Genomic DNA, 57671 nt, shown 5'->3' with positions numbered 1-57671 from the left:
CGGCTCGGTCGGCGCGGGTGCCGGCCCGCTCGGCCACGCGTCCGGGCCGGGGCCGACCAGAAGGTCGGTGCCGACGCCGGTGCGACCGGCCGGTGCCACTGCGGCGTACGCGGCGGCGTGGCTGGTCGCCAGGAGTTCGGCGAAGCGGGTCGACGTCTCCAGCGGACCGGCCTCGACCACCGCGCCGTCGGCCAGGACGACCACCTCGTCACAGCGGCGCACCGAGGAGAGCCGGTGCGCGATGACGATGCCGATCCGCTCGCGCAGTAGTCGTTCGGTGGCCCGCTGCACCCGCGCCTCGGTGACCGGGTCCAGCCGTGCGGTGGCCTCGTCGAGGATCACCACGTGCGGCTCCCGGACCAGGATGCGGGCGAACGCCACCAACTGCTCCTGACCGGCGGAGAGCACGTGCCCGCCCTCCCCCAGCCGGGTCGTCAACCCGTCCGGCAGCTCGGCGATCCAGCTGGCCAGGCCCAGCTCGTCGAGCGCCCGAGCCGCCGCGTCGAGCAACTCCGGGTCGAAGAGCGCCACGTTCTCAGCGAGCGTGCCGGCAAGGATCTCGGTGCGCTGCGGCACCAACGCCACCCAGCGGCGCAGCTGCTCGACGTCGAGGTCGCACAGGTCGGTGCCGCCGAGGAAGACAGTGCCCGGCGGCACGTCGACCGCCCGGGTGAGCACCTTCGCCAGCGTCGACTTGCCCGAACCGGTCCGCCCGATCAGCGCGTACGCGCGACCGCGCGCGAAGGTGAGGCTGAGCCCGCGCAGCGCGGCCCCCCGGTCACTCTCCCCGTACCCGAATGTCAGGTCCCGAATGCGCAGGTCACCCTCGCTCGGGCTGGCCCCGCCGACCGGCTCCTGCCGGGCCTTGTAGAGCAACTGCACCCGCGCCCACGCGCCGAGCGCCTCCTGGATCTCCGGCACCATCCGGCTGACGTGCTCCGCTGTCGCCCCGAAGGCCAGGGCGAGCAACCAGATGGCGGTGAGCCGGGCGGCGTCGATCCGGCCGGTAGCCAACGCCCAGGCACCGCCGAGCACCACCGCGCCGATGCCCGCCCGGATCGTCGCGGTGGCCACCGTCGCCACCCGGGCGGACAGCACCCAGACCACCAGGCCACGGGACAGCACGGCAGAGGCCCGCCGGGCGTACAACCGCAGCACGTACGGCCGCGCCAGACTGGTGCGTACGTCGTCCTGGCCGTGCACCGCCTCCTCCATCACGGCGGCCAGGTCGGACCACGCCTCCTCCTCGGCCATCCGGGCCGGGCCGATCCGCGCCGTGGGCCGGCGCAGGCCGACCGCGAGCACCACAGTGAGCAGCAGCATCGCGATCCCCGCCGGCCACCACACGAACACCGCCACGCCCATCGACAACAGACCGACGCAAAGACCCTGGGCGAGCCGGGTGCCTTGGTTACGAATTGCCGACGCCACCTGATAGACGTCCCCGTCGATCCGGTCCAGCAGCTCGCCCACCGGAGTGGTCTCCAGGGTGGGCAGGTCCTGCCCGAGAGCGACACGGCAGAGCCGGCGACGCACGTCGGCGGACCAGTCGGCGGTCAGGCCGGCCATCAACAGACTCACCGCGAGGTCGCTGAGGACCACGGCGACAAGGGCTGCGGCCAGTACGACGAAGAAGCCAGCCGAACGATGCACCAGCACCGCGCCGGCCAGGGCCGACGCGCCCGCCTGCCCCGCGGCGCCCAGCACGATCAGGACGGCCACGATCGTCACACGACGGGTTGAAGTCCCCCACAGATCACGGAGCAGGCGCATGAAAGTCCTCCGGGACGTGGGTGGCGGAGACCTCAGCCTGCCGGCACCACCCCGTCAACTCAACCGATTTTCCCGTCTCTGAGCTGGGCTTCCGTCCGTTCCGCCAGCGGGACAGCCGACCTGCTCGATGCTGCGGCCACGGCCGCACCGCCCGATACCTGAACCAGACAGGGGGCGCCGAACCGGCGGTTTCGGGGTCAGCCCCGCAGACGGCGGTGGCAAAGCCGGCAAGCACGGCACAGTGGGCGGGCCCGGGGGTGGGCGGGCCCGGGGGTGGGCGGGCCCGGGGGTGGGCGGGCCCGGGGGTGGGCGGGCCCGGGGGTTGGCGGATCAGGGGGTCAGAGACGGCGCGGCCGGCCGGTCAGAACCGGCAGGCCCGCGGCGAAGCCGGCGCGGTGGGCAGGTCAGGGCCGGCGGGCCCGGGGGACGGTGCCGGCAGCCCTGCCGGCAATTTAGGCGTTTTACACGGTCTGGCCTGATGTAGCCGATCGCGATGCGATCGGACGCTTCTTGTCGACTCGGGTTCCTTCAAGTCGCGCCGTCCGGGGCGTCCAGGATGCCCGACTTCCGTGAACCCGAGTGGATCACGCAGGTGAGGGCCGGTTCGGCGCTGTCGACCCGGTGGGTGTGGGTGGTTCGTCCGTTGGTGGGTGTTTGTGGGTGGTGACTGGGCGCACCCTCAGGCCGGAATCATGGCCGGGCCGGGGTCGTTACATACCCTGACGATCGCAGTACCACCGGCCCGCCGCCCGACCCCTGAGGGCTGGTCGCGCAGGCTGGAATGCCAGCCTCCACCCGGTCGTCACAGTCCCCACGAACGGCCGTCGGGCGCCGCCTCGATAAGGGTGCCGGCAGGTGGGCCAACCCCGGAATGAGCCGGCCCCCGGTCGTTACAACCCCCACGAACGACCGCAGGCACCGCCACGACGAGAGTGCCGGCAGGTGGGCCGACCCCGGAATGACCGCGGCCCCCGGGTCGTTACATAGGGTCCCGGCGCCACGAGCCCTCCGGCTCGGCAGGTCGCCGACCCGACGCCCCACACGGTGTCACCCCCCAAGACTTTTTCCGCTTTGTTTGTTGCAGCGCCGGACGAGGTGCTCACACCCATCAACCGCCGTTCCCCCTTTTTGGCGGTGTGGGTGTTCTACCCCCGAAGGAGCTACCCCATGAACACGATCTTCCGTAAGAGCATGCTGTCTGTTGCTGGTCTCGCGTTCGCCGGTGGTGTGTTCGCCGGCCCGATCGCCGCCCACGCCGCCACCCCGGCCGTGGATGCCAAGCCCGTCGCGGTCACCGTGCAGTCGGCGGCGCAGAAGCCGCAGGGCGATCAGTCGCGTATCAGCCTGAATGACGAGCAGAGCGCGAACGTGAAGGCGATCATCGCCGCCACGAAGAAGGCTGGTCTGCCGGAGCGGGCCGCGGTCATCTCGATCGCGACGAGCCTGCAGGAGTCGAAGCTGGAGAACCTGGGTCACCTGGGCGACATGAACGACCACGACTCGCTGGGCCTGTTCCAGCAGCGCCCGAGCTCGGGTTGGGGTACCCCGGAGCAGATCACCGACCCCGCCTACTCCACCACCGCGTTCCTCAAGGGCCTGAAGCAGGTCGACGGATGGCAGGACATGCCGCTGACCGACGCCGCGCAGACCGTACAGGTCTCGGCGTACCCGGACGCCTACGCCCAGTGGGAGCAGCAGGCCACCGACCTCGTTGGCCAGCACTGGAACAGCTGACCCGCACCACAGCACGGCACGACAAGATGACACCAGGACACCGACCGCTGGCCGGCACCCGCAACCCCGGGTGCCGGCCAGCGGTGTTTCTCTGCTCCGAGTCCGCAGACCTGAATCCGCAGATCTTGGACACTTTCCGTCCAGCGCGAACGGAAAGTGTCCAAGATCTGCGGGACATCACCGCCGCCGCGGGTGGCAACCGGCAGCGGTCAGAAGAGGACTGTGGCCAGGGTGCCGATCGGCTGGAAGCCGCAGCGCTCATAGACGCGGCGGGCCGGGAGGTTGAAGTCGTTGACGTACAGGCTGACGGTGGGGGCGACCCGCAGCAGCGCGTCGCGGACCACGGCTGCCATGGCGGCGGTCGCTATCCCCCTGCCTCGCCACTCCGGTGCCACCCAGACGCCCTGGATCTGCGCCGTCCGCTTGGTCACCACTGCCAGTTCGGCCTTGAACACGACCTTGCCGTCGATGATCCGGGCGTACGCGCGGCCGGTCCGGACCAGGTCGTTGACCCGCCGGCGGTAGCTGCGTCCACCGTCCTCGGCAAGCGGGGAGACGCCGACCTCCTCGGTGTACATGGACACCGCTGCAGGGAAGAGCCGGTCGACCTCGCCGGAGCGAACCTGGCGTACATCCGGATCAGCCGGTACGGGCGGCAGCGTGTCGGTGACCAGCAGTGGCTGATTGGGGCGAACGTCTCGCGCTGGCCCCCACGTGTCGGAGAGGCGGTCCCACAGCCCGAGGACGGCATCGGCGCGGCCGACGATCGAGGAGCAGAGCCGTTCCTCGCCCGCGAGCAGGTCGGCGAAGGCAGCCACCGCGGCGTCACTGGCCAGCACCGGGGTCAGGTTGCCGCCGAGCCAGCAGAGTGACTCAAGGTTGCGGCGAGCCCCGTACCCCAGGATTCTGCCCTCGGCTCGCCACCAGGAGAGTCCGCGCGCGGCGATCCGCTCGGCGACCTGCGCGCCCGCGAACGGGTCATGGTCGAGCAGTCGCTCGACCGCGCGGCGCTCCGATTCCCCCAGTTGGCGTACCGGCACCGTCAGCACGACTATCAGCCTGCCAGATCGACCCCCCACTCCGCCGGTCGAGTGGCGAGGCCGGCACCGGTTCTGCTGGCCCACTGATCGGCCGGGTCCGTCCGGCCCAGCGGACGACCGGGGGCACCAGGGCTCCGAGCAGGAGGAACAGCGCACCGAGCACGAGCCAGCCAGGTACGCCCCAGCCGAGCGCGAGGGTGGTCACCACGACCGGTGCGAGCATCTTGCCCAGTTCGTAGCCCATGCCGTACGCCCCCTGGTACTGCCCCTGGGCGTCCGCTGGCGCGAGCCCGAAGGAGATCCCCCAGCCGGCGGCGGAGTGCCACAGCTCCCCGGTGACGTGCGCGAGCGCGCCGAGGCCGAGCAGGCACACCGCGCCGGTGGTGGGCAGCGCGCCGCTGGCGGCGAAGAGTACGCAGGCCAGGGCGATGGCCACGCCCGCTCGGCGGGCGGCGCGGGCGGCTCCGGGCAGTGTGGCGGCGGTATTCGCGGCGCGTACCTGAAGGAGCACCACCAGCACGGTGTTGACCAGCGTCAACGCGGAGACCATCCAGGCGGGGGCCCGGGTGTGGCCGGCGATCCACAGCGGCAGGGCGATGGTGAGCAGGCTGAAGTGCATCGACATCAGCCCGTCGACCACTGTGAAGGCGAGGAACGGGCGGTCCCGTAGGGCGACCAGCCGAGGGCCGTGCGTCGGGGCGGCGACCGGGGCGACGGCTGGCAGTCGAAGGAAGACCACTGCTGCGGCCAGTGATGTCGCCGCCGAGGCCAGGATGAGCGCGACGTATCCGGTTCGGGTGTCGGCGGCGATGGCGAAGCCGCCGAGGACGGCGCCGACGGAGATCCCGACATTGGTGGTGGCCCGTAGGTAGGCGCGGGTGCGGACCCGCTGGTCGGCGGGGATCGCTCCGGCGATCAGCGCGCCGCGGGCACCTCGCTCGACCGCATCGGCGAGCGCGGTGGCCGCTCCCACCAGCAGGAACGTGGGGAACGACCGGACGGCGACCAGGCCGACGGTCAGGGTGCCGGCGACGAACAGCGCGCCGACCTGCACACCGCGTGGGCCTACGCGGTCGGCCAGGTAGCCGCTTGGGGCGCTGGCCACCACACCGACCAGGGCCGAGATGGTCAACCCGATGCCGACCTGGGTGGCCGACAGGCCGACCGACCGGGTGAGGAAGAGCGCGCTGGCGACGAGCCAGAGGCCCCGCCCGACGGTCTTGACCAGAGTGCCGAGGGTGAGGACCCGGGCCGGACCCGGCGGGGGAAGCAGGCGCATGACCGAGACTTTAACAAGACGTACGTACGGTTTGGTAAATGAGGGTTGTCGGCGATGCATTGCCGATATATCGTTGATGCATCAGCGATAGTCCTAGGGAAGGAAGAACCCGATGAGGTTCCACCGACAGCACCACCCGATGCACGAGGCCCGGATGCGGGGGTTCGGCTTCCCGCCGGTCCCGCCCGGTCCGCACGGTCATGGCCACGAGCACGGACACGGCGGCCCCTGGGGCGGCCGGGGCCGTGGACGGGGTCGGGGCCGACGCCCGAACGTCCGAGCGTCCGTGCTGGCCCTGCTCACCGAGCGGCCGATGCACGGCTACGAGATGATCCAGGAGATCGACTCCCGCACCGGCGGTGCGTGGCGGCCGAGCCCGGGCTCGATCTACCCCACCCTTCAGCTCCTGGAGGACGAGGGCGTGATCGTCGCCAGCACCGAGGAGCCCAGCGGTGGACGGAAGCGGTTCACTGTCACCGAGGCCGGTCAGGCGGAGGCCACCGAGGCCGCGCAGACCCCGCCGTGGGCGGACGTCGCCCAGGGCGCGGTGAGCAGCTGGCACGACATCCGTGACTCCGGCGCGCAGGCGATGAACGCTCTGCGCCAGGTGATGATGAACGGCACGGACGATCAGCGTGAGCGGGCCGCCCAGGTGCTCGACGAGACCCGGCGCAAGCTGTACGCGATCCTCGCCGAATCCGAGTGACGCCAGGCCGCACCACAGCGCCGGGCCGCACCACACCGCCAGGTCCCACCACAGCGCCGGGCCGCACCACACCGCCAGGCCGCACCACAGCTACGAGCACCACAGCGCACAACCGCACGATCAGCTCAAACGAAAAGCGGCCGTTCCCCGCACGGGGAACGGCCGCTTTTTCCACATGGAGAATCAGTGCACGGTGACGGTCGGGCCGGTGACCAGCCCGCGCAGCTCCTCGGGGAGCTCGGCGCCCATCTCGTCGGCGATCCGCAGCGCCTCTTCGATCAGGGTCTCGACGATCTGGGCCTCGGGCACCGTCTTGACGACCTGCCCCTTGACGAAGATCTGGCCCTTGCCGTTGCCGGAGGCGACGCCGAGGTCGGCTTCCCGAGCCTCGCCCGGACCGTTCACCACGCAGCCCATGACGGCGACCCGCAGCGGCACCGGCAGCCCTTCCAGGCCGGCGGTGACCTCCTCGGCGAGCTTGTAGACGTCCACCTGGGCCCGCCCGCAGGACGGGCACGAGACAATCTCCAGGCCCCGCTCGCGCAGACCGAGGGATTCCAGGATCTGGTTGCCGACCTTGATCTCCTCGACCGGCGGGGCGGACAGCGACACCCGGATCGTGTCGCCGATCCCCTCGGCCAGCAGCGCACCGAAGGCGACCGCCGACTTGATGGTGCCCTGGAACGCCGGCCCGGCCTCGGTGACGCCGAGGTGCAGCGGGTAGTCGCACTGCTCGGCGAGCTGCCGGTAAGCCCGGATCATCACGACCGGGTCGTTGTGCTTGACCGAGATCTTGATGTCGCGGAAGCCGTGCTCCTCGAACAGCGAGCACTCCCACAGCGCCGACTCGACAAGCGCTTCGGCGGTGGCCTTGCCGTACTTGCTCAGCAGGCGCTTGTCCAGTGAGCCGGCGTTGACGCCGATCCGGATCGGCGTCCCCGCCGCCCCCGCGGCACGGGCGATCTCCTTGACCTTGTCGTCGAACTGCCGGATGTTGCCCGGGTTGACCCGGACCGCCGCGCAGCCGGCGTCGATCGCGGCGAAGACGTACTTGGGCTGGAAGTGGATGTCGGCGATCACCGGGATCTGGGACTTCTTGGCGATCGCGGGCAGCGCCTCGACGTCGTCCTGGGACGGCACCGCCACCCTGACGATCTGGCAGCCGGACGCGGTCAGCTCGGCGATCTGCTGAAGGGTCGCGTTGATGTCGGAGGTGAGGGTCGTGGTCATCGACTGCACGGACACCGGCGCACCACCACCGACCGGAACCGAACCGACCATGATCTGGCGGCTGGCCCGACGGGGAGCGAGTGGCGGGGGCGGCACGGCGGGCATACCGAGACTGATAGCTGTCACTTCAGGCACTCACCTTGAGAAGAGCGTGATGGGGTTGACGACGTCCGCGGCGATGGTCAGCAGCGTGAACGCGCCACCGATCAGGATTACCACGTACGTGAAGGGCATCAGTTTGAGGTAGTCCACCCGGCCGGGGTCGGCCCGGCCGATCCGCCCGTAGACCCAGGAGCGGGCCCGTTCGAACCAGGCGATGGCGATGTGGCCGCCGTCCACCGGGAGAAGCGGCAGCAGGTTGAACACGCCGATGAAGAAGTTCAGCGACACGAAGAGCATGAAGAAGACCAGCCAGGCGTTGTTCTCCACCGCTTCCCCGCCGAGTCGGCTGGCGCCGACCACGCTGATCGGGGTGTCGACGTCCCGCTCGCCGCCGGTGAGGGCGGTCCACAGGGCGGGGACCTTCTGCGGGAGGCGCTGGAGCGCCTGGGCGGTGCCGACGGCGAGTTGACCGGTGAAGTCGGCGGTGGCGCCGAAGGCGCCGACCGGGCCGTACGTCACGCGGGTCGGGGTGCTGGGGACGAGCCCGACGCCGAGCGCGGCCACCGGCGCGGCGGCACCTGTCGGGTTGTCCAGCGGCGGACGCTGGGTCTGCGCGAGCACCGTGCTGGTGGTGCTCGTCTGCCCGTCGCGGACGTACGCGATCTGCGCGGTGTCGCCCGGCTTGAGCCCGCGCAGCGCGGTGAGCAGGTCGCCGTAGGAGTTGATCGAGGTGCCGTTGATCGAGGTGATCCGGTCCCCGTTGCGCAGTTGCGCCTGGGCGGCCGGGCTGGCCGCGTCGGTGCTCGTGCACGCCCGCACCGCGTTCTCCGGAACCACGCACTCGCTGAGCTGGATGACGGCGGGCTCCTGGCGGGCCTGCGCGTCGGTGGTCGGGAAGTCGGGGTTGGGCAGGCCGGCGGAGACGGCGAGGATCCAGATGGTGACCAGGGCGAGCGCGAAGTGCGTGATCGACCCGGCGGCCATCACGATCGTCCGCTTCCAGACCGGGTAGCGCCACATCACGCGCGACTCGTCGCCCGGCTCGACATCGTCGTCCTGCGGCGTCATCCCGACGATCTTGCAGAAGCCGCCGAGGGGGATGCCCTTGAGGCCGTACTCCGTCTCACCCCGCCGGAACGACCAGATGGTGGGGCCGAAGCCGACGAAGTACTTCGTGACCTTCATCCCGAACGCCTTGGCGGTCAGCAGGTGACCCGCCTCGTGCAGGCTCACCGAGATGAGAATGGCCAGGGCGAAGAGGACCACCCCGAGCAGGTACGACATCAAGCTCCTTCCACCGAACCCGCGATGATCTCCTGCGCGTGCGCGCGTGCCCACGACTCGGCCGCGAGCACGTCCTCGACGGTACCTGGTTCGTCGAAGTCCGGAGCCTCCTCCAACACGCGTTCGAGGGTGTCGACGATGCCGAGGAACGGCAGCCGGCCCGCCACGAACGCGGCCACGCACTCCTCGTTCGCCGCGTTGTAGATCGCCGGCCGGCAGCGCCCGGTCTCCCCGGCGGCCTTGGCCAGGGCGACGGCCGGGAACGCCTCGTCGTCGAGTGGCGCGAACTCCCAGGTGTGCGCGGCCGTCCAGTCGACGGCGGTGGCCGCCTCGGGCACCCGGTCGGGCCAGCCGATGCCGAGCGCGATCGGCAGCCGCATGTCCGGTGGGCTGGCCTGGGCGATCGTCGACCCGTCGACGAACTCGACCATCGAGTGGATCACCGACTGCGGGTGCACCATCACTGTGATGTCGGCGTAGGGCACGTCGAACAGCTCGTGCGCCTCGATCACCTCAAGCGCCTTGTTGACCATGGTGGCGGAGTTGATCGTGACGACCGGCCCCATGTTCCAGGTCGGGTGTGCGAGCGCCTGCTCGGGTGTGACCTGCGTCAACTCGTCGCGCCGCCGACCCCGGAACGGGCCCCCACTGGCCGTGACGATCAGCCGACGCACCTCACCACGCGAACCGGATCGCAGACACTGGGCCAGCGCCGAGTGCTCGGAGTCGACCGGGACGATCTGCCCCGGCCGCGTCACAGCGGCCTTGACCAGCGGGCCGCCGGCAACGAGCGACTCCTTGTTGGCCAACGCGAGAGTACGACCACCGCGCAGCGCGGCCAGCGTAGGAGCGAGGCCCAGCGAGCCCACCACCCCGTTGAGCACGATGTCGCACGGCCACTGGGCCAGTTCGGTCATGGCGTCCGGTCCGGCCACGATCTTGGGAAGCTTGAAGTCACCGGTGGCCCACCCGCGTCGGCTCGCCTCGGCGTAGAACGCGAGTTGCAGATCCTGCGCGGCGGAGGCCTTGGCCACCCCGACCGCCTCGACGCCCAGTTCGAGGGCCTGCGCGGCGAGCAGCTCGACGTTGCCGCCGCCAGCGCCCACGGCGACCACCCGGAACCGGTCCGGGTTGCGCCGGACGATGTCGATGGCCTGGGTGCCGATCGAGCCGGTGGACCCGAGCAGAACGAGGTCGCGGGGGGAAGTCACCCGGCCATTCTTCCCCACCCTCGCTGCACGCCCGCCGGGAGCCTCAGCCCTCCCCCTCCGACGACGCTTCGGGCTGTGCCTCCTCGCCCAGCAGGTCGGCCGGATCGATGGAGAACTCGAACGGCTCCCGCATGACGAAGCGCGTCCCGGCCGCAGCGGCAGCCACGGGCCGGTACTCCCCCTCGGTCAGCTCGTACAACGCGATGGTCGGCACCCGATTGCGCAGGTCAACCCGGAGGAAGAAGGGCACGCGTGCGGCGGCGTACTCACGCGGGCGGTCGATGATGTCCGTGCGTCGGTTTCCTGGGGAGACGATCTCCCCGAGAAGCACGGCGTGCCCGATGTCCATCGTCGTGCGACCGCCGCCGGGCGCATCGAGAATGACGATGTCCGGGATGAAGAGATCCTGGCCCGAGACGATGTTCGTCTCAAGATAAAGCCACAGCTTCGCCTGACGGGCCGCCTGCTTCAGGAGATAAGCGAGGCCCAACTCCGCGTCCTGATGGTCGTAACCGGCATGTGGTGTCACGATCACGCTTCCGCTCAGGACCTCAACCTTGGGGCCGTTGGTCTCCGGCAACAGGTCGAGGGCGAGCTGCGCAGTCCAGGGTTCGTCGTGCCACCGCAGCACGTCGAACGACGGCTCGGTGTGCTGCGGCGCCGGCTCCGGCGCGAACGCTGCCTGGGTCATCCGGGCTCACCCCCTCAGCGGACCATCCTGCTCAGCTCAGCCTAGTCGCGCCGCCCCGCCCGGTACGGCATCGCACACGCGGTGCGACAGATTGGGATATCGGCCTGGCCCCCGCGTTCGGGCGGCGTTCAGACCGGGGCGACGCAGAACACGACGTCGAGATAGTCGGAGCGTTTTGTCCAGTTCGAGTAGTGGTATTCGGCGAAGCCGGGCGCCTGGGCCTCGCACACCGCGTCGGCCTGCGCCTCGTCGACGACGGCCTGTTCGACGCGAGCCAGCACCCGCCACGTCCCGGGACCACACGTGGCGATCTCGTACACCACTGTGGCCGCGCCACCGACGTTGCGCACACACTGGCCGGCCTGCACGAACTGCTCGTCGCCGCTCGCCTTTGCGGTGGGCGTGGCCACTGTCGGGCTCGCTCCCGCGCTGCTCCGCACCTCTGGCGTCGCGCGGGAACCGGCCCATTCGATCACCTGGAACACCACACCCACGATGCCGGCGATCGCGGCAGCGGCACCCAACCAGCGCAGTAGGGCCCGCAGCGGCCGGCTTGTGGTGGACCCGGTTTCGTCGTCCATGCTCTGCCTCCGACCCTGCTGCTGGGCAGCCCTCCGCGCATCGCGGTGCCGATCTACCTTCCACATTGACAGGTCGCCGCGAGGCACGTCACGCACCCAGAATCGCCGCGAAGGGGCAGCACGACGTCCGCTGCCCACCCGGTAGCAACAGGTCAACGGCCATCCTCGGCGGTCACGACCGGTTCGGCCCGTCGGCGACGGCGTCGGATGTCCGACTAACGCCACTACCCGGCAATGATCGACTCGGGTACACGGACGTCGGGGTGTCCGCAGCGTGCGGACACCCCGACGTCACTGAGATCGTGGTGATCAGGCGCGGTTGTCGACCGGGGGCCGCCGCAGCGGCCCCCGGTCACTGTCAGCCGCCGTTGATGACGAACTGCGAGCCCGGCTGGATGACGATGTTGCCGTCGGCCGAGTTGGTGATTGTCACGTTTGTCAGGTTGGCGTTGCCGCGCGCGCCGCTCATCGCGAGGATGCCGGCACCGTTGACGGACTTGTCGATCCGCACGTTGGTGATCGCGAGGTTCGGTATGTTGCCGCCACCGTTCTTGAACTGGATGCCGTCGTACGTGGAGTCGATGATGTCGGTGTCCCGGATCGTGACCCCGACGATGTCCCTGGTGGCCGGGAAGATCGTGATGGCACCGAACTCCTGGTCCTCGTTCCAGAAGGCGCCACCGGTGCGGTAGAGCCCGTTGTTGGCGATCAGCGTCGTGCCGGAGAACGGCAGCGGGTCGTGGTCGGTCGCCAGCATGATGCCCGGGTAGTTGGCGGTGTCGTAGATCAGGTTGTTCTCGATCGAGTTGTCGTAGCCGCCGTAGATGGCGATGCCGTTGGCCCGCCAGGGCAGCTGGATGGTGTTGTTGACGAAGTGGTTGTCGTGCGCGATGTCGACGTTGCGGTCCTTGACGTACGGGTTGGCCCAGACGGCGAGCGCGTCGTCACCGGTGGTGCGGAAGGACGAGTTGAACACCCGCGAGTTACGCGTGCCGTTGCTGAAGTTGATGCCGTCGGCGTACGTGTTGCGGATCCGCATCCCGGTGAACTCCAGCCCGTCGGCCGGCCCCCACAGGTCGGGGATGTTGTCGTAGTCGCGGCCCACCCAGGCGCCCACGTTGGCGTGCTCGATCCAGACATTGCTGATCTTCGTACCGGCGCCGAAGCGACCGTTCAGACCGACGCCACCCTCGGCGTTGCCGTCACCGCCCCGGATCCGACCCGAGCCGAAGATGGCGATGTCGGAGATCTGGGTGTTCTTGTCGATGTCGAAGCCGAAGTTGCCCTCGTGCGGGTGGTTGATGCCGCCCACCACGTTCTGCGGCTCGGTCAGCGTGTAGAGCTGCGAGTGCCACATGCCGGCGCCCCGGATCGTGACGTTGCTGATGCCGACCTGGTTGTGCATGCCCCGGTTCAGCGGGTCGTCGGTCAGGATCTTCTGCTCCTGCCGCCACTGCCCGGCGGGAATCCAGACGCAGCTGATGACACCGTTCTGGTCATCGGTCACCGCACGCTGGATGGCGGCGGTGTCGTCGATCCCGTCGTTCGCGACGGCACCGTACGAGGTGATCGAGGTGCAACCGGCCGGCTGGCTCGCCGCCGGCGCCACCTGCTCCAGATCGATCATGTCGATGACGTAGAAGGAGGCGGTGTCACCCGAGTCGCGCTGCAACTTGAACCGGGTGCCGGCCGGGTACGACTGCGCCAACAGCGCGTTCGACTCGTCGAAGAGCCGCCGGGCGTCGGCCTGCGGGGTGTTGGTCAGCGCCTCCGGCCCGTCGGTGTTGCCGTAGAGCCAGCTGTGCTTCGACGACAGTGTCAACTTCCGGGAGAAGACGTCGTTGACGTAGAGGCTGATGGTCGCCTCGATGCCGCCGCCACCAGCCGCGTCGGGGATGGAGTTACGCACCACTATGGAGTTGGCCTGGTTCGCCGAGGTGAACTCGACGAACTGGCCGGTGCCGGTGAGTCGTACCGACTTGCGACCCGAGGACTCGCTGGCGAAGTTGGTGTGCCCGAAGGTCCGCAACGGGTCGGCCTCCAGCAGCGTGCCCTGGTAACGGCCGGCCTCCGCCTCGTAGGAGACGTACGGGACGGCAGCCCCACGACCGACCACTATCGACTGGCTGAACGCGTTGTTCGTCTCGTTGGTCTCGGCGACCACGTTCGTGGCGTCGGCGGTGGCGGTGATGGTGGCGCCGCCGCTGGTGGCTGTCCAGCTACCGCTGACGGCCACGGTGACCGTCGCGCCGGCGGCGATCGAGGCGGTGTTGGTGTTGAGCGTGGTGCTGCCCGCCACCAGCCGGGTGACGGTGGTCGCGCCGGTCGCTGAGGTGCCCCGGTTGCGAACAGCCACGGTGAAGGTGACGGACGCCCCGACGGCCGGGTTCGGCGGGTTCGAGGCGATGCTGAGCACCTGGAGGTCCGGGCCGGGGGCCTGCGCCACCACCAACGGTGACGCGGCGGTGAAGCTGTTGTTGCCGTTGTTCTGCTCGACGATCGTGTTCGCCGGGTCGACCACCGCCGAGACGGCGTAACTGCCCATCGGCCGCGTACCGGCGTTGAACGACACGGTGGTCGAGGCGCCCGCCGCGAGCGCGCCCACCGAGGCGCTGCCGGCGACAGCGCCGGCCAGGCTGAAGTTCACAGTGGTCGCACCGGCGCTGGCCGATCCGATGTTCTGCACCACTGCCGAGAGGGTGACCGGGGAGACCTCGCTGGGCGACGTGGGCGACCAGGTCACCGAGCTGACGACCAGATCCGGGTTGGGCGCCGGGCTGCCGCACACCTCAAGCTCGGCCACCTGGCCGGACGGGGCACCGGTGTTGCCGGTGAACCGCAACTGCACGTCCGCTGTGGTCGCGCTGACCGGGATGGTCACCAGGTTGGTGCCCTGGGCGAACTGGTAGGCCGCCGCCGACACCAGACTGGTGTACGCGGACGACCCCTGGTCGCGGCCGAGGACCTGGATGGTCTGGGTGCGGGTGCCCCAGGCCGGGTCCGGGTTGAGCTTCACCGTGACACGGGAGATGGAGTGGTTCGCGCCCAGCGCCACTGTCAGGTTCTGCGGGTAGGACGCCGCGCCCTCCCAGTAGGTGGTGAGCTGGCCATCGTTCGCCTTGTCGGGGGTGAAGCTGAAGGTGGAGCCGCTCGCCGTCATGCTCTTGCCCTGCGCCACGTTGGTGCAGGCGGGCGGGTTGCTGCCGGTGCGGGTGACGGTGTTGCTGTTGCCGGAGAGGTTGCCGGCGCCGTCGCGGGCCCGGACGTGGTACGACACGGTCGCCGTCGCCGGTTGGGTGTCCTGGTAGGTGAGGACGGTGCCCAGCGTCGCGATCAGACTGCCGCCCCGGTACACGTTGTAGCCGGCGAGCCCGCTGCCACCGGAGTCGGTGGAGGCCCCCCAGTTGAGCGTGATCGTGCTGCCCGACGTGCTGTGCGACAGCGTCCCCGGGACGCTCGGCGCTGTGGTGTCACCGCTGCCGGTACGGGTGACGGTGTTGCTGTTGCCGGAGAGGTTGCCGGCGGCGTCGCGGGCCCGGACGTGGTACGACACGGTCGCCGTGGCCGGCTGGGTGTCGTTGAAGGTGGTCACGGTGCCGACGGACTGGAGGAACGCGCCGTTGCGGTAGACGTCGTAGCCGGCGATGCCGCTGCCGCCCGCGTTGTCTGTCGACGCGACCCAGTTGAGGCTGATGGTGGTGCCCGACTGGGTGTACGAGAGGTTGCTCGGCACGCTCGGCGGTGTGGTGTCGGGGGTGGTGCCGCCGCTGCCGTACACCTCCAGCTCGGAGAGCTGCCCGGCCGGCCAGCCGCTGTTGGCGGTGATGGTGATCCGGACGTAGCGGGTGGAGGTCGAGCTGAAGTTGATGGTGGCAGTGCTGCCGCTCGCCGGGTTGAAGGTGTACGTCTGCGACCCGACCAGGTCGGTGAAGGACGAACCGTTGGTGCTGCCCCGCACGCTCAGCGTCTGCGTCCGGGTGCCCCAACCAGAGGTCGGCAGCTTCAGCACTACCTGGTTGACGCTCTGTGATGAGCCGAGATCGACCTGCACCCACTGCGGGAACGCGTTGTTGACGCTCTCCCAGTAGCTGCCCACGTTGCCGTCGACGACCTTCGACGAGTCGTAGACGTCGGCGTGGCCGCTCTCCTGGGTGGGACGGCCCTGGGCGAGGTTGGTGGCCGCCGGGGCGAAGCCGGTGCTCGGCGCGGCCGCCGGGCCGGCCGGGCGGGCGGCGGCGGCCGGGTTCGCGAGGGCTGTCGCCCCGGCCGTCGCGATCAGCGCGGCGGCGGCCGTGGCCGCCACCATCCTGAACAGATTCGTTCGTCTCATCACTGTCCTTGTCGTCGGGGGACGGTTGCCGCGGTGGCTGGACCACGGGGTGGGGGTGCGGCGGTGCAGCGCCGGCCGACGCGAGAGGGCCGGTATCGAGAGAGACGGGATGACACGGGCGGCGCGGGGGCGCCGCTCGGCCTGGAAACACCAGATGGGTACGACCATCAACGGGCCTCCCCAGGAGGCCCGTTGAATCTTCCGAGAGCATGCACAGAACCGTGCATACCTTTGTCAAAATCTTGCGTTACTTTGGCCCAAAGGTTACTGACGTGCTACGAGAGCGTCAACACTTCGACCACCGTGACTATTGACGGACTTGTCTGCCCTGACAGCCGCAGCCCGCGCCGACCCGCCCACGAAATCGGGGAAGGTGCCGCCTCCCGACTACTGGAGGCCACACCTTCCCCGAAGTTGCACGGATCTTGCGTCAGATCGTGCCGGAACGATCAGGCATCTGGTGCCGTCAACACGAAGGTCTCCAGCGACTCCCCGCCGTACCAGTCGGTGCGCCGACCGACATGGGTCATCCCCAGCCTCCGAGCGACAGCCATCGACGGCTCGTTGCTCGGCGACACGACCGCATAGATCTCCCGGGTACCGGCGGCGAACTCCCGGGCCACCGCCGCACGGGCCGCCTCGGTGGCATAGCCGTGACCCCACGCGTCCGGGTGCAGGTGCCAACCCACCTCGATGTCGTCGGTCCGGCGTGACTCGTCGCGCCCCGGCAGCGGCTTGAGCAACAGAGTGCCCACCACCTGACCCGTCTCGCGTACCTCGATCGCCCACGTGCCGTACCGGCCGCCGTCGGCGGCGTGCCGCTCCTGCCAGATCCCCAGCCGCTCGACGGCCTGGGCCGGGTTGGTCATCGGCAGACCCGACGCCACGCCCAGATACCGGCTGATCTCCGGACGCGAGTAGATGTCGTAGATCCGGGCCAGATCGGCCGGATCGTCGGCCCAATCTCGCAGGATCAGGCGTTCGGTGGTGAGAACAGTCATGACCGGCGATCTTAAGGAGTGACGGCCGCGCCGACAGGGAAGGAGGACCCGATGGGCAACGGATGGCAGCGCGCGAAACGGATCACCAGTGCCGCGTTCCGTCCGGTGCGTGGACGCGACCTGTCGCTGCACGCCGCCGCGATCACCTTCTACGGGGCGATCGCCGTGGTGCCGGTCGCCCTGCTGGCGATCTGGCTCACCGCACTGGTGGCCGGGGCCGACCGGGTACGCCGGCTCACCTCATACGCCGTGGAGGCCCTGCCCACAGCGATCGGCGCGCCCCGGGCGGTGGAGGCGCTGGTCGACGCCGGGGTGGGGTTGACCCCGCTGCTGGCGCTGGCCTCCCTGCTGCCCGCCTCGCTGTACGGCGAGGGCCTTCGACGGGCTTTCGTCTCGGTGGCCGCGCCCCGCTCCGACGAGCACCTGGTCGGCTGGCGGGGCCGGCTCCTGCTGCTGCCGCTGCTCGCGCCGGCCCCCGCGCTGCTGCTGTCGATCCTGCTGGCGCTCCCGCTCACCACCCGGCTCGTACGCCAGGGCGGTTGGCTCGGTGTGCTCGGCGTGGTGCTGTCGTTCCTGGCGGTCTGGCTGGTGCTGACGCCGGTGCTGGTGTGGGTGTTCCGGGTCGTCGGGCCGGCCTCACCGGACTGGCTCTCCACCCTCGGGGTCGGGTCGTTCACCGCGGCGAACCTCTCCGGCTTCCTGCACGGTTTCGTGCTCTTCGCCTCGCTCCCGCTGGACCTGGGAGTGCCCTTCGGCGGTTTCGACGACATCGGCGCCGGCGTGGCCGTCCTCCTCTGGCTCTATCTGTTCCACGTGATCGTCCTGGCCGGCTACTCCGCCACCCTGGCCCTCTCAAACTGGCGCACCACCCACCCCCGCCCTTCCCCCAACCCCAACCCGCCGGGTTGATCATGAAGTTATTGCCACGACACGCCGCGCTGGGAGGCAATAACTTCATGATCACCGAGGGCTGAGGGGGCCGGGGGGCCGGGGGGCCGGGGGGCCGGGGGGCGGGGGGCCGGGGGGCCGGGGGCGGGGGGGTTAGGGGGTGTTCAGGGCTTCGGTGGGGGTTAGGCGGGCGGCTCGGATCGACGGGTAGACGCCGGCTACCACACCTACCAGGAGGGCGCCGGTGATGCCGCCTGCCACCGCTGTCAGGGGGATCGTGGGCGGCCAGCCCTGGTAGCTGGCGTAGCCGACGGTGGCGAGCACCCCGAGGGCGGCCCCGGCCGTGCCGCCGAGCACGCTGAGCAGCACCGACTCGGTGAGGAACTGCACCCGGATCTGGCCGCGGTTCGCGCCGAGCGCTCGGCGCAAGCCGATCTCCCGACGGCGCTCCAGCACCGAGATGACCATCGTGTTGGCCACGCCGATCCCGCCGACCAACAGGGCGACCGCCGCCAACCCGAGGAACAGCGCGGAGAAGCTGTCCTCGGTGGCCCGTTTCGCGGCGAGCGCGTCGGAGGGGCGGCTGACCTGTACCAGCCCGGGCAACTGCGGGTTGAGTGTGGCCGGCAGTACGGCGCGCACGTCCTCCAAGGCGTCCTCCCTGGCCCGCAGGTAGACGACAGTGGGGTGACCGTCGAAGCCGAGCATGGCCTTGGCGGCGTCCCACCCGACCAGCACCGAGCGGTCGAGATCCGGGGAGAGCGGCAACGGGTCCAGGATGCCGATCACTGTGAACCAGCGCTCGCCGATGAACACCTGAGGTGGTTGCCGGGGGTCCACGGTGGCGAAGCCGAGCCGGCTCGCCGCGACGTAGCCGAGGACGGCTGTCGGCAGCCCGGCCGAGCCGGCGTCGAGGGCCCGCCCGCTGCGGATCCTGCCGTTGACGGTCCCCAACAGGTCCGGCCGGGACGCGAGCACGGTGAGGCCGGACGTGTCGTACCGGTCCAGCAGGTCGTTGCGGCGTACTGCCGTGTGGGTGTTCGCGACAGCGCTCGCGGTGTCGACCGGCCCGATCCGCGACGCCATGGCGGCGGCGTCCTCGGGCAGGAGGACGGGCGGGTTCTGATCCGGCACGGGCTCGGCCCGCAGCAGGTTGGTGCCGAGGGCGGAGAGCTGGTCCATCAGGTCGCGCTGGCTGGACGCGGGTATGCCCACCACGACGACCAACGTGGCGATGCCGATGGAGATGCCCAGGGCGGAGAGGACGGCCCGCATCCGGCGGGTGGTCAGGCCGAGCAGACCGAGCCGGAGTACGTCGGTCGGAGCGAGCCGGGCCGCGCTCACGCCCCGCTCCCGGTGCCGGTGTCGGCGACGATCCGGCCGTCGCGGATCTCCACCCGTCGAGGCGTACGGGCGGCGAGATCGCGGTCGTGCGTGATCACGGCGATGGTGGTGCCCTCCGCGTTGAGGTCTGTGAGCAGGGCGAGAACCGCCTCCCCGTTGACAGTGTCGAGGGCGCCGGTCGGCTCGTCGGCCAGCACCAGCGCGGGCTCGTTGACGAGGGCCCGCGCTATCGCCACCCGCTGCCGCTCCCCGCCGGAGAGCTGCTGCGGCAGGTGGTCGACACGGTGCGCCAGGCCGACCCGGGCCAGCGCCTCGATAGCGGTGCGGCGACGGCGACGGCGGGGCACCCCGGCGTAGAGCAGGCCGGTGGCGACGTTCTCGGCCGCATCCAGCCCGTCGGTGAGGTGGAACTGCTGGAAGACGAAACCGAGCCAGCGGCCCCGCAGCGCGGAGAGCCGACGATCGGACAGCGCGGTGACCTCCTGCCCGGCGACGCGTACCCGGCCGCTGGTCGGCAGGTCGAGGGTGCCCATGATGTTCAGCAGCGTGGACTTGCCGGACCCGGACGGCCCGACGATGGCGAGCATCTCGCCAGCGCGCACTGTCAGTGAGACGTCGTCCAGTGCTGTCACCCCGCCGGGGTACGTCCTACTGACCCCCTCGACGTTCAGCACCGGCTCGGCGATCACGATGCCGTCACCACGTCGAGGCCCTCGGTCACACCGGTGCCGGTGACCTCGACCAGGCCCCGGGCGAACATCCCGGTCTCCACGGCCACCAGCCCACCGTCGGGCAGTTGCAGCGCGTGCCCGCCCTCGCGGAGCGCCACCAGCGCGCCGACCGGCACCGCGAGCACGCCCTTGTGGACGGCGGTGGTGAAGCGGACCTGCACAGTTGCCGCGTCCAGCCTGGCCACGTCTGCCGCCCGCGTCGGTGCGACGAGGACGTCCACCGTCGGCGGGCTGCCCTGCCCGGTGCCGCCGTCCGACCCACCGCCGCGCACCGTCTGCGAGATCGAGGCGACCTTCGCCGGGATCTCCGAGCTGTCCGGCAGGGCGACGACCACTGCGGCGCCCACAGTTATGGCGCCGACCTCGGTGGCCCCGACCGGCACGGTGACCAGCTTGACCTTCTCGGTGACGGCCAGCAGCTCACCGGCGACCGGATCACCGGGCAGCGCCTTCACCGCGCTGACCCGGGCCGGGCCGGTCAGCACGGCGACCTGCCCGACCCCGACAGTGCCGGTGGGGTCCAGGCCGAGCGCCTGCTGCCACTTCTTGATCGCGCCGACGAGGCTTCCGGTGAGCAGCGCCTGACCCGTGCCGATCTTCGTGCCGTCGGTGCCCCGGGACGGCTGCGAACCGATGTGGTAGCCCAGCGCCCTCAGGTTGTCCGACACGATCCGTACGTCGCTGCCCACCAGACCTGGCTTGTCGAGCGTGCGGAAGAGCGGCGTCCCGCCGAACAGCACCGGCACCGGTCGGTCGTTCACCCAGTAGAGCGGCTTGCCCCGGGCCACCGTGTCGCCCACCTTCGGCAGCCGGGTGACGACGCCCTCCCCGGCGCCCTTCACCAACCGCTCCGGGCCGAAGCCGAGCGTGCCGTTGAGCGAGCGGCTGTCCGACAGGTCGGCCCGGGTGACAGTCGTCGTCGTCACCGGCGGCGGGGCGCTCGCGACGTCACCGCCGGGGTGACGCCGCAGAGCCAGCGCGCCGACGCCGGCACCGACGGCGACCACCAGGGTCACCACCGCCACCACGATCGCCTTCCGACGGGTCGTCCGCCGACCAGGATCGTCGGTCGGGTTACTTCTTGGCACCGAAGATCTCCATCGTGCATACCCTCTCGGCAGCGGCCAGGGCAGGACCCTCAAGGCCGCCGGCCGGGTCGGCGACCCCGTCGTCGTAGGTCCAGCCGGAACCGTCCGGCAGTGAGTGGATCTTCATGCCGCGTCCGCGCAGGCACTGGACGTAGTCGTTCCACTGGCTCACGTAGTTGGGGTTCTTCTCCGGGTCCAGCTCCGGCGGCTGGAGCGGCAGCTTGTTCGCGCACGCCACGTACGCCGCCTTCGGCTCCCCGCTCTGGTCGAGGGACAGGCCCGTACCGTCCCCCACCGGGCCTGGTTGTGACCGGCCGTCGTTCAGCTTCACGCCGTTGTCATGCAGACAGATGTTGTACGTCCCCCAGAGCCGCTCCTCCTCCTCGTCGGTCATGTCCAGGCGAAGCTGCGGCCGACCGTTGGCGGCACCTCCCGCCGGGGTGGCGCTCGCCGGGGCGGACGGGGTGACGAGTGACGCGACGTCACCGCTGGCGGCGCCCTTGTCGGCGCTGGACGCACCACCGCCGCAGCCGGTGAGGGCGACGGCGAGCACTGTGACCGCGGCGAGTCCGGCGGCGACCCGATGGGTTGAGTTGGTCATGGCGTGCAGCTTCACGCCCGGGTGTCAGAGACCTGTAAGGAACCGGTCGTCATCCGGTAGCCCCAGCTCAGCGGCCGTGCTGGAACCCGTCGGGGCCACGTACAGTCGCTGCCGTGTGTGCGTACGTGCTGGTAGCCGAGGACGACCAGAAGCAGGCGGAGTTGGCCCGCCGGTATCTGGAACGCGAGGGGCACGAGGTGGTCGTGGTGGCCGACGGGCGGGCCGCCCTGGAGCAGATCCGTCAGCGTCCCCCGGCGCTGCTGATCCTCGACGTGATGATGCCGAAGGTCGACGGCCTCGACGTCTGTCGCATCCTGCGCCGGGAGTCCGACCTGCCGGTGCTCATGCTGACCGCCCGGTCGACCGAAGACGACCTGCTCCTCGGCCTCGACCTGGGCGCCGACGACTACATGACGAAGCCGTACAGCCCGCGTGAACTCGTCGCCCGGGCCCGCAGCCTGCTGCGCCGGGGCCAACGGACGCAGGCGGACCCGGTGCTGCGGGTCGGCGCGGTGCACGTCGACCCGGTGCGCCACGAGGTACGCAGCGACGGACGCCTCGTCGACTGCACACCCGGTGAGTTCCAGCTGCTCCAGGCGATGGCCGCCCAGCCCGCCCGGGCGTTCACCCGGGATCAGCTCCTGGGCTACCTGCACGGGTTCGACAGGTACATCACCAACCGGACCGTCGACGTGCACGTGATGAACCTCCGCCGGAAGATCGAGCCGAACCCGCGCAAGCCGGCCCGGTTGGTGACCGTGTACGGCATCGGATACAAGTTGGTCGAAGAGTCACCCCGTGTCGGGTGAGGTCCCGCTGCGCCGCAGCCTGCTGCTCCGACTGCTGGCGTTGGCCGTCCTCATCGCCATCGGCTCGATCGCGGCGACCGCGTGGCTGGCCGTCCGCACCACCACCGGGGCGATCCGGCAGGAGCAGGGGAAAGCGCTCGCCGACGACGCGCGCATCTACGACACGGTGCTCGCGTACGCGGCGACCCACCCGAACTGGGACGGGGTCGACGCGGCCCTTCGGCCGCTCGCCCAGGACGTCGGCCGGCGGATCGCCCTGACCACCGACACCGGTGCGCCGATCGCGGACTCGGCCCCCGGCGCTGGCCCGTTGCCGACGACGTCGTCCGCGACAGTCGACGCGCTCGCTGTCGACACCGCCCTGATGCCCGGCACCACACTGCCGGGCAGCGGTGACAGCGGCACCAGCCGCATCGACCCGCGCACCACCGGGCCGTACCTGCTCCCGCCCGAGGAGCGCGCCGCACTGCGCGACAGGGCGGCCGAGGCGGTCCAGTGTCTGCGGCTGCGGGCACAGATCGACGCCACCGTCGTGGACGGCCCCACCGGCCGCCCACGGATCGACACCCCGGGGACCAACCTCGCCGACAGTGCCGTCTGCGGCCAGCTGAGAGAGGATCTCGCGACCCGTACGCCCACCGAGGGCAAGGCGCTCGCCCAACTCAACGCCCTGGTGAACACCTGCCTGGCGCGGCGTCGCCTGCCCGCCGTACAGGTGGACCTGAACTGGACCTGGACGAGGCAGCCGGCGGCCAGCGCACCCGACTCCCGCAGCGCGGCCGGCGTCGACCAGGAGCACAACCGGGCGGTCAGTGCCTGCGTCGGCACCAGTCGACGCGAACAACTCCTTCCGTACGTCGCGCCGGCCGCGACTCTCTTCGTCACCGACCCGGGCGGTCGCCAGTCGACCACCTTCGACCTCTCCCCCGGCAACCAGACCCGCATCGTCGCGGTCGCCGGTCTTGTCCTGCTGGTGACGATCGGCTTCACAGTCCTGGCTGGCATCCGGTTGACCCGTCCGCTGCACGCGCTGACCGGGGCCGCCCAGCGGATGCGCGACGGCGACGTCGCCGCACGGGTCAGGGTGACCGGCCGCGACGAGATCGCCCGGTTGGCCGAGGCATTCAACGACATGGCCGAACGCCGGGAACGGCTGGAGCAGCTACGCCGGGCCATGGTCAGCGACATCGCCCACGAGATGCGTACGCCGGTGAGCAACATCCGGGGCTGGCTCGAAGCGGTCGAGGACGGCGTCGCGGCCCCAGACCGCCGGCTGCTCTCCTCACTGCTGGAGGAGGCGACACTGCTCCAGCACGTGATCACCGACCTGCAGGACCTGGCCGAGGCCGACGCGGGCGCGCTGCGGCTGCACCGTGAGGAGGTCTACCTCACCGACCTGCTCGCCCAGGTCGCGGAGGCGCACCGGGCCCAGGCCGACCGGGTCGGCGTCACCATCACGGTACGCACCGGGGCCGACCCGCAGGTGGACGCCGACCCGGTGCGACTCCGCCAGGCCGTCGGCAACCTGGTCGCCAACGCGGTACGGCACACCCCGTCGGGCGGGCGCGTGACGCTCAGCGCCAGCGCTACCGACGCCGAGGTCATCGTCTCGGTGACCGACACCGGCAGCGGCATCAGCGCCGAGGACCTGCCCCGGGTCTTCGACCGCTTCTGGCGGGCCGAGAAGTCCCGGAGTCGGCAGACCGGCGGCAGCGGCCTGGGCCTCGCCATCGTGCGCAAGCTCACCGAGGCCCACGGCGGCACTGTCAGCGCCACCAGCACCCCCACCCAAGGCTCCACCTTCACCCTCCACCTACCCCCACCCGCTGCCCCCACCCCCACCACCCCAACCCCCACCCCACCCTCCGCCCCATCTGGTTGATCAAGAGGTTTGCGTCACCACCAGGCAGTCAAATGACGCAAACCTCTTGATCACCGGGGCGGGTGGGGGTGGGGGTGGGGGTGGGGGTGGGGGTGGGGGTGGGGGTGGGGGTGGGGGTGGGGGTGGGGGGCGGGGGTGGGGGGTGGGTGGGTGGGAGTGGAAGGGGTGACCTGGGCTGGTGGGGCGGACTAGGCTGCCGCGGCATGAGCAGTGAGATTCCGGCCCGCGCCGACGTCGTGATCGTCGGTGCCGGGCACAACGGTCTGGTCTCCGCGGTACTGCTGGCCCGCGCCGGCCTGGACGTCCTCGTGCTGGAGGCCGCCGACGTCATCGGCGGCGCGACCCGCACCGAGAACCCGTTCCCGAAGGTGCCGGGGCTGCGCCACTCCACCGGGTCGTACCTGCTCGGACTGATGCCCCCGGAACTGCTCGCCACGCTCGACGTCCGGATCCCGGTGCTGCGCCGCGACCCGCACTACTTCCTCCCCACCCCGGGCGGCCTCGGCTCGCCGTACCTGCTCTTCGGCAGTGACACCGCCGCCACCCGGGCGCAGCTCGCCGAGTTCTTCTCCCCCGCCGACGTGGCCGCCGACGACGCCATGCAGGCCGAGCTGGCCGCGCTGCGGGACGACCTCGCCCCGGCCTGGTTGGCCGAGCCGCTCAGCGTCCAGGAGACCGCCGAGCGGCAAGTCCGCCCGGCGCTGCGCCAGGTCTTCGTCGACCTCGTGCAGGGCTCGGTCGCCGACTACCTGGCCCGGTTCGAGTTCCGCTCCGAGCTGCTGGTCAGCATGTACGCGGTCACCGACGGCCTGTCCGGGCTCAACGCCGGCCCGGACGATCCCGGCACCGGCCACAACTTCCTGGTGCACAACATGTGCCGACTGCCCGGCTCCGGCGGCACCTGGATGATCGCCGAGGGTGGGATGGGAACCGTCTCCCGGACCTTCGCCGAGGCCGCCCGCGCTGCCGGAGCGACAATCCTGACCGGTACGCCGGTGCACGCGGTGACAGTGGACGGCGGCGCGGCGAGCGGAGTGGTGCTCGCTGACGGTCGGGAGGTGGCCGCGCGAGTGGTGCTCGGCGCTTGTGACCCGTACCGGTTGATGGACCTGTTGCCCGACGGCGCGCTCCCGGCGCGGCTCGGCGAACGGATGGCGGCGGTCCGCCGGCCCGGCACCACCCTCAAGCTCAACCTGGCGCTCACCGGGCTGCCGCGGTTCTCCTGCCTGCCGGACGGCACGCCGAGCCCGTTCGGCTCGACCATCCACCTGCTGCCCGGGTCGGCGTCGCTGGTCGGCGGAGCGGAGACCTCGCCGATGACCGCGCTGCGCGCCATGTGGGCAGACGTGCAGGCCGGGCTGCTGCCGGCGGAGCCCACCGTCGAGTGGTACCTGCACACCACAGTCGACCCGTCGCTCTCCGACGCCGCCGGGCACCACTCGTCGGCGCTCTTCGTCCAGTCCGTCCCCTACGAGTTGGCCGGCACCACCTGGGACGCGGAGCTGCCCGGGTACGTCGACCGGCTGCTCGGGATCGTCGAGCGGTACGCGCCCGGCACCACCGACCTGATCGCCGACGCGGTGCCGCTGCCGCCGCCTGGCATCGAGGAGCACTTCGGCATCACCGGCGGGCACATCCACCACGTCGACAACACCGTCTCGTTCACCGACCGGATGCCCTACGCCACCGGCGTCGACGGTGTGTACGCCGGCAGCGCCGGCTGCCACCCGGCCGGCAGCGTCATCGGCGCGGCCGGTCACAACGCCGCCCGCCGCATCCTCACCGACCTGTCGGCCTAACCCCTAACCCCTAACCCCGGCCCGGCCCGGCCCCGGCCCGGCCCGGCCCCGGCCCGGCCCCGGCCCCGGCCCGGCCCCCGTTGATCATGAAGTTATTGCCCGCCGTGGCGGCGTGTCGTGACAATAACTTCATGATCAACCGGGCGGGTCAGATCACAGCCTCGCCGGCGGGGGCGGGGGTTTCCGCGTCTACTCGGTGGGCTCGCACCTTGTGGCCGACGCTCGTTAGGCAGCGGCCGCTGGGCAGGTCGAAGCGCCAGCCGTGCAACTGGCAGGTGAGCTGGTCACCGTCGACGATGCCGAAGCGGGTCAGGTCCGCCTTCAGATGCGGGCACCGCCGCTGCACCACCCAGTCGCCCAACGTGATGTCCTCGGCGTCGGTGCTGCGCTCGTGCTCGTCGTACCAGCCCTCGGCGTACTGGAGCCGCTCCTCGGAGAGGCACTTGAAGAACGCGTAGACGAACTCGTTGTACTGGCCGATCCGGGCCGCCGAGAACCGGCAGGACAGGAAGAGCGAGTTGACCCAGTCCACCTCGTCGATGAAGAGCAAGTGCTCGATCAGCGACCGTTCGGTCCGGAACCGGTAGCGCACCTTCTCGTCCGCGTACGGCCGGACCTCCTTGCCGGGGAAGTCCACAACGATCGACTCGACGCTCTCGCCGTCATACCCCACCAGGTCGAAACGGACCGGGCCGCCAACCCCCTTGGCCAGGTAGATCGACTCGTCGAGCAGCGGCTCGATCCGACGCTTCATCTCGCCGAGCACGTTTACCTCGGGGTGCCGCCAGGACGCCTTCTCCGCCTCGATGATCGGGCGCTTGCGCTCCCGCATCTCCTCCAGGTGCGCGACCTTGTTCGCGAAGAACTCCTGCACCGGCACCGGGTGGGTGGTGCTCGCGCCCTCGGTGGTGACCTCGGCGACGCTGCCCGGCAGCAGCACGATCCCGTTGGTGCCGCCGACCTTGGCGTACTCCGACATGAAGACGGACTGGTCGGGGAAGATGTTGCCCTCGTCGCCGTGGATGTCGTTGAACTGCCACAGGGCGTCGTCGAGGAAGCACGGCGGGCCGGCGATCGGGAAGACGTGCGACGCCTTCAGGTCGTCGATGTACCGCCAGGTCCGGTCGAACTGCCGGTCACGCTTCTGCTTGCCGAACGCGGTCTTCGCCGCCTGCGGCAGTTCGTAGACCATCGGGTACCAGATCGCACCGGAGAACTGGAGCAGATGCGCGTGCACGTGCCCCAGCTCGGCGAAGACACTCAGGTCGGTGGGGCGGGCGTCGTTCTGGTTGAGCAGCCGCACACCCTCGTACTCGACCCAGAGCGAGGAGTCGCCGATCGGCCCGTCGGTCGGGCTGGTCAACGCCTGAATCATGATCTGCAGGCCGCCGGGCAGCTCCACCACCTGCTCGTTGGGCGCCTTCAGGAACTTGGTGAAGCCCAGCGCCCGGAACTCGTCCTCCATCTCCGAGGTGGGGAACTCGGGGAGCAGGACGGTGGCGTCCTTGGAGACGAAGTCGCGCAGGTGATTCGCGTCGAAGTGGTCCCGGTGCAGGTGGGAGACGTACAGGTAGTCGACCTGACCCAGGCTCTCCCAGTCCAGCAGAGAATTGTCCGGGAACGGGAACCACGACGCGAAGTAGGCCGGATTCACCCACGGGTCGCACAGGATGCTGCCCGCGGCCGTGTCGATCCGCATGCTGGCGTGCCCGGTTCCGGTCACTCGCACCGCACAGTCCCCCTCAAACAGACAATCAGGTGTACGCCAAACGCTACCGGAGCGGGTCTGACCGCCGCCCCGCGACGCCGGTAGTGCCGTCCAGCCCAGGTGGGGCAGGGCCGATGGCCAGGAAACCCCCACCCCACCGCACCGGGTACGAGGCGTGCCAGACTAACCAAAGATCCGATCGCGAGGGAAGGACCGACAGTGGCAGGAAGCGAGCCGGTAACGTCGCCAGACCAGCACAAGCCCGGGCACCGCAAGGCCGGGCAGATCGGCGCCGTGCTGTCCGCACTGGCGCTGCTGGCGATGATCTGCGGCAACCACGAGGGCAGGGTCGAGGACATCTGGCTGATCGGCCTGGCCGCGCTGTTGCTGATCATCGTGATCGGCGACGTCGTGTTGCGGCGCAGCGGTCTGCGCTCCTGACCCGACCCACCGCCGGACGACCGGCCGACGTACGCCGAGGGCCCGCCCCCACCCGGGGGACGGGCCCTCGTCCGTATCGCCTCGGGGTCAGCGCCCGAAGAGGATGTCCTGCACGTCCTTGAGCGCGGCGTCGACCTCGGCCTCGAAGTAGCCACCCGGCACCAGGCCGAACCGGAGCGTGTCCAGGTCCTTCGGGTCGACCGGCATCGGGTTGCGGCGCTGCATGCCACCGAGCAGGGTGTCGAAGAACCGGTCCACCTGGTCGGGGTCGTACCCGCTGCCGAACCGGCGCACCTGGAAGCTACGGCGGATCTGGTCGACCCGGTACAGGTCGCTGCCGGGCGGACCGGCCATCGGCGGACCGCCCATCGGCGGGCCACCCATCGGCGGGCCGGCCACCGCCGGCGGACCGGCCATCGGCGGGCCACCCATGCCCTGCTGCGGCAGCGGAGGCGGACCGGCAGGACCACGGCGCATGTCGCGCAGATCCCGCTCCGGCATCCGGATCTCGGCCGTCATGTCGGCGCGACCGTGCCGCCCGGCCTCGAAGCCGTCGAAGCGCGGCTCCTCCGGCGGCGGCGGATAACCGCCGGGCGCGCGTTGGTCGTCGGGGCCGTACCCACCGCGTTGGTCATCCTGGCCGTAGCCAGCGGGTGAGCGCTGGTCGTCCGGGGGGCCGTACCCGCTGGGACCGGCGGGCAGGCCGCGCTGCGGCATGCCGTGGCCACCCATCGGGCCGGGGCCCATCGGGCCACCGGGACCCATCGGCGGGCCGGCCGGGCCACGTGGCGCGTCGTAACCACCGCCGCGGGGGGCGTCGTACCCACCGGCGAAGGCACCGGTCGGCTCGTCGTAGCGGCCGTAGGGCGGGCCGGCCTGCGCGGGCATCGGCCGGGGCGGCATCGGCTGCGGGACCATGCCCCGGTCGTCACGCATCGGCGGACCCATCCGGTCCGGTGGGCCCATCCGGTCACCCATCCGGGGGTCGCCACCGCGCCCCGCGCTGTTGCGCTCCTCCAGCTCGGCCAGCTGCCGCTCGACCCGGTCCAGGTGCAGGTCGACCTGCCACTCGTCGTAGCCGTTGAAGCGGACCCGGAAGACGACGTCATGAACCTCCTGGGAGGCCACCGGGGCACCGACCTGCCGGCCGTCGAGCGTCGCCTCGACCCGGTCGAGGAAGGCATCCACCTCGTCGACCTTGTATCCCCGGCGGAGCGCCTTGCGCCGGAAACGCTGACCCTGACTCGCCACTATGTCTCCTGGTCTCGTTCGCCACGCCCGGTCACGCCGGTGCCTCTCCGGCGCGGTCGGTGTTGGTGTCGTTGTCTTCGGCGGCGGCAAGCTGGCCACACGCGCCGTCGATCTCGCGACCTCGGGTGTCCCGAACTGTGGTGGACACCCCGGCGTCGCGCAACCGCCGGACGAACTCCCGCTCGACCGGCTTCGGGCTCGCGTCCCAGCGGCTGCCCGGCGTCGGATTGAGCGGAATGAGGTTCACGTGGGCCAATTTGCCGGCCAACAGCCGCCCGAGCAGGTCGGCTCGCCACGGCTGGTCGTTCACGTCCTTGATCATCGCGTACTCGATCGACACGCGGCGGCCCGTCCGGGCGGCGTAGTCCCACGCTGCGTCCAGCACCTCGGCTACCTTCCAGCGCTGGTTTACCGGCACGAGTTCGTCGCGCAGATCATCATCGGGCGCGTGCAACGACAACGCAAGGGTCACTGAGAGGTCTTCGCTGGCCAGTCGGTGGATGGCCGGAACCAGGCCGACCGTGGAAACGGTGATGTGCCGCTGGGACAGGCCGAGCCCCTCCGGAGCCGGGCTGACCAGCCGACGGATCGCCGCGATCACCCGGTTGTAGTTGGCCAGCGGCTCGCCCATGCCCATGAAGACGACGCGCGACAGCCTCGGCGGGGAACCCGCCACCACGCCGGAGGCCGCCACCCCGGCCATGTACACCGCCTGGTCGACGATCTCCGCCGTCGACAGGTTGCGGGTCAGCCCGGCCTGGCCGGTCGCGCAGAACGGACAGGCCATGCCGCAACCCGCCTGGCTGGAGATGCAGACGGTCACCCGGTCCGGGTAACCCATCAGCACGCTCTCCACCATCGCACCGTCGTGCAACCGCCAGAGCGCCTTGCGGGTCGCGCCGTCGTCGCAGGCCAGCTCGCGCACCGGATTGAGCAACGTCGGCAGCAACTGGTCTGCCAGCCGCTCCCGGGTCGCCGCTGGCAGATCGGTCATCGCCTGCGGGTCGCGGACCAACCGCCCGAAGTAGTGGTTGGAGACCTGCTTGGCACGGAAGGCCGGCTCACCCAGCCCGGTGACCAGTGCCTGGCGGCCGGCCAGGTCCAGGTCAGCGAGGTGCTGAGGGGGCATGGAGGCCCGGCGCGCGGCGGGGGCGACCGAGATGGCGGGGATCAAGGGCAGGCTCGTCATGGCTGGTCCAGTGTGTCACGCCGTCGGCGGCGGCTGCCGGTCCGGAGGTGTCGAACGGGCCGCGACCGCCGGAGCCGGATGACCAGGTCGCCGTGATTCATACCTCAGCCCACCACCGGCACGAAGATCGCCAACAGCAGGTAGGCCGTCGGCACCGCGAACAGGATCGAGTCCAGTCGGTCCATCAGACCGCCGTGGCCGGGCAGCAGGTTGCTCATGTCCTTCACGCCGAGATCCCGCTTGATCATCGACTCGGCCAGGTCGCCGAGGACCGCCGCGCACGAGACGGCCACCCCGAACAGCGCGCCCCACCAGGGGGCAACCTCGAACATCAGCCACAGCAGCAACGCTCCACCCAGGGCCGCCGCGGTGACCGAGCCGGCGAAGCCCTCCCAGGACTTCTTCGGGCTGATCGACGGGGCCATCGGGTGACGGCCGAAGGAGACCCCGGCCGCGTAGCCACCGGTGTCGGAGAGGACCACCCCGATCAGCGTGGCCAGGATGCGCAGGTGGCCATCGCCGGGGGCCGCCGCCAGCAACGCCGCGAAACCGGCGAGGAACGGCACGTAGACGGCGATCAGGGTGGCCGCGGTGAGATCCCGCTGGAAGCCGGCCGGCCCGTCACCCAACCGCCAGATCATGGTGCCCAGCACGGTGACCAACAGTCCCAGGCTGAGCGCGTCCGGGCCGGCGTACCAGGCCAGACCCACCGTCAACACGCCGCCGGCGATCAGTGGCACCAGTGGCGGGTGCGCGCCGCTGCGCCGTACCGCGCGGGCCATCTCCCACATACCGATGGCGACCGCGGCGGCGATCACCGGCAGAAAGGCCAACGGATAGACCAGCAGCGGCACCACGATCAGCGCGCCGAGGCCGAGCCCGACCCCGATCGCCGCGGGAAGGTTACGCCCGGCCCGCCCGGTGCCCACCTGCTGGGTGGCCGGTCGGTCGAGGCTGGCCCGACGTCGCCCCTTCGACCGTCGACCCGTCGTCGGAGCCTCGTCCGGCACCACGTCGGCCCGGACAGGCGCGAGCTGCTCGGTCGGGTACCCCGGGTCGTCGAAGCGGGCGGGAGGGCCGTCGAGACGGCTCGGCTCGTCGAAGCGCCCGCGGTCCGGGCCGTCGTACCGGGGCGGCCCCTCCCCCGTGGGAGGTCGGTCCGGGTAACGGTCACCGCGACCCCGGTCGTCGTACCGGTCGGGCTGGTTGCGGTCGTCGACGTGCCGGTCCCGGTCGTCGAAACGATCGTGCCGGTCCCGGTCGTCGAAGCGGTCGTCCGGGCGGGCCGGGCGGCCACGCTCGTCGTACGGGTCCGCGGGATGCGGATCGGCGTACGGCCGGGCGTGCGGGTCGGCGTACAGCTCAGGGCCGGCGGCCGGACGGCGGCTCCACTGGCCTGCCTCCAGCTCCTGGTCCGGCCAGGGCAGCGCCACCGGGCGCTCCGGCCTGTCCCAGCCGCGAGGCTCGCTGCCGTAGGGGTCGGGGTGGGACATCACGCACCGCGAAGCGGCACGAGAACCACCACATGACGCAAGACCACAAGCATCCCCTACACGTGCGATGTTCCTCGGATTGACCGCCCCGACGGTCGGTCGATCCCCGGTGTTCACCACCCGGTGGCCGGGAATCCTGCCGAGCCTACTGCACACGCCGGATCGGCACGGCGGACGAGGCACGCCCACGGACGCCACCCGGCGCCGCCGGCCCTGCGGCCAGCGACACACACCCATCCGGTACGGCAGACCACAGGCAATCCGCAGCCGTCGATCCGACTCGTCCGGTGCGCGATCGAGTACTGAGCGAACCCGCCCGGCGTGGTCCGCTGGTGCCGCGCCGGCGCCAGCCCGCGCTCCGCAACGGGGGAAGGGCACTCACATGTACACGTTCGGTCTCGCGGTGTTGACGGTGGCCGCCATGGTCCTGGGAGCAGGGTCACCGGCCGCCGCCACCACGGCACGGACCAGGATCACCATCGACCGCCACACCAGCGAGCTGTACCCGTTCGAGCCGCCCGTCGGCGAGCCGGGAGTGACGTACCCGGCAGCAGGGGTCACCGCCACCGCCCGCAACTGCCCGGCCGGCGTGGTCCTCATGTCGGCCTCGCTGGTGCAGGACGGCCTGCCGACCCTCTGGGCGACCGGGGGGCACGGCGCCGGCGAGATCCTCTGTGACGGCGGCACCGTCGAACTCGGGATGGGGTTCGCCCGGATCGCTCCCGCGCTGCACCCCGGCCGGGCCACCGCCCACTTCTCGCTGCGCGACTGGGACACCGGCGAGCAGTTCGCCGAGAGCACCAGGACCGTCTGGATCCCCTGCTGACCTATGGAACGAGGCTCGTTCCCGACGTCGGGAACGAGCCTCGCAGCATGGGTCACACCTCGAGCAGTTCGGTTTCCTTGTGCTTCACCAGGTCGTCGACGCTGGCAACGTACCGCTGGGTCAGGTCGTCGAGTTCCTTCTCGGCGCGGCGACCGTCGTCCTCGCCGGCCTCGCCGTCCTTGACGATCCGGTCCAGCTCTTCCTTGCCACGGCGGCGGACGTTGCGGATCGCCACCTTGGCCTCCTCGCCCTTGTGCCGAGCCACCTTGATCATGTCGCGGCGCCGTTCCTCGGTCATCTGCGGGAGCAGGATGCGCAGCTGGTTGCCCTCGTTGTTCGGGTTCACCCCGAGGTCCGAGTCGCGGATCGCCTTCTCCATGGCGTTGATCTGCGAGTTGTCGTACGGCTTGATGATGGCCATCCGCGGCTCGGGGACCGCGATGGACGCCATCTGCGTCAGCGGCGTGGGCGTGCCGTAGTAGTCGATGATGACCTTGGAGAACATGGCGGCGTTGGCGCGACCGGTACGGATGGCGCCGAACTCCTCCTTGGCGTGCTCGACCGCACGCTCCATCTTCTCCTCGGCCTCGAGGAGGGTGTCGTCGATCACCGGTCTCCTCGCCTCCTTCTGTGCTCGTGGTGGGCTCTGCTGAAAGTCGTCAGACCCGCTGTCGTCGTCGCCGGTCGGCGGGACTCAGGCGGTGATCAGGGTGCCGATCTTGTCGCCACCCACCGCGCGGATGATGGTGTCGTCACCCTGCGCGCCAAAGACCAGCATCGGCAGGCCGTTCTCCATGCAGAGGCTGAACGCCGCCGCGTCGGCCACCCGCAGGTTGCGGCGCAGCGCCTCGGAGAAGGTGATCGAGTCGAGCTTGCTGGCGGTGGGGTCGATCCGCGGGTCGGCGGTGTAGACGCCGTCCACGCCGTTCTTGCTCATCAGCACCACGTCGGCCCGGATCTCCAGCGCCCGCTGGGCGGCCACCGTGTCCGTGGAGAAGTACGGCATTCCGGCGCCCGCGCCGAAGATGACCACGCGGCCCTTCTCCAGGTGCCGGATGGCCCGCAGCGGGATGTACGGCTCGGCGACCTGGGCCATCGTGATGGCGCTCTGCACCCTGGTCTCGATGCCCTCCTTCTCCAGGAAGTCCTGGAGCGCGAGGCAGTTCATCACCGTGCCGAGCATGCCCATGTAGTCGGCGCGGGCCCGGTCCATCCCACGCTTCTGCAGCTCCGCGCCGCGGAAGAAGTTGCCTCCGCCGACCACCACGGAGACCTGCACGCCGCGGCGGACCACTGTGGCGATCTGCCGGGCGATGGCCTGGACGACGTCCGGGTCGACGCCGATCGCGCCGCCACCGAAGACCTCACCGGAGAGCTTCAGCACCACCCGGCGGGCACGCCCCGGCGGCGGTGCCGTCGGATCATCCAGCTCCAGCGTCCGGTCACTCACAACCTGCGTCATCCGCCCCGCCCTTCCCCACGCGCACGCCCCGTGCGGCGCGTACCGCGAACCTGCCGCTGCCGACCCTATGTGACGAGGAGGCCGCGGTGCCTGTCACGTACACCGGCGGCCTCCTCGTTGATGTCTCCTGCCCACGGGCGCCAGCGGCGCCCGGTGGCGGCTCAGGCCTGGCCGACCTCGAACCGCACGAAGCGGGTGACCTCGATGCCGGCCTCGGCCAGCAGCTGCTTCACCGACTTCTTGTTGTCAGAGACGGACGACTGCTCGATCAGGACGAAGTCCTTGAAGAAGGAGTTGACCCGACCCTCGATGATCTTCGGCAGAGCCGCCTCGGGCTTGTTCTCCTCGCGGGCGGTCTGCTCGGCGATGCGCCGCTCGGACTCGACGACCTCAGCCGGAACCTCGTCCCGGGTGAGGTACTTCGGCCGCATCGCGGCGATCTGCATGGCAACACCCCGGGCGTCGGCGTCGCCGGCCTCGTCGGTCTTGCCGGTGTACGACACCAGCACGCCAACGGCCGGCGGCAGGTCCTGGGCCTTGCGGTGCAGGTAGACGGCGGTGGTGCCCTCGACCCGAGCGAACCGGTTGAGCACCAGCTTCTCGCCGATCTTGGCGGACTGCTCCTGGATCAGGTCCGCGATGACCTTGCCGTCGAGCTCGCTGGCGAGCAGCTCCTCGGCGGAGTTCACGCCGGCGCGCTCACCGTGCTCGACCAGCTGCTGGCCCAGCGCGATGAACGACTCGGTCTTGGCGACGAAGTCGGTCTCGCAGTTGAGCTCGAGCAGCGCCTTGCCGGAGTGGGCGACCAGGCCGTTCGCGGCCGTACGGCCGGCCCGCTTGCCGACGTCCTTGGCGCCCTTGACGCGCAGGATCTCGACGGCCTTGTCGAAGTCGCCCTCGGCCTCGGTCAGCGCCTTCTTGCTGTCCATCATGCCGGCGCCGGTGAGGTCGCGGAGCTTCTTGACGTCCGCGGCGGTGATTTGGGACATGGCTCTCTCTTCGGTGTTGAGACGGCGTGTGGATGGTCAGAGGTGCCGGTTACCCGGATCCGGGCGGATCGTGCCCGGCGTACCGTCGCTGCCCGCCGTTCGCGAAAACGGACGGCGGGGCAGCGACGGTGCGATCACTCCGCGGTGGCGGCCGCCGGCTGCTCGGTGGCGGCCTGCGCCGGCTGCTCCGGGGTGGCGGGCTGCTCGGCGGCGGCAGCGGCGGGCTGCTCGGCCGGCGCGGCCGCGGCGGCCGGAGCGGCCGGAGCGGCCGACTCGTCGGCCTTCTTCGGCTCGAGCAGCTCGCGCTCCCACTCGGTCAGCGGCTCGTCGCTCGCGACGCCCTCGGGCTTCTCGTCGTTGCCCCGGCGACGGCCGGAACGCGCGATCAGACCATCCGCGACGGCGGCGGCGACGACCTTGGTCAGCAGCTCCGCCGAGCGGATCGCGTCGTCGTTACCCGGGATCGGGAAGTCGACCTCGTCCGGGTCACAGTTGGTGTCCAGCACCGCGATCACCGGGATGCCCAGCTTGCGGGCCTCGTCGACGGCGATGTGCTCCTTCTTGGTGTCGACGATCCAGACCGCGGCGGGAAGCTTCTGCATGTCCCGCAGGCCACCGAGGGTGCGGGTCAGCTTGATCTTCTCGCGGGAGAGCTGCAGGGTCTCCTTCTTGGTGTACCCGGCGGCAGTGCCGCTGAGGTCACCCAGGCCCTCCAGCTCCTTCATCCGCTGGAGCCGCTTGTAAACGGTCTGGAAGTTGGTCAGCATGCCACCGAGCCAGCGGTGGTTGACGTACGGCTGGCCGACCCGGGTCGCCTGGTCGGCAATCGCCTCCTGGGCCTGCTTCTTGGTGCCGACGAACAGGATGCTGCCACCCTCGGCGACGGTCCCACGCACGAACTCGTACGCCTTCTCGATGTACTCGAGGGTCTGGCGCAGGTCGATGATGTAGATGCCGTTGCGCTCGGTCATGATGAAGCGCTTCATCTTCGGGTTCCAGCGCCGGGTCTGGTGCCCGAAGTGGACACCGCTCTCCAGCAGCTGACGCATGGTCACGACGGCCATGGTTGGGGTACTCCTCAAGGTCCCTGGTTGTCACGCCCGGCCGGTGGCCGGGCGTCCTGGCGCCTGGTCGCCGACCCATGGTGGACCCGATCAAGATCGGGACCAGGGAGGCCGTCGCTCCACGACGATTCGTGAAGAGGGCGCGCGAGGTCGACCGCCGAGGCGGTCGCCAGTTGGCCAGTGTACGCCCTTCGCCCGTTCAGCCGCCCCGGGGTGCGCGCGGCGTGCTGCTCCGCGCTCCGCCGCTCGCCTTGCCCGGCCGCGCGCCCGCGCGCCCGCTTGATCGCGCGCGGTGCCGGGAAGATCGCGCTGGTTCGTGGAAATAGTGGCCTCCGCGTCGCTGGAGGCCACTATTTCCTGGTTGTTGTCCGAACCATCAGCGCGCGACAGGCTGGTGGCGGGTCAGACGGGCCGCGGGCCGGGCCGGGTCAGCCGGCAGCGAGCGCGGCGGCCACGAAGAGCACCAGGCCGACGGTCAGGTAGGCCGTCGGTGGGCGCAACCAGCCCCGACCGTTGTCGGCGAGCGCCAGACCTCCGGTTCGTAGCCCGTACAGCCCGGTCGCGAAGATCGGCAGACCGGCGACCAGGGCGATACCCGCCACCACGTTCCCGGCGTCCACCGGGTCGCCGGTCACGCCCGCCAGCAGCACCCGCAACGCGGGAACCTCGAAGACCAACACCAGCAGGGCGAAGAGTACGGCCAGCACCGGTCGACGGGTCCGATAGACGCCGTCGGCGGCCGGCGGATACACCGGCGGCTCACCTGCGGGCAGGTCGGGTCGCGGGCCGATCCCGGGCATCGGACCGGTCGGCATCTCCAGCGGGTGCGGAGTGTCGCCGCCACCCCGGGTCGGCTCGATGATCGGGTACCCACCGAGCGGAGCGGGACGAGCCTGGTCGGCGAGCACGCCGGCCGGCGCTGTCGACGTGCTGTCGCGGGACGTCTCCGGCGCCGCGCTGGTCACCGGAGATCCCGCCGTGGCCGTCTCGCGGGCGGCGCGGCGTCCGGGCAGCTCACCGGAGGTCTCCGACGGGTCCCGGTCCGCCCGACGCGATCGGGTGGCCCGGTAACCGTCCGCCTCCGGCCGCGCGCCGCCCAACGGGTCGACAGCGCCGAAACGGCCCGAATCAGCCTCGCTCGCCCCGAACCGACCGGTCTGATCGTCCAGGGCGCCGAAGCGACCCGAGTCCGACTCCGGCGTACCGAAGCGGCTCGTGTCCACCGCGCTCAGGCGACCCGAGTCCGACTCGGGCGTACCAAAGCGACCCCCGTCCACCGCGCTCAGGCGACCCGAGTCCGACTCGGGCGTACCGAAGCGGCCCGCGTCCACCGCGCCGAAGCGTCCCGAGTCCGGCTCGCGGCGGCGGCCGACTCCGGTGTCCTCGACGGAGCGGCCGTCTTCCGCACCACGCTGCTCGGGGATCTCGCCGTCCCGGTACCGCGGTTCGCCCGCGCCGCGCCACTCCGAATCGCCGTAACCGCGACCCCGCTCGTCGGGGTACCAGCGCGACTCCTGATCTTCCGGAAAACTCCGTCGTCCGTCCACGTCAGGCACCGTATGCGACCGGCCACGCCCGCGCCATTTCAGCCCGGCGGACGCCGTCAATCGACCAAGCCAGCGCGGTCGCACGATTCAGTACCGGTTGCACGGCCACAGACCTGGCACCTGTTCGTGAGCGCCATTGCGTGGGCCATCTTGCGCGATCTTGCACTTACTGTGCCGGCATAGGGGGCATACCACTCATTTCAACTACCGAAACTGCAAGATCGGCGCAGGGGGTGTCCTTGGGCCCCTGGGCGATTGCTGCGCGGGTTCGGTGGGAGGCCGTAGCACAGGGCGGGCGTGATCATCCGGTTGTCCACAGCACCCCCGTTGTCCACAGGTGGGCCGTTGCCGGGTCGCGGCGATCACCCTCCGGCGGGCACCGTGCCGGCCATGACGAAGCGGAACCAGGCGGTTGGCGCGTACGGCGAGCAATGTGCGGCCCGGCACCTGACCGAGGCGGGGCTGCGCCCGATCGCCCGAAACTGGCGTTGCCCGGCCGGGGAGATCGACATCATCGCGTGGGACGGGCCCGTGCTCGCCTTCTGCGAGGTGAAGACCCGACGGGGTGAGAGCTTCGGCACCCCGGCCGAGGCGGTCGTGCCGGCCAAGGCCCGCCGGCTGCGAGGGCTCGCCGCGCGGTGGCTGACCGAGACCGGTACGACCGCCGAGGAGGTCCGTTTCGACGTGCTGTCGGTGCGGCTGCCCCACGCCGGTCCAGCGCAGGTCGACCACCTCAAGGGCGCGTTCTGACATGCGTATCGGGAAGATCGGTGACGCGCCGTGAGCTACGCGAAGGTGCTCTGCGTGGGGCTGGTCGGGGTGACCGGCCACCTCGTCGAGGTGGAGGCCGACCTGGCCGCCGGCCTGCCGGCGGTGGTGATCTCCGGTCTGCCGGACACCGCCCTGCACGAGGCCCGTGACCGGGTCCGCGCGGCCGTTGTCAACTCCGGCCAGCGCTGGCCCAACCGGCGGATCACCCTCAACCTGCTGCCCGCCACGCTGCCGAAGTTCGGGTCGGCCTTCGATCTGGCCATCGCCGCAGCGCTGCTGGGCGGCTCGGGTGAGCTGCCGTTGCTCCCGCTGGAGGGGGTGGTGGTCCTCGGCGAGTTGGGGCTCGACGGGACGGTCCGGCCGGTGCGCGGCGTACTCCCGATGGTCGCCGCCGCGGCCCAGGCCGGCATCGTGCGGGTGATCGTCCCGGTCGGCAACGCCGCCGAGGCCGCCGTCATCCCCGGGGTACGGGTGCGAGCGGTGGACACTCTGCACCGGCTCGTCGCGTTCGTTCGGGACGGAACGCCGCTGATCGAACCACCGGCGGACATCCCGGAGCCGCCGGCCGGTGGGCCGGATCTCGCCGACGTCGCCGGGCAGCAGTTGGGTCGGCGCGCCCTGGAGGTCGCCGCGGCCGGCGGGCACCACGTGGCACTGCTCGGCCCACCGGGCGCCGGCAAGACGATGCTCGCCGAACGGCTGCCGTCGATCCTGCCGGAGCTGGACGACGACGCGGCGCTGGAGGTCACCGCGCTGCACTCGGTCGCCGGGCTGCTGCCGCCGGGTGGTCGGCTGCTGCGTCGCCCACCGTTCCAGGCGCCGCACCACACCGCGACAGTGCCGTCGCTGGTCGGGGGCGGCTCGGGGCTGGCCCGACCCGGCGCGGTGTCGCTCGCGCATCGCGGGGTGCTCTTTCTGGATGAGGCTCCCGAATTCAGCAAGGGTGCGCTGGAGGCGCTGCGCCAGCCGCTGGAGCACGGCCGCATCCAGCTGAGCCGCAGCGGGGGCGGCACCGTGTACCCGGCCCGCACCCAGTTGGTGTTGGCGGCCAACCCGTGTCCGTGCGCGAAGCCGGCCGGCGACGCGCACTGCGAGTGCTCGCCGCTGGTTCGCCGCCGCTACCTGGGCAGGCTCTCCGGGCCGCTGCTCGACCGAATCGACGTCCAGGTGCGGCTGATGCCGGTGCGGGCGGCCGAGCTGATGGCGACCGACGGCGATGTCGAGCCCTCGGCGACGGTCGCCGCCCGGGTGGCGGCGGCCCGGCAGGCGGCGGCCAGCCGCTGGGCCGGCCTCGGCCGACGGCTCAACGCCGAGGTGGAAGGGCCGCACCTGCGCCGACCGCCGTGGCGGCTGCCGGCCCGGGTCACCGTGGAGCTGCGGGGCCGGCTCGACTCCGGCTCGCTGTCGGCGCGCGGCTTCGACCGGGTGATCCGGATGGCCTGGACCATCGCCGATCTGGACGGTCGCGACCGACCTGACCAGGACGACGTCCGGGAGGCACTTCAACTACGGACGGGGGAGGCGGCGTGAGCGCCGAGGAGGAACGAAGGCTGGCCCGGGTCGCCCTGACCTGGTTGGCGGAGCCGGGCACGCGCGCGGTGCATCACCTGGTCGAACGGCACGGCCCGGTGGCGACCCTGGATCTGCTGCTCGACGGCGGCAGCCCGAGCGGTTGGCTGCACACCACTGTCGCCGCACGCTCGGCGGCCGGCGACGTGCGAGCGGTGGCCGCGGAAGCCCTGGAACGGGGGGACCGCCTGGGTGCCCGGCTGGTCACGCCGGACGACGAGGAGTGGCCGGCCCAGGTCGCCAGCCTGGCCGCGATGCGGCTACCGGACGTCAGCCGCCGGGTGGACGGTGAGACCGCCCCGCCGCTCTGCTTCTGGGTACGCGGGAGCTGGCCGCTCGGTGAGGCTCTGGATCGCTCGGTGGCCGTGGTGGGGGCGCGGGCGGCGACCGGTTACGGGCAGCACGTCGCGACCGAGCTGGGGTACGGCCTGGCCGAGCGGGACTGGACGGTCGTGTCCGGTGGCGCGTTCGGCATCGACGCCGCCGCCCACCGGGGCGCACTCACCGCGGGCGGTCTGACCGTCGCGGTGCTCGCCTGCGGGCTGGACCGTCCGTACCCGATGGGCAACGCCGCCCTCTTCGACCGGATCGCCGAGACGGGGCTGTTGGTCAGCGAGTGGCCGCCCGGTGCCGAGCCGCTGCGGCCCCGGTTCCTGATCCGCAACCGGGTGATCGCCGCAGGCACCCGGGGCACCGTCGTGGTGGAGGCGTCGGCGCGCAGTGGCGCGACGCAGACCGCGCGGCGAGCCATTCACGCCAATCGGGTGGCCATGGTGGTGCCGGGCCCGGTGACCTCGGCGATGTCCGTCGGTGCCCACGAGTTCCTGCGCGAGTTCCCCGACAAGGCCCGGCTGGTCACCGGGGTGGCGCACGTGCTGGAGGAGGTGGGTCGGATCGGCGCGGACCTGGCCCCGCCAGCGCGTGGACCGCAGCGGGCCACCGACGCGCTGGACGACGACACGCGGTCGCTGCTGGAGGCTCTGCCCCGCCGAGGCGCGATGGGCGTGGACCGGCTCTCCGCCCGCGCGGGCGTCGACCTACGGACCGCGTTGCGCAAGCTGTCTCTGCTGGAGGAGCTGTCCATGGTGGTCCGTCGCGATGACGGCTACGCCCTCGCCCCACCCGCCAAACCCGAGCGAGCGGCGGCGTCCGGTCGAGCTGTTACCTGAGCGGATGCGTGACCGCCACCCCGGCCGGGGTGGCCGTCCGGATGCCCGTACCTCTCACGGCCGGGATCCGGCCGGCCGCTCGCGGTCGGGGTCCCAGCCAGCCGGTACTGCCGGTACCGTGCCCGGTCATGGGTGCAATCAAGCCGTGGCACATCAGCGTGCTCTGCTGTCTCGTCGTGACCGCCGTGCTCGTTGTCGGCTTGCTCGTCTTCCTGAGCAAGAGGAACAACCGCCGATAGTCGGGGGTGGACACCGGCGCCGTCGTGTCCCGTGGCGGCGGCGGGCCGGCCGTAGGCTGGTGCCGTGTCAGCCGTCAGTGAGGGTGCCGGGGCCGAGGAACCGGCCGGCACGTCGGCGCGGCCACGATGAGCCGGGCGGACCGGGGCACCCGGGCGGACCGGGGCACCCGGGCCATGCACCAGGCACTGCCGCCAGCGTTGCGCGACGCTGTCGACGACTTCGCCGAGCACCTGTCCCGGGTCCGTAACCGGTCGGCGCACACCGTCCGCGCGTACGTCACCGATCTGGTCTCGCTGTTCGACCACGCCGTCCGGATGGGCTGCGTCGACCTCGCCGAGCTGGACCTGTCGGTGCTGCGCAGTTGGCTGGCGCGGCAGCGCACCACGGGTGCCGCTCGCACGTCGTTGGCCCGGCGGGCCGCGTCGGCGCGGGCATTCAGCGCCTGGGCACACCGGGCCGGGCTGCTCCCCGCCGACGTGGGCGCCGCACTGGCCAGCCCTCGCGCGCACCGGGAACTGCCCAGCGTGCTGCGCGCCGACCAGGCCGCCGCTCTGGTCGAGGCACCGTCCCGGCAGGCACCGCCCCCGGACCAGACGCGCACGGACCCAGAACTCCCGGACCAGGCGCGCGCCGACCCAGAACTCCCGGACCAGGCGCGCGCCGACGCAGAGCGGACGGACGCGGCGGCCGGGCCGGCGTCGGGTGCAGCGGAAGCGGCCGAGGCGGTGCCGCTACGGGACCGGGTGCTGCTGGAGTTGCTCTACGCCACCGGCGTACGGGTCAGCGAGGCGTGCGGGTTGGACGTCGGCGACGTCGATCATGGCCGGCGGGTGATCCGGGTGTTCGGCAAGGGCGGGCGGGAGCGCTCGGTCCCGTACGGGGTGCCCGCCCAGCGGGCGTTGGACGACTGGCTGCGCCGGGGCCGCCCGGCGATGGTGGGTGCCCGCTCCGGCAACGCGCTGCTGCTGGGTGCCCGAGGCGGTCGGCTCAACCCGACGACCGCGCGTCAGATCGTCGGTGCGTACGCAGAGACCACCGGACTGCCCCGGACCAGCCCGCACGATCTACGCCACTCCGCGGCCACCCACCTCCTGGAGGGTGGCGCGGACCTGCGTGCGGTGCAGGAGCTGCTCGGCCACTCGTCGCTGGCGAGCACGCAGATCTACACCCACGTCTCGGTCGAACGGCTGCGTGCCGCGTACCGGCAGGCGCACCCGCGCGCCTGATCAAGGGCCGTTAGGCGCCCGCGCCTGATCAAGGGTCGGAGGGCGCGCGAGCGTGGCGGTTACGATCATCAAGTGAGCGTCCCGAATCCTCCTGAGCCGATCCCGGGCGCCCGTCTGCTCTTCTCCCTGGACCCGGCGGTCAGCCACCTCAACCATGGCTCGTTCGGCGCGGTGCCGATCGGCGTGCAGCGCGCCCAGCAGCGGCTGCGCGACGAGATGGAGGCGAACCCGCTGCGTTTCTTCACGCAGGGGCTGGTCGACCGGATCGCGCACACCCGCCGGCACCTGGCCGGGTTCCTGGGCGCCGACCCGGATGGCAGTGCCCTGGTGGGCAACACCACCACCGGCGTCGCCGTGGTGCTCCAGTCGGTGGGCCTCAAGGCCGGCGACGAGGTGCTGAGCACCGACCACGGGTACGGGGCGGTGAGCCTTGCCATCCAGCGCGAGTGCCGTCGCACCGGCGCGGTCAGCCGGGTCCTGCCGATCCCCCTGGCCGCCACCGACGAGCAGATCGTGCAGAGCATCCGCGCCGGACTGCGCCCCGGGCGGACCCGGCTGCTCGTCGTCGACCAGCTCACCTCGGCCACCGCCAAGCTCTTTCCGACCGCCGCCATCGTCGCGGTGGCCCGCGAACACGGCGTGCCGGTCCTGGTGGACGCCGCGCACGCCCCGGGCATGCTGCCCACCACTGTTGCCAGCATCGGCGCGGACTTCTGGGTGGGCAACCTGCACAAGTGGGCCTACGCCCCGCGCGGGACGGCCCTGCTGGCTGTGGCACCGCAGTGGCGGGACCGGATCGAGCCACTGGTGGTGTCCTGGGAGCAGGAGTCAGGTTTCCCGGCCCGGCTCGAGTGGCAGGCGACGCTCGACTACACGCCCTGGTTGGCCGCCCCGGCGGGCCTGTTCACCATGCGCGGTCTCGGCGTCGACCGGGTGCGGGCGCACAACGCGGCGCTCGCCGCGTACGGCCAGCGGGTGGTGGGGGACGCCCTGGGGGTGACCCCCGCCGAGCTGCCCGACCCCGGTGGGCCGGGGGTGGCGCTGCGCCTCATCCCGCTGCCGGCCGGCACGGGCACCACTATCGACGCGGCGCGGGCGTTGCAGGCGCGGATCGGTGAGCGGCTCGCCGCCGAGGTGGCGGTGATGAGTTGGAGTGGTCGGGGGTGGCTGCGACTCACCGGCCAGGTCTACAACGCCGCCGACGAGTACGAACGGCTGGGCGCACGGCTGCCGGCACTGCTCGCCCAGCGCTGACCTGACGGCCGGAAGCGGACACCGGGACCGGACCGGCCGGGAGCAGACGCACCGGGCCGAGGCCGAGCAGGGCCAGCGGGTCGAGATACTCCTCGCCCCGGCGCAGGCCCCAGTGCAGGCACGCCTCGGCCGGGCACCCCGGATGCCCGCGCAGCAACTCGCCCAGCGGAGCGCCGGCGGTGACCGGCTGGCCGGGGCGTACAGCGGGTTGGACCGGTTCGTGGGTGGTTCGTAGCCCGTCAGCGTGCCCGACGGTGACCACCGGTCGACCGGCCACCAGGCCGGCGAAGAGCACTGTGCCCGGCCCGGCGCTGCGGACCACCGCTCCGGCGGGGGCGGCCAGGTCGACGCCGCGATGGCCGGGCAGCCACGGTCGCGGCGGCCTGTCGAACCGGCGCACCGGACGGGGTGGCCCGTCCACCGGCCAGCGGAACCGCCCGGCGGGCACCGGGTCGACTGCCAGCACGGCCAGGCCAGCGACCGGCACGCTCGGGGCCGCGACCGGCTCCGCCAGGGCCGCGGCCGGCACGGTCGGGGTCGGTGGTTGGCCGGGCACCGCCGCTATCAGCACCGCCAGCCCGCAGAGCTGGACGGTCAGTGCGAGCGGGAGCGCGGCGCAGAGCAGCAGCGTGCAGCGGATCGAACGGACGGATGGCTCTCGCATGACGCCAGCCTGCTGCCGAGGCGGGGTCGTCCGCCGGCCCTGCCGACGGGGCTGTGGACAACCGGAGGTGCTGTGGACGACCACCCGATGCCCTCGATGATCTGCTATGCCGGGAACGGCGGGACGCTGTCCACGGCCGTCGCGCGAACGCCGCCGCACCTCCGGTGCCGTTTTCGGGCCGCCACCGAGGGCCTAGGCTGGGCCGCGTACGGCGGACGCCGCCGTCTGTGCCGGGGAGGCCGCATGACCACTCTCGATAACCGGACGCCGTCCTCCACCGGGCCCACCGTGGCCGACGTCAGCGGCCCGTCCCGGCTCGCGGAGCCGGACGAGACGATCAGCGCCGAGGAGTTGCAGCTCGCGGCCCGCAACCACGGCATCCCGTTGGAGGCGCTGCGCTACGACGTCACACCGGCCGGGTTGCACTACCTGCTGATCCACTACGACATCCCGGAACTCGACCCGGCGACGCACACGCTGACCATCGGCGGCGCTGTGGACCGTCCGTTGACGCTCACCCTCGCCGACCTGCGCGAGCTGCCCCGCGTCACCCGGCAGGTGACACTCGAGTGCGCCGGCAACGGGCGGGCCCTTCTGCACCCCCGGCCGGTCAGCCAGCCGTGGCTTGTCGAGGCGGTCGGCAACGCGGAGTGGACCGGCACTCCCCTCGCTCCGCTGCTGCGCGAGGCGGGCGTCGACCCGGACGCGGTGGACGTGGTCTTCACCGGCGCCGATCACGGCGTGGAGCGCGGAATCGAGCAGGACTACCAGCGGGCGCTTCCGGTCGCCGACGCGCTGCGCGAGGAGGTGCTGCTGGCGTACGAGATGAACGGCGCTCCCCTGCTGCCGCAGCACGGCGCGCCGCTGCGGCTGATCGTGCCGGGCTGGTACGGCATGGCGCACGTGAAGTGGGTCCACTCGATCGAGCTGCGGACCGAGCCGTTCGAGGGGTACCAGAACGCGGTGGCCTACCGGGTACGCCGCGACGCCGACGACCCGGGCGTGCCGGTGACCCGGATCGAGCCGCGGGCGCTGGTCCGCCCGCCCGGCTTCCCCGACTTCATGTCCCGCCGTCGAGTGCTGCGACAGGGCCCGTGCACGCTGGATGGTCGGGCCTGGTCGGGGCACGCTCCGGTGGTCGCCGTGGAGGTGACCACCGACGGGGGCCAGAGCTGGACGCCGGCCGAACTGGACCCGACGGACGCGGGGGACTTCGCCTGGCGGCGCTGGCGGCACGAGTGGGTCGCCACCCCCGGCCGGTACGTGCTCGGCGCGCGGGCTACCGACGCGTCCGGGCGAACCCAGTCGGTCGAGCAACAATGGAATCGTGGCGGCTTCGCCAACAACATGGTGCAGCGGGTCGAGGTCGTGGTGCCGGCCGAGTGATCGGCGGCGGGTGTCACGCCACGGGTGGGGGGCCCGTGGCACTGCCCGGCGGCTCGGGTGCGCTCAGCCGCCGAAGCCGGAGTCGGCGGGCAGTGAGATGTCGGGCTTCTCCAGCTCCTCGACGTTGACGTCCTTGAAGGTCATCACCCGGACGTTCTTCACGAAGCGGGCGGGACGGTACATGTCCCACACCCAGGCGTCGTGCATCTCGACCTCGAAGTAGACCTCGCCGTCGGAGTTACGCACGTGCAGGTCGACCTGGTTGGCCAGGTAGAACCGACGCTCCGTCTCCACCACGTAGGAGAATTGGCGGACAATGTCGCGGTACTCCCGGTAGAGCTGCAGCTCCATCTCGGTCTCGTACTTCTCGAGATCTTCCGCGCTCATCGCACTCCGCCTTCCATGGCCACATCTTCCCCCACCGGCGTCGGAGGCCGAGGCTGCTCGCCCAACGCCACGCCGACGGTACCCCCTGACGCCCACGAGCGCTCCATCGGCTCATCCAGGCCGTGACCGCCGGGCCGTCGGGCGCGCGGCGGCCGGCCGTCGCGACCGGAGACCGCGGCGACATTGACGTACGAGAACCGGTGCTCCCGGCACGGCCCGTGCTCCCGCAGCGCCGCCGAATGCTCCGGGGTGATGTAGCCCTTGTGCTCGGCGAAGCCGTACGCCGGGAACACCCCGTCCAACTCCACCATGAGCCGGTCCCGGGTGACCTTGGCCAGCACACTGGCAGCCGCCACACACGCGGCCACCCGGTCGCCCTTCCACACCGCCAACCCGGGCACACCCAGGCCGTCCACGCCGAACCCGTCGGTCAGCACGTACTCCGGGCGGGTGGTGAGCGAGGCGAGCGCCCGGCGCATCGCGGCCAGGTTGCACACGTGCAGACCCCGGGCGTCGACCTCCTCGGCCGGGATGACCACCACGGCGTACGCGAGCGCCCTGTCCACGACCTCCGCGTACACCCGTTCCCGGCTGGCCGGGGTGAGCAGCTTCGAGTCGGCCAGCCCCTCGATCTCGCCGCGCCGCCCCTCGGGCAGCACCGCAGCGGCGGCGACCAGCGGACCGGCGCACGCCCCGCGGCCCGCCTCGTCGGCGCCGGCGACGTGCCGGAAGCCACGGCGCTGCAACGCCCGCTCCAGGGCGTACAGGCCCGCCTCGCGGCGCACCACTGTGCGCGGCGGGGTCAGCACGACGCCTCGCCCCGGCCGGCGGTGCTCGACTGCCCCAGTCGGGTCAGCAGGGCGGGCAGTTCGGGCGGGTAGAACCGGTCGCCGCTGGCCGCCAGCTCAGCCGGAACCCACCAGCGGTGGTCGGCGATGCTGCGTCGCTCGATGTCGTTGAAGCCCGTGGTGTCCACCCGCCAGGAATCCACCCGGAAGAGGAAGAAATCCTGCTCCTGGCGGTACCAGATGCCGTCGAAGGAGAACTCGGTCGCGTCGGACCAGACCGGCTCGCCCAACTGGGCCGGGTCGAGCCGCAGGCCGGTCTCCTCGGCCAACTCCCGGGCCGCGCCCGCCGCCGGGGACTCCGACGGATCGAGCCCGCCGCCGGGAGTGAACCAGTAGCGGTGCCCGGGTCGGGCCGGATCGAAGCCCTCGAACAGCAGGACCCGGCCGGCCGCGTCGACGAGCAGCACGCGAGCCGCGCGTCGAGGGGTGTAGGCACGGTCGCCACTGCTCGCGGCTGCGGGGCTCGCAGGCTCACTCCTCGCGCTCACGGTCACCGCACCAGCCTGCCAGACCGACGACGGATCGCCCACGCCCCGTCGGCCTACGGCTTGGGAATGCCGTCGAACCCGTCGGGCACCGTCAGCCAGGTGGCCCGGTTGACCGGCCAGAAGACGGTGAACGCCCGCCCGACCACGTCGTCCTCGGGGATGGTGGCCTCGGTGATGTTCTGCCCGGACTGCTGCCAGTGCTCCAGCGAGTCGCCGGAGGCCGACCGGTGGTCGCCCATCACCCACAGCCGGCCCTCCGGCACGGTGATGTCGAACTCCTGGTCGGCGGCCTTGTCGCGAATCCCGTCCATGGAGAAGATGTACGGCTCGTCCAGCGACTTGCCGTTGATCATCAGCCGTTCCTCGGGGTCGCAGCAGACCACGTGGTCGCCGGGAATGCCGATCACCCGCTTGATGAAGTCCTCACCGTCGGGGTTGCCGCTCCACGCGGTCGGAGCCTTGAACACGATCACCTCGCCGCGGTGCGGTGACCGGAAGTCGTAGACAAGCTTGTTGACCAGCACCCGGTCATCGATCTTGAGAGTGTTTTCCATGGACGGGGATGGGATGAAGAAGGTCTGCAGCACGAAGGCGCGGACCAGCACCGCGACCAGGATCGCCACACCCAGCAGGATCGGCAGCTCCTTCCAGAAGGAGCTGCGCGGCTTGTCGGTCTGCTCGTCAATCACGCCAAGGAGCCTACGTTGCCCGGCTGGACGCCACCGTCCGGAACGCGCGGGAACCCCGTAGCGCGGCTGCCAACGGAAGCATCAGCAGCACACCGCCCTGCGGGGTCGGTCGCGCCGGAGGCGCAGCGGGGGACGCCGTGGCCGGCCCGGAGACGTCCTCGAACGTCGACGGCACCGACAGCGCGCTCCACCGCGACGACGGCCAGACCACCATGAAGGCCCGCCCGACCACGTTGTCGATCGGCACCGGCCCCTGGCAACGCGCGTCCTGGGAGACCTCGCGGTGGTCACCCATCACGAAGATCTGACCGGGTGGCACGACGATCTCGTCGAAGCGCCGGGAGCGACACTCCGCCGGGTTGGGTGGCAGGTCCAGGGGTGAGTCCCGCAGGACGTACGACTCGTTGAGCGGGATGCCGTTGACTGTCACCCGGCCCTGGCTGTCGCAGCACTTGACCCGGTCACCGGGGAGACCGATCACCCGCTTGATGAAGTCCTTCTCACCGGGGCGGCTCACCCCGACCAGGTCGCCGACGGTACGGGCGAGCCGGCCGCCGACGCCGGGCTTCGGCTGCTCGTCGACCTGCGGCGCCCAGCGGTCGGTGCCCCGGAAGACCACCACCTCGCCGCGCAGCGGGTCACGAACGTCGTAGACGACCTTGTTGACCAGCACCCGGTCACCGACGAGGAGGGTGTCCTCCATCGAGCCGGACGGAATGAAGAACGCCTGGAGCAGGAAGGTGCGGATCAGCACCGCGAGGCAGAACGCGACCACCAGCAGCAGCGGCAACTCCTGCCAGAGAGGCATCTGCCGGCGGGTGCGGCGAGCCCGTCGGCGCCACGGATCGACGGTGCCGTCCTCGTCAAGCGTCTGCACCACGCCACTCCCCGGTCCGCAGAAAACACCACCGCCCGGGAGCCTCGTCGAGGCTCCACGGGCGGTAGTGGACAACTACCCGCCACCTAGGCGGGACCGCCGCCTCGCTGCGCCCGTATCGACCAGGGTAATGCGCTCTGGTCGGTACGGCATACGCGCAGCTCGGGCGGCGTGGCGAGCGGGAAGTCAGCTGGGCTGCTTCTCCCGCTTCTCCTTGATCTTGGCCTTCTTGCCGCGCAGCTCGCGCAGGTAGTAGAGCTTGGCGCGACGCACGTCACCGCGGGTCACGACCTCGATCCGGTCGATGCCCGGGCCGTTGAGCGGGTAGGTCCGCTCGACGCCGACACCGAAGCTGACCTTGCGGACCGAGAAGGTCTCGCGCAGACCGTCACCCTGGCGGCGGATCACGACGCCCTGGAAGATCTGGACACGGGACCGGTTGCCCTCGACGACGCGGGCGTGCACCTTTACGGTGTCACCGGCCCGGAAGTCGGGAAGGTCGGTCCGCTTCGACTGGGCGTCAAGGGCGTCCAGGATGTTCATCGCTGCGTCCTCGTAAGGCTCACGGCGCACCGTCACTCGGTGCGCGGGTGGGTGATTCTGATTCCCGGGTGGTGATCGGCGGACCGACCCCGGTCGGGGATCCTCGCAGCCGACCGCGGGCGCGGACGGATGCGGCAACCCCCCTACTTTGCCACATCCCCCGGCGGAGGTTGAAATCCGGCCTGGTCCAGGGCCGCGATGTCCCGTTTGTCGAGCCGATCGGCCGGCAACGCGGCCAGCAGGTCCGGCCGGCGGGCGGCCGTGCGCAGCAGACCCTCCTCACGCCGCCAGCGGGCGATCTTGCCGTGGTCACCGGAGCGGAGCACCTCCGGCACGTCGTGCCCACGCCAACTCGGCGGCTTGGTGTAGATCGGCGCCTCCAGCAGCCCGTGCGCGTGCGACTCCTCGTCCAACGAGCCCGCGTTGCCCAGCACCCCCGGCAGCAGCCGGGTGACCGCCTCCAACATCACCAGGACCGCGACCTCACCGCCGAAGAGCACGTAGTCACCGATCGAGACCTCGGTGACCGGCATCCGGGTGGCGGCGTGCGCCAGGACCCGCTGGTCGATCCCCTCGTAGCGGCCGCAGGCGAAGAGCAGATGCGACTCGGCCGCCAACTCGTACGCCATGGCCTGGGTGAAGGGGGCACCGGCCGGCGACGGCACCAGCAGCCTTGGCGGTGGGGCGTCGATCGGCGCGAGGGCGTCCAGTGCCTCACCCCACGGCTCGGGGCGCATGACCATTCCCGGCCCGCCACCGTAGGGGGTGTCGTCGACGGTGCGGTGCACGTCGTGGGTCCAGGTCCGCAGGTCGTGCACGGCGAGTTGGAGTACGCCGTTGGCCCGCGCCCGCCCGATCAGCGACAGGTCCAGCGGGGCGAAGTACTCCGGAAAGATCGACACGACGTCGACGCGCATGCGGGCTGGTCCTAAAGGTCGAGCAGTCCGGCTGGCGGGTCGACGATCACACGTCCGCCGGCCAGGTCGACCTCCGGAACGATCGCCCGGACGAACGGGATCAACGCGGTACGCCCCTCGGGGCGCCGCAGCACCAGCAGGTCGGACGAGGGCGCGTGGTCGATGCGGGCGACCTCGCCCAGGTGTTCGCCGGCCGGGGTCACCACAGCCAACCCGACCAACTGGTGGTCGTGGAACTCCTCCGGGTCGTCCGGTGGGGTCACGTCGGCGCTGTCCACCACGAGCAGCGTCCCGCGCAGAGCCTCAGCGGTGTTGCGGTCCGGGATGCCCTCGAACGCGATCAGCACCCGACCCTGGTGGAAGCGGGATTCCTCGATGGTCAGCTCCGCGGGAACCCGGAACGGCACCCCGGGCTCGTCCGCAGGTGTCGCCCCCGGCTCAGTGCCCAGCACGGTGTTGCGCGCAGGCGGGGGTGTCGCCCCCGGCTCAGTGCCCAGCACGGTGTTGCGCGCAGGCGGGGGTGTCGCCCCCGGCTCAGTGCCCAGCACGGTGTTGCGCGCAGGCGGGGGTGTCGCCCCCGGCTCAGTGCGCAGCACTGTGCCGGGGGCGAACCGTGCCTCGGGCTCGTCGGTCCGCACTTCCACGGTGACCTCACCGCGGACACCGTGCGGCTTGCCGATCCTGCCGACGACGAGCTGCATCAGTACGAGTCGACGATGTCGACGCGAACCCCGCGCCCGCCGATGGAGCCGATCACCTGGCGCAGCGCCTTGGCGGTCCGGCCGGACCGCCCGATCACAGTGCCAAGGTCCTCGGGGTGCACGCGGACTTCGAGCCGCTTGCCCCGACGGGAATCGACAAGCCGCACCCGGACGTCGTCCGGGTGGTCGACGATGCCCTTGACCAGGTGCTCCAACGCCGGACGCAGTGGCATGTCAGGCCTGCTCACCGGCGTCGGCAGCGGCCGGCGCCTCGGCCGGAGCCTCGGTCTTCGGAGCCTCGGCCGCCGGAGCCTCAGCGGGAGCCTCGGTCTTCGGAGCCTCGGCAGCCTTGGCGGCCTTCTTGGCCGGCTTGGCCGGGGTCTCCGGGGCGAGCCCGGCGGCGGCCTTCGCCTCAGCCTCGTACGTCGCCTTGCGGTCGGCCCGCTCGGGGGCGACCAGGAGCGGCGGCGGGGCCGGCAGGCCCTTGTACTTCTGCCAGTCACCGGTCAGCTCGAGCAGCCGCTGCACCGCCTCGCTCGGCTGAGCGCCGACGGACAGCCAGTACTGGACCCGCTCCGACTTGACCTCGATGATCGAGGGGTCTTCCTTGGGCTGGTAAATCCCGACGAACTCGATCGCCCGACCGTCACGCTTGGTGCGGGAGTCGGCGATGACGATGCGGTACTGCGGGTTGCGGATCTTGCCCATCCGCAGGAGCCGGATCTTTACGGCCACAGTTGTTTCGCTCCTGTTGCGATCTCACCGGCCCAGGCGGGCGGTGTGCATGGGTGAGCGCCGACCGGACCCGTGGGGTTGGGCCGGAGACTACTCGGTGGACTGGCGACGTGCCCGGGTTAGAGGGCGCCGGACGCGCGCCGGATACCAGCGACCCATTCTGCCAGATCCGCTGCCGATCGCACGCATCGGACCCGTACACCGCATCGTCGGTGACCTGGAACACGACTCAACGCACCGGCGGACGGTCCCATCCCGGCGGAAGCTTGTCCGGTACGCCCCACTCTGGTGGGGGTGCGAAGTCACACCAGGTGCCGTCGAACGGGAACTCGCCAGCCTCGGCGAGCGCGATCACCCGCTCCCCCTCGGCGCGGACCGCCTTCTCGTCGGTCACCCAGTAGTCGGCGCCGAAGGCGAGCCGCTCGACGAACTCGCCCTCGTCCTTCCACTCCCAGCTGCGGTCCGGCCACACCACCACGTCCAGGTCCTGGTCCACCACGTCGACGCCGGCAACCGAGCCGTCGTCCCAGCGGACACCGGGCTCCTCGAGGTTCACGTACCAGTGGGCGAACCGGCCCTGGGCGTCCCGGAACCACCAGACGGAGTGCGCCGCCCCGGTGGGCAGGAACTTCAACAGCGGCGGGCCGTTCCAACGTCCCTCCGCCAACCGGTACGTCGACGAGATCCACTCGGCGAACGGCATCGCCCGCATCCCCAACCCGGCCTCGGTCACCTCATGGGCCACCGGCGAGTCCCGCGCGATCCAGACCAGCAACCCTCGATCGTCGTCGCTGACCACGCGGGCCGGCCGGACCCACCCGATCCGGCCGTGCCGCACGTTCCGATGCATGATCAGCCGACCCGGCGCGAACCGGTCGACGGGGTTGCCCGGCCGCACCTCAGTAGGCGCGGGCGAGGATGGCGACGAGATCCGGCTCGTCCTCCGAGTCCGGTACCGAACCGTCGGCGCGCAACAGGCAGCGCACAGTGACGCCCTGGCCGTTCGCCTCCGCCTCACCGGCGACGCCGATCGCCGACCAGGGCACCCGCGCCCAGCCGGTCGCGGCGGCCTCGATCGCCTCGGCCAGGGTGGCCACCTCCACGGTGCGGGACTCGCGGTTGGCCAGCGCCTGGTCGTGCAGCACCTGCTGGTCGGTCTCCAGGGCGGCCAGCACCGCGGTGACCACGTCCGCCACCGGCGTCGGGGTCTTCGAGCCGTCGGTCCGACGCACCACCGTCGCGTTGCCCACGGCCAGATCACGGGGGCCGACCTCGACGCGTACCGGATAGCCGCGCAGCTCGGCGTCGACGGCCCGGCGGCCGAACGGGGTGTCGGTCCGGTCGTCGAGCGCGACCCGGACACCGGCGTCGCGCAGGCCGTCGCGCAGCTTGGCCGCCGCCTCGCCGACGCCGTCGCCGTCCTTGACGATCATGACGTACGCCTGGATCGGCGCGAGCCTCGGCGGCACGCGCAGGCCGTTGTCGTCGCCGTGGGCCATGATCAGGCCGCCGAGCATCCGCGTGGACGTGCCCCAGGAGGTCGTCCAGGCGTGCTCCCGGCCGCCCTCCTTGGAGGAGTAGCTGATGTCGAACGCCTTGGCGAAGTTCTGGCCCAGCTCGTGGCTGGTGCCCAGCTGCAACGCCTTGCCGTCGCCCATCATGCCTTCGCAGGTGTACGTGGCCGTCGCCCCGGCGAAGCGCTCGCGCGTCGTCTTCAGGCCGACCACCACCGGAATGCCGATCACGTTGACCATCAGGTCCTCGTACGCCTCGTGCAGGATCCGCCGCGCGTACACCCGGGCGTCCTCACGGGTGGCGTGCGCGGTGTGCCCCTCCTGCCAGAGGAACTCGCTGGTACGCAGGAAGATCCGCGGACGAAGCTCCCACCGGACCACGTTCGCCCACTGGTTGAGCAGCAGCGGCAGGTCCCGGTACGAGTCGATCCACTTGGCCATGAACTCGCCGATGACCGTCTCGCTGGTCGGACGCACCACCACCGGCTCGGCCAGGGGCTTGCCACCACCGTGGGTGACGACCGCCAGCTCCGGCGAGAAGCCCTCGACGTGCTGCGCCTCGCGCTTGAGGTAGCTCTCGGGGATGAACAACGGGAAGTACGCGTTCTCCGCACCCGCCGCCTTGATCCGAGCGTCCATCTCCGCCTGCATACGCTCCCAGATCGCGTAGGCGGCCGGTCGGATGACCATGGTGCCGCGAACCGGGCCGTTGTCGGCCAGCTTCGCCTTGGCGATCAGGTCCTGGTACCAGCGGGGGAAATCCTCCGCACGGGGAGTGAGCACGCGTGCCATGACCGCACATCCTATGCGCCGCTCGTCAGGGTGGTGCGCTCGGGCGCGGCATCGTCGGCATCCGCCGTCAGGACCTTCCCCGATCGGCACGCCGGAGCGGCTCGCACCCCCGAGCCCGAGGCCCCCGATCTGGCACACCGAGCCACGAACCGGGTGCGCCGGGTGGCCCGACACCTGCAGCCGACCAGCCCGATCGCCGACCGGTCCGGCCGACACGCCGGCCTACACTTCGACCACCATGATTGAGCAGAGGAGCCCTACGCCGGTCCGGACCGGCATCGTCGACGCCGCCCGCGCGCTGACAGTCGCGACCGGATGGGACGGCGTCCGGATGGGTGCCGTCGCGAACGCCGCCGGGGTGAGCCGACAGACCGTCTACAACGAGTTCGGCAGCAAGGCAGGGCTGGCCGAGGCGCTCGCCCGCGCCGAGGTGGACCGGTTCGTCGGCGCCGTCCGGACCGCTCTGCTCGCCCACGGCACCGATGTACGCGCCGGCGCGTACGCGGCTATCGCGCACACCCTCACCACCGCGGCCGAGAACCCGCTGATCAAGGCGATCCTGACCAGCGCCCGGGGCGGCTCGGACGAGCTACTGCCGTACCTCACCACCCGGGCCGAGGTTGTCCTCACCGAGGCGTCCGGCGCTCTGATCGACTGGGCCGGCGACCACCTGCCCGGAGCGGACCACGCCGCGCTGGCCTTCGCCGCCGACACCATCGTCCGCCTGGTGGTCAGCCACATCGTGCTCCCCCGTGAACCGATCGAGCAGACCGCCACGTCCCTCGCCGACCTTGCCGTACACCTCTTCAGCGCCGCCGCCCGCCCAGCCCCCTGACCCCGCGGCCCGCGCACGCCGCTCGCGCGTCCCCGCAGCCCGGGCACCCCGCACACCCGCCCGGCACGTCCCCGCACCCCGCACACGCCGCGCCCCGCGCGTTCCCGCACACCCGCGTGTTCCCGCACCATGCACGCCGCGCGCCCGCGCGTCCCCGCACCCCGGGCACCCCGCACCCCCGCGCACCCCACACGCCCGCCCGCGCGTCCCCGCAGCCCGGGCACTCCCGCAGCCCGCACCTCGCACCCCGGCACCCCGCACCCGGCACCCCGCACCCCGCACCCCGCACCCCGCACCCCGCACCCCGCACCAAGATCCGAGCAACTTGCCGGATGTTGCTGCCTCAGGCGCGCGGGAGACAGCAACATCCCCGATGTTGCGCGGGTTTTGATCTCGCCGAACACCAAGATCGCGCTCGATCCTGGATGTAGGGGCCTCGGGGTTCGGGGATGCCACTACAACCCGGATCGAGCACGATCTTGCGCCGGGCCGGGCCGCCTCGCGCCGCGTAGGGCCGGGTCGGGCCACGCCGCGCCGCGGCGGGCCGGGCGGCGGACGATCTTGCATTGCGTCCGGCGCGGGTCGGCACGACAGGGCCCGGACGGTCCGCACGGCCAGGCTCGGCCGGCGCCACACCGGGTGGCGGGGTGCCGGCGGGGGTCAGCGGATGACGCGGCCGCGGAGGATCGTGCGGGACGGGGCGCGGACGACGCGCAGGTCACTACGGGGGTCTTCGGGGTAGACGGTCAGGTCGGCGAGGCCGCCTTCGACCAGGCCGGCGAAGCCGAGCCACGCACGGGCGCCCCAGGAGGCGGCGGCGAGTACGTCGATGGGTGCCATGCCGGCCCGTTCGTGCAGCAGCAGCATCTCCTCGGCGGCCAGCCCGTGATCGATGCCGCCGCCGGCGTCGGTGCCCACGTAGATGGGCACCCCGGCCTCGTGCGCGGCACGCACCACCTCGGGGAAGCCGTCGCGCAGCGCGAGCATGTGGTCGGCGTACCCGGGGAACTTGCCCCGCGCCTGCTCGGCGATGCCCCCGAAGGTCGCGATGTTGATCATCGTGGGGACCAGGGCGGTGCCCTGGCGGGCCATCTCGTCGATCAGGTCGAGGCTGAGCCCGGTGCCGTGCTCCACCGAGTCCACCCCGGCCCGCACCATGATCTCGACGGCCGATTCGGAGAACGTGTGCACCGCGGCGCGTACCCCGGCGTCGTGCGCGGCCCGCACGGCGGCGGTGAGGGTGTCCGCGTCCCAGGCTGGCGCCAGGTCACCGACGCCCCGGTCGATCCAGTCGCCGACCAGCTTGACCCAGCCGTTGCCGGCCCGCGCCTGCGCGGCCACGGTGGCGGCCACCTCGGCCGCGTCGACCTCCACGCCGATGTCGCGCAGGTAGCGCTTCGGCGGGGCGACGTGCTGGCCCGCGCGGGCCAGTCGCGGCAGGCCCGGCTCGTCGTCGAGTTCGGGGTACGGGTGCGGCGAGCCGGCGTCCCGGATCGCCAGCACCCCGGCGTCCCGGTCGACGTGGGCCAACGCGCGGGCCTGGTCGAGCGAGGTGATCGGGGCGCCACCTCGGGCGATGCCGATGTGGCAGTGCGCGTCGACCAGCCCCGGCAGCACGAAGCCACCGTCGACGACGGTCTCCGCGCCGGGCACCGGGGTGAAGGTCACCCGGTCGCCGACCAGCCAGAGATCCCGTACCTCGTCGTCGGGAAGCAGCACGCCGCGCACATGAAGAGCCATGCGCACAGTCCTACCCGATCACTCCCCGTCGGGGGCGAGCAGGTCGTCCTCGACCCGCACAGAGGTCAGCGGGGGCGGTTGTCGCCACCCTTGCCGAGCTTGTTGAAGTCGATCTTCGGGAGCTTGAAGCCGGGCGGCAGGCCCTGGCCGCCAGCGAGGTCGTTCGGGTCCATCCCCGGCGGGAGCTGCGGCATGCCACCCGGGAAGCCCGCGGGCATCCCGGCGCCGGCGCCGGTACGCGGACGACCGCCA

The 57671-nt window shown here is 71.4% G+C and carries 51 protein-coding genes and 3 pseudogenes (2 of these 54 cut by a window edge); 16 read left to right on the top strand and 38 right to left on the bottom strand.

The window, feature by feature from the left end; genetic code table 11:
• A protein-coding gene (locus OHB44_RS08040; RefSeq protein ID WP_330440172.1) for an ABC transporter ATP-binding protein crosses the window boundary here: on the bottom strand, positions 1–1773 show its 5' end (the start). The gene continues 1911 nt to the left of window position 1, outside the view; 1773 of the gene's 3684 nt are visible here — the first part of the coding sequence; it begins with the start codon at positions 1771–1773; its stop codon lies off the left edge, out of view.
• A gap of 1167 nt (positions 1774–2940) precedes the next feature.
• Here OHB44_RS08040 and OHB44_RS08035 point away from each other — a divergent pair.
• Positions 2941–3507, top strand: a complete 567-nt coding sequence (locus tag OHB44_RS08035; RefSeq protein WP_330440171.1) for a hypothetical protein — start codon at positions 2941–2943, stop codon at positions 3505–3507.
• 209 nt (positions 3508–3716) lie between these two features.
• Here OHB44_RS08035 and OHB44_RS08030 read toward each other — a convergent pair whose 3' ends face one another.
• Both OHB44_RS08030 and OHB44_RS08025 read right to left on the bottom strand, forming a co-directional pair.
• Positions 3717–4556: a GNAT family N-acetyltransferase gene (locus OHB44_RS08030; protein ID WP_330440170.1), complete on the bottom strand. Its 840-nt coding sequence runs from the start codon at positions 4554–4556 to the stop codon at positions 3717–3719.
• Positions 4486–5826, bottom strand: coding sequence for an MFS transporter (locus tag OHB44_RS08025; protein ID WP_330440169.1), 1341 nt, complete (start codon positions 5824–5826; stop codon positions 4486–4488). The genes OHB44_RS08030 and OHB44_RS08025 overlap by 71 nt, the downstream gene beginning before the upstream one ends.
• A 112-nt stretch (positions 5827–5938) precedes the next feature.
• On the opposite strand from OHB44_RS08025, the gene OHB44_RS08020 reads away from it, so the two are divergent.
• Positions 5939–6532 (top strand): PadR family transcriptional regulator, encoded by a 594-nt coding sequence (locus OHB44_RS08020; protein ID WP_238686858.1) that lies wholly within the window; start codon positions 5939–5941, stop codon positions 6530–6532.
• 183 nt (positions 6533–6715) lie between these two features.
• Here OHB44_RS08020 and ispG read toward each other — a convergent pair whose 3' ends face one another.
• The 7 genes from ispG to OHB44_RS07985 all read right to left on the bottom strand — a co-directional run bounded on the left by ispG (position 6716) and on the right by OHB44_RS07985 (position 16962).
• Entirely contained in the window at positions 6716–7888 is a 1173-nt protein-coding gene (gene ispG / locus OHB44_RS08015; RefSeq protein ID WP_210787026.1) for a flavodoxin-dependent (E)-4-hydroxy-3-methylbut-2-enyl-diphosphate synthase, read from the bottom strand.
• Between the two features lie 9 nt (positions 7889–7897).
• Positions 7898–9148, bottom strand: coding sequence for a M50 family metallopeptidase (locus tag OHB44_RS08010; RefSeq protein WP_238686859.1), 1251 nt, complete (start codon positions 9146–9148; stop codon positions 7898–7900).
• Positions 9148–10359, bottom strand: a complete 1212-nt coding sequence (dxr, locus tag OHB44_RS08005) for a 1-deoxy-D-xylulose-5-phosphate reductoisomerase (protein ID WP_238689745.1) — start codon at positions 10357–10359, stop codon at positions 9148–9150. The genes OHB44_RS08010 and dxr overlap by 1 nt, the downstream gene beginning before the upstream one ends.
• A gap of 43 nt (positions 10360–10402) precedes the next feature.
• Positions 10403–11050, bottom strand: coding sequence for a Uma2 family endonuclease (locus OHB44_RS08000; RefSeq protein WP_330440166.1), 648 nt, complete (start codon positions 11048–11050; stop codon positions 10403–10405).
• 128 nt (positions 11051–11178) lie between these two features.
• Positions 11179–11631 (bottom strand): LppU/SCO3897 family protein, encoded by a 453-nt coding sequence (locus tag OHB44_RS07995; RefSeq protein ID WP_330440165.1) that lies wholly within the window; start codon positions 11629–11631, stop codon positions 11179–11181.
• 358 nt (positions 11632–11989) lie between these two features.
• Positions 11990–15961: a CARDB domain-containing protein gene (locus OHB44_RS07990; protein WP_330440164.1), complete on the bottom strand. Its 3972-nt coding sequence runs from the start codon at positions 15959–15961 to the stop codon at positions 11990–11992.
• A gap of 449 nt (positions 15962–16410) precedes the next feature.
• Positions 16411–16962, bottom strand: coding sequence for a GNAT family N-acetyltransferase (locus OHB44_RS07985; protein ID WP_330440163.1), 552 nt, complete (start codon positions 16960–16962; stop codon positions 16411–16413).
• A 51-nt stretch (positions 16963–17013) separates the two neighbouring features.
• Between OHB44_RS07985 and OHB44_RS07980 the strand changes: the two genes are divergently transcribed.
• Entirely contained in the window at positions 17014–17871 is an 858-nt protein-coding gene (locus OHB44_RS07980) for a YhjD/YihY/BrkB family envelope integrity protein (protein WP_330440162.1), read from the top strand.
• Between the two features lie 132 nt (positions 17872–18003).
• On the opposite strand, the gene OHB44_RS07975 is transcribed toward OHB44_RS07980, so the two are convergent.
• From OHB44_RS07975 to OHB44_RS07960, 4 genes are all read right to left on the bottom strand, one after another.
• Positions 18004–19125, bottom strand: a complete 1122-nt coding sequence (locus OHB44_RS07975; RefSeq protein WP_330441198.1) for an ABC transporter permease — start codon at positions 19123–19125, stop codon at positions 18004–18006.
• Positions 19126–19190: 65 nt separating this feature from the next.
• Complete coding sequence (locus OHB44_RS07970) at positions 19191–19880, bottom strand: ABC transporter ATP-binding protein (RefSeq protein WP_330441197.1); 690 nt, start codon at positions 19878–19880, stop codon at positions 19191–19193.
• On the bottom strand, positions 19880–21013 hold the full coding sequence (locus OHB44_RS07965) for an efflux RND transporter periplasmic adaptor subunit (protein ID WP_330440161.1): 1134 nt from the start codon (positions 21011–21013) through the stop codon (positions 19880–19882). The genes OHB44_RS07970 and OHB44_RS07965 overlap by 1 nt, the downstream gene beginning before the upstream one ends.
• Positions 21000–21614 (bottom strand): hypothetical protein, encoded by a 615-nt coding sequence (locus tag OHB44_RS07960; protein WP_330440159.1) that lies wholly within the window; start codon positions 21612–21614, stop codon positions 21000–21002. The genes OHB44_RS07965 and OHB44_RS07960 overlap by 14 nt, the downstream gene beginning before the upstream one ends.
• A gap of 113 nt (positions 21615–21727) precedes the next feature.
• Here OHB44_RS07960 and OHB44_RS07955 point away from each other — a divergent pair, with 113 nt between their 5' ends.
• The 3 genes from OHB44_RS07955 (at position 21728) to OHB44_RS07945 (ending at position 26104) form a co-directional block, all read left to right on the top strand.
• Entirely contained in the window at positions 21728–22423 is a 696-nt protein-coding gene (locus tag OHB44_RS07955) for a response regulator transcription factor (protein WP_238687136.1), read from the top strand.
• Positions 22413–24305: a HAMP domain-containing sensor histidine kinase gene (locus OHB44_RS07950; protein WP_330440158.1), complete on the top strand. Its 1893-nt coding sequence runs from the start codon at positions 22413–22415 to the stop codon at positions 24303–24305. Before OHB44_RS07955 ends, OHB44_RS07950 begins: the two co-directional genes overlap by 11 nt.
• A 203-nt stretch (positions 24306–24508) precedes the next feature.
• Positions 24509–26104, top strand: coding sequence for a phytoene desaturase family protein (locus tag OHB44_RS07945; RefSeq protein WP_330440157.1), 1596 nt, complete (start codon positions 24509–24511; stop codon positions 26102–26104).
• Between the two features lie 148 nt (positions 26105–26252).
• Here OHB44_RS07945 and OHB44_RS07940 read toward each other — a convergent pair whose 3' ends face one another.
• Complete coding sequence (locus OHB44_RS07940; protein WP_330440156.1) at positions 26253–27833, bottom strand: Rieske 2Fe-2S domain-containing protein; 1581 nt, start codon at positions 27831–27833, stop codon at positions 26253–26255.
• 198 nt (positions 27834–28031) lie between these two features.
• On the opposite strand from OHB44_RS07940, the gene OHB44_RS07935 reads away from it, so the two are divergent.
• Positions 28032–28253 carry a DUF2631 domain-containing protein gene (locus tag OHB44_RS07935; RefSeq protein ID WP_091400308.1) on the top strand — a complete coding sequence of 74 codons (222 nt, stop codon included), beginning with the start codon at positions 28032–28034 and terminating at the stop codon, positions 28251–28253.
• Positions 28254–28340: 87 nt separating this feature from the next.
• Here the strand turns inward: OHB44_RS07935 and OHB44_RS07930 are convergent, their stop codons facing one another.
• From OHB44_RS07930 to OHB44_RS07920, 3 genes are all read right to left on the bottom strand, one after another.
• The gene (locus OHB44_RS07930) at positions 28341–29504 is read right to left on the bottom strand and encodes a DivIVA domain-containing protein (protein ID WP_238686871.1); all 1164 of its coding nucleotides are present in this window, start codon (positions 29502–29504) and stop codon (positions 28341–28343) included.
• 31 nt (positions 29505–29535) lie between these two features.
• Positions 29536–30693: a 23S rRNA (adenine(2503)-C(2))-methyltransferase RlmN gene (gene rlmN, locus OHB44_RS07925; RefSeq protein WP_238686872.1), complete on the bottom strand. Its 1158-nt coding sequence runs from the start codon at positions 30691–30693 to the stop codon at positions 29536–29538.
• A 104-nt stretch (positions 30694–30797) separates the two neighbouring features.
• Positions 30798–32186, bottom strand: coding sequence for a phosphatidate cytidylyltransferase (locus tag OHB44_RS07920; protein ID WP_238686873.1), 1389 nt, complete (start codon positions 32184–32186; stop codon positions 30798–30800).
• 382 nt (positions 32187–32568) lie between these two features.
• Here OHB44_RS07920 and OHB44_RS07915 point away from each other — a divergent pair, with 382 nt between their 5' ends.
• Positions 32569–33012: a hypothetical protein gene (locus OHB44_RS07915; protein ID WP_330440154.1), complete on the top strand. Its 444-nt coding sequence runs from the start codon at positions 32569–32571 to the stop codon at positions 33010–33012.
• A 52-nt stretch (positions 33013–33064) separates the two neighbouring features.
• On the opposite strand, the gene frr is transcribed toward OHB44_RS07915, so the two are convergent.
• The 5 genes and pseudogenes from frr to OHB44_RS07890 form a co-directional block, all read right to left on the bottom strand.
• Positions 33065–33622, bottom strand: coding sequence for a ribosome recycling factor (gene frr, locus OHB44_RS07910; RefSeq protein WP_203149044.1), 558 nt, complete (start codon positions 33620–33622; stop codon positions 33065–33067).
• A gap of 84 nt (positions 33623–33706) precedes the next feature.
• Positions 33707–34474 (bottom strand): UMP kinase, encoded by a 768-nt coding sequence (gene pyrH / locus OHB44_RS07905; RefSeq protein ID WP_030487501.1) that lies wholly within the window; start codon positions 34472–34474, stop codon positions 33707–33709.
• A 161-nt stretch (positions 34475–34635) separates the two neighbouring features.
• Positions 34636–35463 carry a translation elongation factor Ts gene (gene tsf / locus OHB44_RS07900; RefSeq protein ID WP_091400300.1) on the bottom strand — a complete coding sequence of 276 codons (828 nt, stop codon included), beginning with the start codon at positions 35461–35463 and terminating at the stop codon, positions 34636–34638.
• Positions 35464–35597: 134 nt separating this feature from the next.
• Entirely contained in the window at positions 35598–36527 is a 930-nt protein-coding gene (rpsB, locus tag OHB44_RS07895) for a 30S ribosomal protein S2 (protein WP_330440149.1), read from the bottom strand.
• Between the two features lie 428 nt (positions 36528–36955).
• Positions 36956–38111: pseudogene (locus OHB44_RS07890) on the bottom strand (hypothetical protein).
• Positions 38112–38464: 353 nt separating this feature from the next.
• Here OHB44_RS07890 and OHB44_RS07885 point away from each other — a divergent pair.
• The 6 genes and pseudogenes from OHB44_RS07885 (at position 38465) to OHB44_RS07865 (ending at position 44303) form a co-directional block, all read left to right on the top strand.
• A complete protein-coding gene (locus tag OHB44_RS07885) occupies positions 38465–38824 on the top strand; it encodes a YraN family protein (RefSeq protein WP_238686877.1) in 360 nt (119 codons plus the stop codon).
• Between the two features lie 30 nt (positions 38825–38854).
• Positions 38855–40375 carry a YifB family Mg chelatase-like AAA ATPase gene (locus OHB44_RS07880; protein ID WP_330440146.1) on the top strand — a complete coding sequence of 507 codons (1521 nt, stop codon included), beginning with the start codon at positions 38855–38857 and terminating at the stop codon, positions 40373–40375.
• Positions 40372–41583: a DNA-processing protein DprA gene (gene dprA / locus OHB44_RS07875; RefSeq protein ID WP_266303412.1), complete on the top strand. Its 1212-nt coding sequence runs from the start codon at positions 40372–40374 to the stop codon at positions 41581–41583. The genes OHB44_RS07880 and dprA overlap by 4 nt, the downstream gene beginning before the upstream one ends.
• Before the next feature lie 365 nt (positions 41584–41948).
• Positions 41949–42410 (top strand): annotated as a pseudogene (locus tag OHB44_RS33445) (site-specific integrase); the annotation flags it as partial.
• A gap of 138 nt (positions 42411–42548) precedes the next feature.
• Positions 42549–43049 (top strand): annotated as a pseudogene (locus tag OHB44_RS33440) (tyrosine-type recombinase/integrase); the annotation flags it as partial.
• Between the two features lie 72 nt (positions 43050–43121).
• Complete coding sequence (locus tag OHB44_RS07865) at positions 43122–44303, top strand: aminotransferase class V-fold PLP-dependent enzyme (protein ID WP_330440142.1); 1182 nt, start codon at positions 43122–43124, stop codon at positions 44301–44303.
• Here the strand turns inward: OHB44_RS07865 and OHB44_RS07860 are convergent.
• Positions 44224–44928: a murein hydrolase activator EnvC family protein gene (locus OHB44_RS07860; protein WP_372488402.1), complete on the bottom strand. Its 705-nt coding sequence runs from the start codon at positions 44926–44928 to the stop codon at positions 44224–44226. The genes OHB44_RS07865 and OHB44_RS07860 overlap by 80 nt on opposite strands.
• Before the next feature lie 282 nt (positions 44929–45210).
• Between OHB44_RS07860 and OHB44_RS07855 the strand changes: the two genes are divergently transcribed.
• Complete coding sequence (locus OHB44_RS07855; RefSeq protein WP_330440138.1) at positions 45211–46353, top strand: sulfite oxidase; 1143 nt, start codon at positions 45211–45213, stop codon at positions 46351–46353.
• Between the two features lie 63 nt (positions 46354–46416).
• Here the strand turns inward: OHB44_RS07855 and OHB44_RS07850 are convergent, their stop codons facing one another.
• The 12 genes from OHB44_RS07850 to proS all read right to left on the bottom strand — a co-directional run bounded on the left by OHB44_RS07850 (position 46417) and on the right by proS (position 54844).
• Complete coding sequence (locus tag OHB44_RS07850; RefSeq protein ID WP_007075222.1) at positions 46417–46740, bottom strand: DUF2469 domain-containing protein; 324 nt, start codon at positions 46738–46740, stop codon at positions 46417–46419.
• On the bottom strand, positions 46737–47549 hold the full coding sequence (locus OHB44_RS07845) for a ribonuclease HII (protein ID WP_238686884.1): 813 nt from the start codon (positions 47547–47549) through the stop codon (positions 46737–46739). The genes OHB44_RS07850 and OHB44_RS07845 overlap by 4 nt, the downstream gene beginning before the upstream one ends.
• Positions 47543–48076, bottom strand: coding sequence for an NUDIX hydrolase (locus OHB44_RS07840; RefSeq protein WP_266305203.1), 534 nt, complete (start codon positions 48074–48076; stop codon positions 47543–47545). The genes OHB44_RS07845 and OHB44_RS07840 overlap by 7 nt, the downstream gene beginning before the upstream one ends.
• Positions 48077–48129: 53 nt before the next feature.
• Positions 48130–48765 (bottom strand): signal peptidase I, encoded by a 636-nt coding sequence (gene lepB / locus OHB44_RS07835; protein WP_238686885.1) that lies wholly within the window; start codon positions 48763–48765, stop codon positions 48130–48132.
• A 10-nt stretch (positions 48766–48775) separates the two neighbouring features.
• A complete protein-coding gene (lepB, locus tag OHB44_RS07830; RefSeq protein ID WP_238686886.1) occupies positions 48776–49645 on the bottom strand; it encodes a signal peptidase I in 870 nt (289 codons plus the stop codon).
• A gap of 183 nt (positions 49646–49828) precedes the next feature.
• On the bottom strand, positions 49829–50185 hold the full coding sequence (gene rplS, locus OHB44_RS07825) for a 50S ribosomal protein L19 (RefSeq protein WP_030335223.1): 357 nt from the start codon (positions 50183–50185) through the stop codon (positions 49829–49831).
• Positions 50186–50328: 143 nt separating this feature from the next.
• Positions 50329–51102: a tRNA (guanosine(37)-N1)-methyltransferase TrmD gene (gene trmD / locus OHB44_RS07820; RefSeq protein ID WP_330440108.1), complete on the bottom strand. Its 774-nt coding sequence runs from the start codon at positions 51100–51102 to the stop codon at positions 50329–50331.
• An 11-nt stretch (positions 51103–51113) separates the two neighbouring features.
• Positions 51114–51803, bottom strand: coding sequence for a ribosome maturation factor RimM (gene rimM / locus OHB44_RS07815; RefSeq protein WP_330440107.1), 690 nt, complete (start codon positions 51801–51803; stop codon positions 51114–51116).
• Positions 51803–52063 carry an RNA-binding protein gene (locus OHB44_RS07810; protein WP_186718042.1) on the bottom strand — a complete coding sequence of 87 codons (261 nt, stop codon included), beginning with the start codon at positions 52061–52063 and terminating at the stop codon, positions 51803–51805. Before OHB44_RS07810 ends, rimM begins: the two co-directional genes overlap by 1 nt.
• Positions 52038–52538, bottom strand: a complete 501-nt coding sequence (gene rpsP, locus OHB44_RS07805; RefSeq protein ID WP_091400275.1) for a 30S ribosomal protein S16 — start codon at positions 52536–52538, stop codon at positions 52038–52040. The genes OHB44_RS07810 and rpsP overlap by 26 nt, the downstream gene beginning before the upstream one ends.
• Positions 52539–52767: 229 nt before the next feature.
• Positions 52768–53388 carry a DUF402 domain-containing protein gene (locus OHB44_RS07800; RefSeq protein WP_238686890.1) on the bottom strand — a complete coding sequence of 207 codons (621 nt, stop codon included), beginning with the start codon at positions 53386–53388 and terminating at the stop codon, positions 52768–52770.
• Positions 53389–53437: 49 nt separating this feature from the next.
• The gene (gene proS / locus OHB44_RS07795) at positions 53438–54844 is read right to left on the bottom strand and encodes a proline--tRNA ligase (RefSeq protein ID WP_238686891.1); all 1407 of its coding nucleotides are present in this window, start codon (positions 54842–54844) and stop codon (positions 53438–53440) included.
• Between the two features lie 238 nt (positions 54845–55082).
• On the opposite strand from proS, the gene OHB44_RS07790 reads away from it, so the two are divergent.
• Positions 55083–55679, top strand: a complete 597-nt coding sequence (locus tag OHB44_RS07790; RefSeq protein WP_238686892.1) for a TetR/AcrR family transcriptional regulator — start codon at positions 55083–55085, stop codon at positions 55677–55679.
• 660 nt (positions 55680–56339) lie between these two features.
• Here the strand turns inward: OHB44_RS07790 and OHB44_RS07785 are convergent.
• Both OHB44_RS07785 and ffh read right to left on the bottom strand, forming a co-directional pair.
• Complete coding sequence (locus tag OHB44_RS07785) at positions 56340–57419, bottom strand: amidohydrolase family protein (RefSeq protein ID WP_330440100.1); 1080 nt, start codon at positions 57417–57419, stop codon at positions 56340–56342.
• Positions 57420–57484: 65 nt separating this feature from the next.
• Positions 57485–57671: the final stretch of a signal recognition particle protein gene (gene ffh, locus OHB44_RS07780; protein ID WP_238686666.1), read on the bottom strand. It continues 1373 nt past the right edge of the window; 187 of the gene's 1560 nt are visible here — the last part of the coding sequence; its start codon lies off the right edge, out of view; the stop codon is at positions 57485–57487.

It is taken from the genome of Micromonospora sp. NBC_00821, from assembly GCF_036347035.1.
Classification (GTDB): domain Bacteria; phylum Actinomycetota; class Actinomycetes; order Mycobacteriales; family Micromonosporaceae; genus Micromonospora; species Micromonospora hortensis.
Note: the sequence above shows the minus strand (reverse complement) of the source record. Positions and strands in the feature narration are given on the sequence as shown.

Coding starts and splice junctions, on each gene's coding strand:
- OHB44_RS08035 (WP_330440171.1), top strand. CDS start 2,941: ATGAACACGATCTTCCGTAAGAGCATGCTGTCTGTTGCTGGTCTCGCG.
- OHB44_RS08025 (WP_330440169.1), bottom strand. CDS start 5,826: ATGCGCCTGCTTCCCCCGCCGGGTCCGGCCCGGGTCCTCACCCTCGGC.
- OHB44_RS08020 (WP_238686858.1), top strand. CDS start 5,939: ATGAGGTTCCACCGACAGCACCACCCGATGCACGAGGCCCGGATGCGG.
- OHB44_RS08010 (WP_238686859.1), bottom strand. CDS start 9,148: ATGTCGTACCTGCTCGGGGTGGTCCTCTTCGCCCTGGCCATTCTCATC.
- OHB44_RS08000 (WP_330440166.1), bottom strand. CDS start 11,050: ATGACCCAGGCAGCGTTCGCGCCGGAGCCGGCGCCGCAGCACACCGAG.
- OHB44_RS07995 (WP_330440165.1), bottom strand. CDS start 11,631: ATGGACGACGAAACCGGGTCCACCACAAGCCGGCCGCTGCGGGCCCTA.
- OHB44_RS07990 (WP_330440164.1), bottom strand. CDS start 15,961: ATGAGACGAACGAATCTGTTCAGGATGGTGGCGGCCACGGCCGCCGCC.
- OHB44_RS07985 (WP_330440163.1), bottom strand. CDS start 16,962: ATGACTGTTCTCACCACCGAACGCCTGATCCTGCGAGATTGGGCCGAC.
- OHB44_RS07980 (WP_330440162.1), top strand. CDS start 17,014: ATGGGCAACGGATGGCAGCGCGCGAAACGGATCACCAGTGCCGCGTTC.
- OHB44_RS07975 (WP_330441198.1), bottom strand. CDS start 19,125: ATGCGGGCCGTCCTCTCCGCCCTGGGCATCTCCATCGGCATCGCCACG.
- OHB44_RS07960 (WP_330440159.1), bottom strand. CDS start 21,614: ATGACCAACTCAACCCATCGGGTCGCCGCCGGACTCGCCGCGGTCACA.
- OHB44_RS07945 (WP_330440157.1), top strand. CDS start 24,509: ATGAGCAGTGAGATTCCGGCCCGCGCCGACGTCGTGATCGTCGGTGCC.
- rlmN (WP_238686872.1), bottom strand. CDS start 30,693: ATGACGAGCCTGCCCTTGATCCCCGCCATCTCGGTCGCCCCCGCCGCG.
- OHB44_RS07920 (WP_238686873.1), bottom strand. CDS start 32,186: ATGTCCCACCCCGACCCCTACGGCAGCGAGCCTCGCGGCTGGGACAGG.
- OHB44_RS07915 (WP_330440154.1), top strand. CDS start 32,569: ATGTACACGTTCGGTCTCGCGGTGTTGACGGTGGCCGCCATGGTCCTG.
- pyrH (WP_030487501.1), bottom strand. CDS start 34,474: ATGACGCAGGTTGTGAGTGACCGGACGCTGGAGCTGGATGATCCGACG.
- tsf (WP_091400300.1), bottom strand. CDS start 35,463: ATGTCCCAAATCACCGCCGCGGACGTCAAGAAGCTCCGCGACCTCACC.
- rpsB (WP_330440149.1), bottom strand. CDS start 36,527: ATGGCCGTCGTGACCATGCGTCAGCTGCTGGAGAGCGGTGTCCACTTC.
- OHB44_RS07885 (WP_238686877.1), top strand. CDS start 38,465: ATGACGAAGCGGAACCAGGCGGTTGGCGCGTACGGCGAGCAATGTGCG.
- OHB44_RS07855 (WP_330440138.1), top strand. CDS start 45,211: ATGACCACTCTCGATAACCGGACGCCGTCCTCCACCGGGCCCACCGTG.
- OHB44_RS07850 (WP_007075222.1), bottom strand. CDS start 46,740: ATGAGCGCGGAAGATCTCGAGAAGTACGAGACCGAGATGGAGCTGCAG.
- rplS (WP_030335223.1), bottom strand. CDS start 50,185: ATGAACATCCTGGACGCCCTTGACGCCCAGTCGAAGCGGACCGACCTT.
- trmD (WP_330440108.1), bottom strand. CDS start 51,102: ATGCGCGTCGACGTCGTGTCGATCTTTCCGGAGTACTTCGCCCCGCTG.
- rimM (WP_330440107.1), bottom strand. CDS start 51,803: ATGCAGCTCGTCGTCGGCAGGATCGGCAAGCCGCACGGTGTCCGCGGT.
- OHB44_RS07800 (WP_238686890.1), bottom strand. CDS start 53,388: ATGCATCGGAACGTGCGGCACGGCCGGATCGGGTGGGTCCGGCCGGCC.
- proS (WP_238686891.1), bottom strand. CDS start 54,844: ATGGCACGCGTGCTCACTCCCCGTGCGGAGGATTTCCCCCGCTGGTAC.
- OHB44_RS07790 (WP_238686892.1), top strand. CDS start 55,083: ATGATTGAGCAGAGGAGCCCTACGCCGGTCCGGACCGGCATCGTCGAC.
- OHB44_RS07785 (WP_330440100.1), bottom strand. CDS start 57,419: ATGGCTCTTCATGTGCGCGGCGTGCTGCTTCCCGACGACGAGGTACGG.